The organism is uncultured Sphingomonas sp. (genome assembly GCF_964021865.1).
In the GTDB taxonomy this organism is placed as follows: domain Bacteria; phylum Pseudomonadota; class Alphaproteobacteria; order Sphingomonadales; family Sphingomonadaceae; genus Sphingomonas.
In genome coordinates this window covers 1-55,015 of the sequence record NZ_CAXIAM010000013.1, presented here as the reverse complement: position 1 = coordinate 55,015, position 55,015 = coordinate 1, and the positions used below count along the sequence as shown (strand labels likewise).

The 55,015-nt window shown below is 67.3% G+C and carries 58 protein-coding genes, 2 tRNA genes and 1 pseudogene (1 of these 61 cut by a window edge); 29 read left to right on the top strand and 32 right to left on the bottom strand.

The features are described from left to right. Positions 1-81, bottom strand: partial view of a cell division ATP-binding protein FtsE gene (ftsE, locus tag AADI75_RS05560; RefSeq protein ID WP_341208049.1) — the 5' portion only. The gene continues 606 nt to the left of window position 1, outside the view; only the first 81 of its 687 coding nucleotides appear in the window; the start codon lies at positions 79-81; its stop codon lies beyond the left edge, outside the window. A gap of 115 nt (positions 82-196) precedes the next feature. Between ftsE and AADI75_RS05555 the strand changes: the two genes are divergently transcribed. The 4 genes from AADI75_RS05555 to AADI75_RS05540 all read left to right on the top strand — a co-directional run bounded on the left by AADI75_RS05555 (position 197) and on the right by AADI75_RS05540 (position 3,994). Beyond that, a complete protein-coding gene (locus AADI75_RS05555; RefSeq protein ID WP_341208048.1) occupies positions 197-946 on the top strand; it encodes an MJ0042-type zinc finger domain-containing protein in 750 nt (249 codons plus the stop codon). 92 nt (positions 947-1,038) lie between these two features. After that, positions 1,039-1,125 (top strand) — tRNA-Leu (locus AADI75_RS05550). Between the two features lie 245 nt (positions 1,126-1,370). Next, complete coding sequence (locus AADI75_RS05545; protein WP_341208047.1) at positions 1,371-1,703, top strand: hypothetical protein; 333 nt, start codon at positions 1,371-1,373, stop codon at positions 1,701-1,703. Between the two features lie 125 nt (positions 1,704-1,828). Continuing rightward, the gene (locus AADI75_RS05540) at positions 1,829-3,994 is read left to right on the top strand and encodes a PBP1A family penicillin-binding protein (RefSeq protein ID WP_341208046.1); all 2,166 of its coding nucleotides are present in this window, start codon (positions 1,829-1,831) and stop codon (positions 3,992-3,994) included. On the opposite strand, the gene AADI75_RS05535 is transcribed toward AADI75_RS05540, so the two are convergent. Genes AADI75_RS05535 through AADI75_RS05525 form a run of 3 tightly spaced genes read right to left on the bottom strand, consistent with a single transcriptional unit; the run spans position 3,967 to position 5,653 of the window. Continuing rightward, the gene (locus tag AADI75_RS05535) at positions 3,967-4,644 is read right to left on the bottom strand and encodes a YgjP-like metallopeptidase domain-containing protein (protein WP_341208045.1); all 678 of its coding nucleotides are present in this window, start codon (positions 4,642-4,644) and stop codon (positions 3,967-3,969) included. The genes AADI75_RS05540 and AADI75_RS05535 overlap by 28 nt on opposite strands. After that, positions 4,641-5,084 (bottom strand): YcgN family cysteine cluster protein, encoded by a 444-nt coding sequence (locus AADI75_RS05530; RefSeq protein WP_341208044.1) that lies wholly within the window; start codon positions 5,082-5,084, stop codon positions 4,641-4,643. The genes AADI75_RS05535 and AADI75_RS05530 overlap by 4 nt, the downstream gene beginning before the upstream one ends. Then, entirely contained in the window at positions 5,072-5,653 is a 582-nt protein-coding gene (locus tag AADI75_RS05525; protein WP_341208043.1) for an SCO family protein, read from the bottom strand. The genes AADI75_RS05530 and AADI75_RS05525 overlap by 13 nt, the downstream gene beginning before the upstream one ends. Before the next feature lie 72 nt (positions 5,654-5,725). Here AADI75_RS05525 and AADI75_RS05520 point away from each other — a divergent pair, with 72 nt between their 5' ends. Further along, complete coding sequence (locus AADI75_RS05520; protein WP_341208042.1) at positions 5,726-6,337, top strand: ankyrin repeat domain-containing protein; 612 nt, start codon at positions 5,726-5,728, stop codon at positions 6,335-6,337. A gap of 51 nt (positions 6,338-6,388) precedes the next feature. Here AADI75_RS05520 and AADI75_RS05515 read toward each other — a convergent pair whose 3' ends face one another. The 11 genes from AADI75_RS05515 to AADI75_RS05465 form a co-directional block, all read right to left on the bottom strand. Then, on the bottom strand, positions 6,389-6,880 hold the full coding sequence (locus AADI75_RS05515; protein WP_341208041.1) for an MmcB family DNA repair protein: 492 nt from the start codon (positions 6,878-6,880) through the stop codon (positions 6,389-6,391). A gap of 64 nt (positions 6,881-6,944) precedes the next feature. Continuing rightward, on the bottom strand, positions 6,945-7,577 hold the full coding sequence (locus AADI75_RS05510; RefSeq protein WP_341208040.1) for a cell wall hydrolase: 633 nt from the start codon (positions 7,575-7,577) through the stop codon (positions 6,945-6,947). Positions 7,578-7,751: 174 nt separating this feature from the next. After that, positions 7,752-8,081 carry a DUF1491 family protein gene (locus AADI75_RS05505; RefSeq protein ID WP_341208039.1) on the bottom strand — a complete coding sequence of 110 codons (330 nt, stop codon included), beginning with the start codon at positions 8,079-8,081 and terminating at the stop codon, positions 7,752-7,754. Next, a complete protein-coding gene (locus tag AADI75_RS05500) occupies positions 8,078-8,530 on the bottom strand; it encodes a PaaI family thioesterase (RefSeq protein WP_341208038.1) in 453 nt (150 codons plus the stop codon). Before AADI75_RS05500 ends, AADI75_RS05505 begins: the two co-directional genes overlap by 4 nt. Continuing rightward, the gene (locus tag AADI75_RS05495; RefSeq protein ID WP_341208037.1) at positions 8,520-8,990 is read right to left on the bottom strand and encodes a PTS sugar transporter subunit IIA; all 471 of its coding nucleotides are present in this window, start codon (positions 8,988-8,990) and stop codon (positions 8,520-8,522) included. The genes AADI75_RS05500 and AADI75_RS05495 overlap by 11 nt, the downstream gene beginning before the upstream one ends. Positions 8,991-8,999: 9 nt before the next feature. Next, positions 9,000-9,590 carry a ribosome-associated translation inhibitor RaiA gene (gene raiA / locus AADI75_RS05490; protein WP_341208036.1) on the bottom strand — a complete coding sequence of 197 codons (591 nt, stop codon included), beginning with the start codon at positions 9,588-9,590 and terminating at the stop codon, positions 9,000-9,002. Positions 9,591-9,645: 55 nt separating this feature from the next. Beyond that, positions 9,646-10,335 (bottom strand): DNA polymerase III subunit epsilon, encoded by a 690-nt coding sequence (gene dnaQ, locus AADI75_RS05485; protein ID WP_341208035.1) that lies wholly within the window; start codon positions 10,333-10,335, stop codon positions 9,646-9,648. Positions 10,336-10,345: 10 nt separating this feature from the next. Beyond that, positions 10,346-10,939: a dephospho-CoA kinase gene (gene coaE, locus AADI75_RS05480; RefSeq protein ID WP_341208034.1), complete on the bottom strand. Its 594-nt coding sequence runs from the start codon at positions 10,937-10,939 to the stop codon at positions 10,346-10,348. Then, positions 10,936-11,751, bottom strand: a complete 816-nt coding sequence (locus AADI75_RS05475) for a shikimate dehydrogenase (RefSeq protein WP_341208033.1) — start codon at positions 11,749-11,751, stop codon at positions 10,936-10,938. Before AADI75_RS05475 ends, coaE begins: the two co-directional genes overlap by 4 nt. Positions 11,752-11,887: 136 nt before the next feature. Beyond that, positions 11,888-12,475: a nucleoside triphosphate pyrophosphatase gene (locus AADI75_RS05470; protein WP_341208032.1), complete on the bottom strand. Its 588-nt coding sequence runs from the start codon at positions 12,473-12,475 to the stop codon at positions 11,888-11,890. Between the two features lie 10 nt (positions 12,476-12,485). Further along, the gene (locus AADI75_RS05465) at positions 12,486-13,316 is read right to left on the bottom strand and encodes a pyruvate, water dikinase regulatory protein (protein WP_341208031.1); all 831 of its coding nucleotides are present in this window, start codon (positions 13,314-13,316) and stop codon (positions 12,486-12,488) included. A gap of 311 nt (positions 13,317-13,627) precedes the next feature. Here AADI75_RS05465 and hemE point away from each other — a divergent pair, with 311 nt between their 5' ends. The 7 genes from hemE (at position 13,628) to ribA (ending at position 20,382) form a co-directional block, all read left to right on the top strand. Continuing rightward, entirely contained in the window at positions 13,628-14,650 is a 1,023-nt protein-coding gene (gene hemE, locus AADI75_RS05460) for a uroporphyrinogen decarboxylase (RefSeq protein WP_341208030.1), read from the top strand. A 2-nt stretch (positions 14,651-14,652) separates the two neighbouring features. Then, on the top strand, positions 14,653-15,108 hold the full coding sequence (locus AADI75_RS05455; RefSeq protein ID WP_341208029.1) for a CopD family protein: 456 nt from the start codon (positions 14,653-14,655) through the stop codon (positions 15,106-15,108). Between the two features lie 288 nt (positions 15,109-15,396). Beyond that, positions 15,397-16,653: a transcription termination factor Rho gene (gene rho / locus AADI75_RS05450; protein ID WP_028967412.1), complete on the top strand. Its 1,257-nt coding sequence runs from the start codon at positions 15,397-15,399 to the stop codon at positions 16,651-16,653. A 227-nt stretch (positions 16,654-16,880) separates the two neighbouring features. Continuing rightward, positions 16,881-17,615 carry a TerC family protein gene (locus AADI75_RS05445; RefSeq protein WP_341208028.1) on the top strand — a complete coding sequence of 245 codons (735 nt, stop codon included), beginning with the start codon at positions 16,881-16,883 and terminating at the stop codon, positions 17,613-17,615. 65 nt (positions 17,616-17,680) lie between these two features. Continuing rightward, positions 17,681-18,292 carry an outer membrane lipoprotein carrier protein LolA gene (locus AADI75_RS05440; protein WP_341208027.1) on the top strand — a complete coding sequence of 204 codons (612 nt, stop codon included), beginning with the start codon at positions 17,681-17,683 and terminating at the stop codon, positions 18,290-18,292. A 240-nt stretch (positions 18,293-18,532) separates the two neighbouring features. Further along, positions 18,533-19,315, top strand: coding sequence for an exodeoxyribonuclease III (locus tag AADI75_RS05435; protein ID WP_341208026.1), 783 nt, complete (start codon positions 18,533-18,535; stop codon positions 19,313-19,315). A gap of 44 nt (positions 19,316-19,359) precedes the next feature. After that, complete coding sequence (gene ribA, locus AADI75_RS05430; protein WP_341208060.1) at positions 19,360-20,382, top strand: GTP cyclohydrolase II; 1,023 nt, start codon at positions 19,360-19,362, stop codon at positions 20,380-20,382. A gap of 141 nt (positions 20,383-20,523) precedes the next feature. On the opposite strand, the gene AADI75_RS05425 is transcribed toward ribA, so the two are convergent. Together AADI75_RS05425 and AADI75_RS05420 are read right to left on the bottom strand one after the other, a co-directional pair. Then, positions 20,524-21,192 (bottom strand): HAD family phosphatase, encoded by a 669-nt coding sequence (locus AADI75_RS05425; RefSeq protein WP_341208025.1) that lies wholly within the window; start codon positions 21,190-21,192, stop codon positions 20,524-20,526. Beyond that, complete coding sequence (locus AADI75_RS05420; RefSeq protein ID WP_341208024.1) at positions 21,189-21,848, bottom strand: YggS family pyridoxal phosphate-dependent enzyme; 660 nt, start codon at positions 21,846-21,848, stop codon at positions 21,189-21,191. The genes AADI75_RS05425 and AADI75_RS05420 overlap by 4 nt, the downstream gene beginning before the upstream one ends. 22 nt (positions 21,849-21,870) lie before the next feature. Between AADI75_RS05420 and AADI75_RS05415 the strand changes: the two genes are divergently transcribed. Further along, the gene (locus AADI75_RS05415; RefSeq protein ID WP_341208023.1) at positions 21,871-22,407 is read left to right on the top strand and encodes a thiamine phosphate synthase; all 537 of its coding nucleotides are present in this window, start codon (positions 21,871-21,873) and stop codon (positions 22,405-22,407) included. Positions 22,408-22,508: 101 nt separating this feature from the next. Here the strand turns inward: AADI75_RS05415 and AADI75_RS05410 are convergent, their stop codons facing one another. After that, positions 22,509-23,222: a hypothetical protein gene (locus AADI75_RS05410; RefSeq protein ID WP_341208022.1), complete on the bottom strand. Its 714-nt coding sequence runs from the start codon at positions 23,220-23,222 to the stop codon at positions 22,509-22,511. A 202-nt stretch (positions 23,223-23,424) separates the two neighbouring features. On the opposite strand from AADI75_RS05410, the gene AADI75_RS05405 reads away from it, so the two are divergent. The 4 genes from AADI75_RS05405 to AADI75_RS05390 are packed head-to-tail and all read left to right on the top strand — an operon-like array spanning position 23,425 to position 27,944. Further along, positions 23,425-23,871, top strand: a complete 447-nt coding sequence (locus AADI75_RS05405; protein ID WP_341208021.1) for a DUF3576 domain-containing protein — start codon at positions 23,425-23,427, stop codon at positions 23,869-23,871. A 16-nt stretch (positions 23,872-23,887) separates the two neighbouring features. After that, positions 23,888-26,428, top strand: coding sequence for a leucine--tRNA ligase (leuS, locus tag AADI75_RS05400; RefSeq protein ID WP_341208020.1), 2,541 nt, complete (start codon positions 23,888-23,890; stop codon positions 26,426-26,428). Continuing rightward, positions 26,425-26,937 (top strand): LPS assembly lipoprotein LptE, encoded by a 513-nt coding sequence (gene lptE / locus AADI75_RS05395; RefSeq protein WP_341208019.1) that lies wholly within the window; start codon positions 26,425-26,427, stop codon positions 26,935-26,937. The genes leuS and lptE overlap by 4 nt, the downstream gene beginning before the upstream one ends. After that, positions 26,934-27,944, top strand: coding sequence for a DNA polymerase III subunit delta (locus AADI75_RS05390; RefSeq protein ID WP_341208018.1), 1,011 nt, complete (start codon positions 26,934-26,936; stop codon positions 27,942-27,944). The genes lptE and AADI75_RS05390 overlap by 4 nt, the downstream gene beginning before the upstream one ends. Here AADI75_RS05390 and AADI75_RS05385 read toward each other — a convergent pair. From AADI75_RS05385 to AADI75_RS05360, 6 genes are read right to left on the bottom strand one after another with little or no spacing between them, the layout of a single operon-like run. Beyond that, complete coding sequence (locus AADI75_RS05385; RefSeq protein ID WP_341208017.1) at positions 27,941-28,861, bottom strand: ParB/RepB/Spo0J family partition protein; 921 nt, start codon at positions 28,859-28,861, stop codon at positions 27,941-27,943. The genes AADI75_RS05390 and AADI75_RS05385 overlap by 4 nt on opposite strands. Further along, on the bottom strand, positions 28,858-29,640 hold the full coding sequence (locus tag AADI75_RS05380) for a ParA family protein (RefSeq protein ID WP_341208016.1): 783 nt from the start codon (positions 29,638-29,640) through the stop codon (positions 28,858-28,860). The genes AADI75_RS05385 and AADI75_RS05380 overlap by 4 nt, the downstream gene beginning before the upstream one ends. Beyond that, positions 29,640-30,248 carry a 16S rRNA (guanine(527)-N(7))-methyltransferase RsmG gene (gene rsmG, locus AADI75_RS05375; RefSeq protein WP_341208015.1) on the bottom strand — a complete coding sequence of 203 codons (609 nt, stop codon included), beginning with the start codon at positions 30,246-30,248 and terminating at the stop codon, positions 29,640-29,642. The genes AADI75_RS05380 and rsmG overlap by 1 nt, the downstream gene beginning before the upstream one ends. Continuing rightward, entirely contained in the window at positions 30,245-31,957 is a 1,713-nt protein-coding gene (mnmG, locus tag AADI75_RS05370; RefSeq protein WP_341208014.1) for a tRNA uridine-5-carboxymethylaminomethyl(34) synthesis enzyme MnmG, read from the bottom strand. The genes rsmG and mnmG overlap by 4 nt, the downstream gene beginning before the upstream one ends. A gap of 9 nt (positions 31,958-31,966) precedes the next feature. Beyond that, on the bottom strand, positions 31,967-33,244 hold the full coding sequence (mnmE, locus tag AADI75_RS05365) for a tRNA uridine-5-carboxymethylaminomethyl(34) synthesis GTPase MnmE (protein WP_341208013.1): 1,278 nt from the start codon (positions 33,242-33,244) through the stop codon (positions 31,967-31,969). After that, positions 33,241-33,477 carry a DUF6489 family protein gene (locus AADI75_RS05360; RefSeq protein ID WP_341208012.1) on the bottom strand — a complete coding sequence of 79 codons (237 nt, stop codon included), beginning with the start codon at positions 33,475-33,477 and terminating at the stop codon, positions 33,241-33,243. The genes mnmE and AADI75_RS05360 overlap by 4 nt, the downstream gene beginning before the upstream one ends. Positions 33,478-33,621: 144 nt before the next feature. On the opposite strand from AADI75_RS05360, the gene AADI75_RS05355 reads away from it, so the two are divergent. Continuing rightward, positions 33,622-34,314 (top strand): dienelactone hydrolase family protein, encoded by a 693-nt coding sequence (locus AADI75_RS05355; RefSeq protein WP_341208011.1) that lies wholly within the window; start codon positions 33,622-33,624, stop codon positions 34,312-34,314. Between the two features lie 80 nt (positions 34,315-34,394). Here AADI75_RS05355 and AADI75_RS05350 read toward each other — a convergent pair whose 3' ends face one another. Next, positions 34,395-36,713, bottom strand: a complete 2,319-nt coding sequence (locus AADI75_RS05350; protein ID WP_341208010.1) for a DNA translocase FtsK 4TM domain-containing protein — start codon at positions 36,711-36,713, stop codon at positions 34,395-34,397. Between the two features lie 113 nt (positions 36,714-36,826). Here AADI75_RS05350 and AADI75_RS05345 point away from each other — a divergent pair, with 113 nt between their 5' ends. Continuing rightward, on the top strand, positions 36,827-38,056 hold the full coding sequence (locus AADI75_RS05345; RefSeq protein ID WP_341208009.1) for a UbiH/UbiF/VisC/COQ6 family ubiquinone biosynthesis hydroxylase: 1,230 nt from the start codon (positions 36,827-36,829) through the stop codon (positions 38,054-38,056). Further along, the gene (locus tag AADI75_RS05340) at positions 38,056-38,748 is read left to right on the top strand and encodes an aspartate/glutamate racemase family protein (protein ID WP_341208008.1); all 693 of its coding nucleotides are present in this window, start codon (positions 38,056-38,058) and stop codon (positions 38,746-38,748) included. The genes AADI75_RS05345 and AADI75_RS05340 overlap by 1 nt, the downstream gene beginning before the upstream one ends. Before the next feature lie 5 nt (positions 38,749-38,753). On the opposite strand, the gene pdeM is transcribed toward AADI75_RS05340, so the two are convergent. The 5 genes from pdeM to AADI75_RS05315 form a co-directional block, all read right to left on the bottom strand. Further along, positions 38,754-39,431, bottom strand: coding sequence for a ligase-associated DNA damage response endonuclease PdeM (gene pdeM, locus AADI75_RS05335; protein WP_341208007.1), 678 nt, complete (start codon positions 39,429-39,431; stop codon positions 38,754-38,756). A 40-nt stretch (positions 39,432-39,471) separates the two neighbouring features. After that, complete coding sequence (locus AADI75_RS05330) at positions 39,472-40,866, bottom strand: M20/M25/M40 family metallo-hydrolase (RefSeq protein WP_341208006.1); 1,395 nt, start codon at positions 40,864-40,866, stop codon at positions 39,472-39,474. 59 nt (positions 40,867-40,925) lie between these two features. After that, positions 40,926-41,849 carry an aspartyl protease family protein gene (locus AADI75_RS05325; protein ID WP_341208005.1) on the bottom strand — a complete coding sequence of 308 codons (924 nt, stop codon included), beginning with the start codon at positions 41,847-41,849 and terminating at the stop codon, positions 40,926-40,928. A gap of 30 nt (positions 41,850-41,879) precedes the next feature. After that, the gene (locus AADI75_RS05320; protein ID WP_341208004.1) at positions 41,880-44,288 is read right to left on the bottom strand and encodes a ligase-associated DNA damage response DEXH box helicase; all 2,409 of its coding nucleotides are present in this window, start codon (positions 44,286-44,288) and stop codon (positions 41,880-41,882) included. Between the two features lie 173 nt (positions 44,289-44,461). Then, entirely contained in the window at positions 44,462-44,641 is a 180-nt protein-coding gene (locus tag AADI75_RS05315) for a hypothetical protein (protein ID WP_028967386.1), read from the bottom strand. 72 nt (positions 44,642-44,713) lie between these two features. Here AADI75_RS05315 and AADI75_RS05310 point away from each other — a divergent pair, with 72 nt between their 5' ends. From AADI75_RS05310 to AADI75_RS05300, 3 genes are all read left to right on the top strand, one after another. Next, on the top strand, positions 44,714-45,712 hold the full coding sequence (locus AADI75_RS05310) for a ligase-associated DNA damage response exonuclease (RefSeq protein ID WP_341208003.1): 999 nt from the start codon (positions 44,714-44,716) through the stop codon (positions 45,710-45,712). Between the two features lie 186 nt (positions 45,713-45,898). Next, positions 45,899-47,524 (top strand): peptidase S10, encoded by a 1,626-nt coding sequence (locus AADI75_RS05305; protein ID WP_341208002.1) that lies wholly within the window; start codon positions 45,899-45,901, stop codon positions 47,522-47,524. Further along, positions 47,524-49,317, top strand: a complete 1,794-nt coding sequence (locus AADI75_RS05300) for a DUF885 domain-containing protein (protein WP_341208001.1) — start codon at positions 47,524-47,526, stop codon at positions 49,315-49,317. Before AADI75_RS05305 ends, AADI75_RS05300 begins: the two co-directional genes overlap by 1 nt. A 180-nt stretch (positions 49,318-49,497) precedes the next feature. Here AADI75_RS05300 and AADI75_RS05295 read toward each other — a convergent pair whose 3' ends face one another. Together AADI75_RS05295 and AADI75_RS05290 are read right to left on the bottom strand one after the other, a co-directional pair. Then, positions 49,498-50,172 (bottom strand): RlmE family RNA methyltransferase, encoded by a 675-nt coding sequence (locus AADI75_RS05295; protein WP_341208000.1) that lies wholly within the window; start codon positions 50,170-50,172, stop codon positions 49,498-49,500. Next, positions 50,169-51,206, bottom strand: a complete 1,038-nt coding sequence (locus tag AADI75_RS05290; protein ID WP_341208059.1) for a Ppx/GppA phosphatase family protein — start codon at positions 51,204-51,206, stop codon at positions 50,169-50,171. The genes AADI75_RS05295 and AADI75_RS05290 overlap by 4 nt, the downstream gene beginning before the upstream one ends. Positions 51,207-51,351: 145 nt before the next feature. On the opposite strand from AADI75_RS05290, the gene AADI75_RS05285 reads away from it, so the two are divergent. The 6 genes and pseudogenes from AADI75_RS05285 to AADI75_RS05260 all read left to right on the top strand — a co-directional run. Then, positions 51,352-51,425, top strand: a tRNA-Gln gene (locus AADI75_RS05285). 84 nt (positions 51,426-51,509) lie between these two features. Next, a pseudogene (locus tag AADI75_RS05280) lies at positions 51,510-51,824 on the top strand (family 43 glycosylhydrolase); the annotation flags it as partial. A 97-nt stretch (positions 51,825-51,921) separates the two neighbouring features. Beyond that, entirely contained in the window at positions 51,922-52,854 is a 933-nt protein-coding gene (gene epsC, locus AADI75_RS05275) for a serine O-acetyltransferase EpsC (RefSeq protein WP_341207999.1), read from the top strand. Beyond that, positions 52,847-53,587: a gamma-glutamyl-gamma-aminobutyrate hydrolase family protein gene (locus AADI75_RS05270; protein ID WP_341207998.1), complete on the top strand. Its 741-nt coding sequence runs from the start codon at positions 52,847-52,849 to the stop codon at positions 53,585-53,587. The genes epsC and AADI75_RS05270 overlap by 8 nt, the downstream gene beginning before the upstream one ends. A 54-nt stretch (positions 53,588-53,641) precedes the next feature. Then, positions 53,642-54,010 carry a hypothetical protein gene (locus AADI75_RS05265; RefSeq protein ID WP_341207997.1) on the top strand — a complete coding sequence of 123 codons (369 nt, stop codon included), beginning with the start codon at positions 53,642-53,644 and terminating at the stop codon, positions 54,008-54,010. A 61-nt stretch (positions 54,011-54,071) separates the two neighbouring features. Then, positions 54,072-55,015, top strand: a 944-nt coding sequence (locus AADI75_RS05260; protein WP_341207996.1) for an MATE family efflux transporter, incomplete at its 3' end; no start/stop codon positions are given.

Here is a 55,015-nt window from a genome sequence, read left to right as displayed (position 1 = left end):
CGAGAAGGTGATGTCGCGCAGCACCTCTTCGCCCTGGTCATAGCGAAGGCCCACGTTCTCGAACTGCACGATCGCCGCCATCGGCCACAGCCTTTGCACGCCACGCCCGGCGGCTTCAAGCATCGCGACTCACGCTTGCCTTGCAGGTCGCACGCGTGCTTAGATTCAGTTCGTTCGTCCTGCCGGTGCCGCGCCTATGATCCTCGATTGTCCAGAATGCCGCGCCCGCTATCTGGTGCCGGACGACGCGATCGCTCCGCCGGGGCGCACGGTGCGTTGCGCCAATTGCGCGCATAGCTGGTATCAGGACGTCAGCTATGACGACACGCCGGCAGAAGAGGCGGCTTCGTCGCCCGAAGAAGTCCCGCCCCCCGCCCCGCCCGAACCGGCAGTAGCGGAAGTCGCAGCGCCGCCGCCGGCCCTTCCGCTCCAGTCCGCGCCGCCGATCGTCGATGAACCGACACCGGAACCGGCCCGCTACGACGCCTTCGCGCACCGTCCGCCGTTCCGCGCGCCGGTTCGCCGCAGCGGACGCATCCGCACGATCGCAAGCATTGCCGCCGGGCTGCTGATGCTGGCCGCGGTGGCGGTGATCCTGTGGACGACCGCGCCGGGGCTGGCGCAGCAGATTGGCCTGTCGATCGGCCCCGAGGAACTGCCGCTGCGGATCGCCGACAATCCGATCGAGCGGCGCAAGATGGCGAACGGATCCGAGCTGTTCGCGGTCAGCGGGCGGATCACCAACCCGTCCTCGACGCGGCAGCGCGTGCCCGACATCCGCGCCGACCTGCGCGATTCGCAGAACCGCATCGTCTTCAGCTGGACGATCACCCCGCAGCAGCGGACATTGCTGCCCGGCGGTGCGATCGACTTCAACTCGGCGCAGGTGGACGTGCCGGCCAGCTCCAAGCGGCTCGATCTCAGCTTCGTCGGCGAGACGAACTGAGATCAAGGCGATAAAGGGCGTTGCCAGCCCCGATCGGCTTTGCTAGGGGCGCTCGCCTACCAGACGCCGGGTCTGCCCGGTGGACAACACGTGCGGTCGTGGCGGAATTGGTAGACGCGCAACGTTGAGGTCGTTGTGTCCGAAAGGACGTGGAAGTTCGAGTCTTCTCGACCGCACCAGTTTCTCTGAAATTGCGAACGATCGCGGCGGTGACGGCCATCCGGTTTTATTATGCGGCGGCTTGTGCCCGCCCTCTACGCATGCAGATTCGCGGCTTGCTACCTCCGGCGATAGGACTCACTTCAAACCGCGTCGTTTTTTCGACGCGGACGTGGGCGCTCATGGTGGGTCAGTGGGTCAGCACAACTTCGATCGCCGAGGCTTATTGTCGTAGCCACGACACTACAGTCAGGATGGTTGCATCATGAACGTCGATCGCGAAAGGCTTATTGCCAGACAAGTTGCGGGAATCATCGCGAATTACGTTTGTTTTCTGGAAACAGCTGATGAAGATAGCGTAAATCCGGATGATGCCGCGAAATTACTCGAGTATTTGGCCGCAGAAATGGGAAATCTGGAGAAGGGCTTTCTTCGTCACCTTGTGGACGCGTTTCCTTTGATCGCCGAGGAATATGACGTTGAGGCACAGGAGTTGGTACGCAGCATTCCGAACGGCTTCTATTTAGAGGAAGCCCTCGCCGCCGACGATCCCGTGCGCCTTGCCGAATCGGAGGCGTTGCGCGACGCACAGGACTGAGCACCGTCGGTGTGATCCCTGAGATAGCAGCCGGCGGTAGGGACAGCCGGCAAGCGCGCCGAGTCACCCGCCGCCAAATATCTTGTTCACCCCCGCTCAAGCCGCTATCCGCCACGGGGCTGACCATGGCCCGCGCCCGCACCTCCCGCTCCGCTCCGTCCAGGACCCGCTCGCCGTGGCGGCGCCGCTTAGGACTTGCCGTCAAACTTGCGCTCGGTGCGGTTGTTCTCGCGTTCGCCGCATTGCTCACCGCAGTCTATATCGCGCGCTCGCAGCTCCCCAGTTTTGAATCGCTGAAGTCGTCGCCCAACGGGCAGATGATCCGCGTCCATGCCGCCGATGGGTCGGTGCTGGTGTCGCTCGGGCCAAGCTATGGCGAGTGGTTGACCTATGATCGCATTCCCGCGGTGATGCGCGAGGCGACGATCGCGGTCGAGGACCGACGCTTCGACAGCCATGTCGGCGTCGATCCGGTCGGGATCGCGCGTTCGCTGTACGTCAATTACGAGCGCGGGCGACGCGTGCAGGGCGCCTCGACCATTACCCAGCAGCTCGCGCGTAACATCTTCCTGAACAATCAGAAGAAATTCGGGCGCAAGTTCCGCGAGGGCATCCTCGCGCTCGCGCTGGAGCGCAAGTTCTCGAAGGAGCAGATTCTCGAGCTGTATCTCAACAAGGTTTATTATGGCGGCGGCGCGTACGGGATCGACGCGGCGAGCCGCAAATTCTTCGGTCACGGCGCGGATCATCTGAGCCTCCCCGAAGCGGCCGTGATCGCCGGGCTGGTCAAGGCGCCGTCTAATTATTCTCCGACCGCCGATGCGCAGGCCGCGGTCGGGCGCGCCGGGGTCGTGATCCAGCAGATGGTGCGCAACGGCTTCATCTCGGTTGATCAGGCGCGCGAGGCGAACGACGTCGGGGTCAAGCTTGCCCCCGCGCCGCGCCAGAACAGCGTGCGCTATTTCACCGACTGGGCGTTGCCGCAGCTCGACCTGCTGATCGACGAAACCGAAAAGCCGCTTGAAGTGTGGACGACGCTCGACCCGGCGATGCAGCGCGACGCGGATGCGGCGGTGCGCGCCAATGTGCCGAAGGGCGCGCAGGGGGCGCTGGTGTCGATCGATCGCGACGGCTCGGTGCGCGCGATGGTCGGCGGGACCGATTACGTCAGCTCGATCTACAACCGTGCGACGCAGGCGCAGCGCCAGCCGGGCTCGTCGTTCAAGCTGTTCGTCTATCTCGCCGCGCTGGAAGCGGGCCGGACGCCGGAGGACCGCGAGGTCGACGAACCGGTGACGATCGACGGCTGGAGCCCGCGCAACGATTCGCGGCGCTTCTCGGGCAGCGTCACGCTGCGCACCGCCTTTGCCTACTCGCTCAACACGATCGCCGCGAAGCTGGGGCAGGCGGTCGGCTTCCAGACCGTCGCCGACATGGCGCGGCGGTTCGGGATCAGCACGCCGGTGAATACGCATCCCTCGATGGTGCTCGGCACCTCGGACGTGCGGCTGATCGACATGACGCGCGCCTTCGCCAGCGTCGGCAACAAGGGCGTCGCGATCACCCCCTTCGGGATCACGCGCGTCACCGCCGATGGCGATGAAATCTATCGCCACGAGGTCGACCGCAGCCAGGTGCTGGTTGCGCCGAACGTCGCCGCCGCGATGACCGACCTGTTGCAGACCGCGGTCAATACCGGCACCGGGCGCGCGGCGCAGATCGGGCGGCCGGTGGCGGGCAAGACCGGCACGACCACCAGCAGCAAGGACGGCTGGTTCCTCGGCTTCTCCTCGGGACTGACCACCGGCGTGTGGATGGGGCGCGACGATGCGCGCCCTATCGCCGGGCTGCACGGCGGCACCGCCCCGGCGCGTGCGTTCCGCGAGTTCATGGTCAAGGCCGTCGCCAAGCGGCCGATCGAGCAATTCGAAACCGCGGTAACGCTGCCCGAGGCGCAGCTCGAGCCTGATGCCGAGAGCTATTATGGTGCGCCCGACAACGCCACCTATGGCGATGAGGCGGGCTATGGCCCCGACGCCGTTCCCGCGCCGGAGCCGGGGACGCTGTTCGGCCCCGAGCGGCCGGTGGTGCAGCCGCTGCCGCCGCAGGGTGAAGAGCCGCAGCAGCAGCAGCAGCAGCAGCGTCCCGACGAGCGGCTCGATCAGGAATGGCTCGACCGCGTGACCGGGCAGCCGCGACGCGATGCGGTCCGGACGCCGCCGCCCGCGCGCAGTGCGCCGCCTGCGCGCCCGGCGGTCCCGGCTCAGTCCGGCGAACGCCCGAACCAGTGAAGCGCCGCTCCGTTCGCGCGTAACCACGCGCTCTCGGTCACCGGATCGCGCCCGTACAGCTCGGCGACCAGCGCGTGGAACGCCGGCGCGTGATTCATGTGGACGCGGTGCGCGACCTCGTGCGCCGCGGTGGCGCGCCGCACCTCCGGCGGGGCGAGCACCAGTCGCCAGCTATAGCGGATTGCGCCGTGATGCGCGCAGCTGCCCCAGCGCCCGCGCGCATCGCCGATCGTCACCCCGCTGACCGACACGCCGGCACGTGCGGCGTAGAAGGCGGTGTCCTGCTCCAGCAACGCCAGCGCGCGGCGGCGGAGCCACAGCTCGACGCGGCGCGGCACGCTCTCGATCGGACCGCCGAGCACCAGCCGGTCGCCGTCGATCGCCGGCGTGCGGAGCGCCGCAATGCGCCATTCGATCGTGAGCATGTGCCCGTCGACCGGGATCGTCGCACCCGGCACGAACGGCCGCGCCTGGGGCAGCCGGCCACGCTGGTGCGCGATCCATCCCTCCTGCGCGCGTGCCCAGGCCAGTGCCTTGGCCAGCGACGCGCGCGGCGGCAGCGTCAGTCGCGCCTGCCCGATAACCGGATCGAACGACAATCGCGTGCGGCGCGCGCGCGGGTTGCGCACCACTGCGATCTCTTCGCTCACAGCTCGCGGTCGACGATATGCAGCTCGAGCTCGCCGGCATCATCCTCGCTGACCGTCCAGCCGCGCACCGACTGGCCGGCGCGGTGCACCGCGTCGCGATCGCCCGAGACGAGATAATGCCAGTCGGGCAGTTTCTCGCCGGCGGCGCGCAGCCGATAGGCGCAGGTGGACGGCAGCCAGTCGATGGCGTGGACGTTGCCCATCGTCAGGCGCACGCACTCGCTCACATAGGCGCGGCGGTGACGGTAATTGGAGCATTGTCCGCTACGCCGGTCGAGCAGCCGACATGCGACGTTGGTCGGCACCAGCTCGCCCGTCTCCTCATCCTCCAGCTTGTGCAGGCAACATTTGCCGCATCCGTCGCACAATGCCTCCCATTGCGCCCGGTCGAGCTTGTCGAGCGGCGTCGTCTCCCAGAAGCGACCGGTCAGTGCGCCCATTTCTTCACCTCCGCGACGATCGCCGCCGGTGGTCCTTCGGGCAGCAGCGCCAGCGGCTTGCCGTCGGGATCGAACAGATAGATCTGCCGGCTGTGATCCATCAGGTAGCCGTCAGCGGTGCCGGCGCCGCGCGCGAAATAGATGCCATATTCCTTGGCCACCTTCGCGATCTGCTCGGGCGTGCCGGTCAGGCCGACCAGGCGCGGATGGAAGGCGGTGACGAAGCGCTTGAGCGCGGCCGGAGTGTCACGCGCCGGATCGACGGTGATGAAGACCGGCACGATCCGCTTGCCCAACGCCGGATCGTCGCGCTCGATCGCCTTGAGCGCCGCGGCGATGTTCTGCACATCGGTGGGGCAGACGTCGGGGCAGAAGGTGTAACCGAAATAAACGATCCGGTAGCGCCCGGCGAAGTCGCGATCCGTCACCGTGCGGGCGTCCTGATCGGTCAGCGAAAAGGCGCCACCGATCCGCGCGCCGGCCAGCGGCGGCTGGCCCGCAGGCTCGTTGCCGCAGCCGGAGAGGGGCCCGGCGAGCAGCAGCGCGAGCGTGACAGCGAAACGGCGCATGTTCATGGTGATGCCAGATGTGATGGGTTATAGCCCGTGACGCAACCCTCAGCCCTCGCGAGAACCGACCCGATGCTTCGCCGCCCGCTCCTTACCCTTGCGCTGCTCGCCGCGCTGCCGATCGCCACCACCGCGCTGCCTGCCGCGGCTCAGCAGCAATCGCAAAGCTACAAGTTCCTGGAAGCGGTGCGCAAAGGTGACGGCAACGCGGTGATCGGGATGCTCGACCAGCCGGGCCAGACGATCATCAACGCGCGTGATATCACCAATGGCGAAGGCGCGATCCACATCGTCGTCAAACGCGGCGATGCGGCATACCTGCGCTACCTGCTGGCGAAAGGCGCGGATCCGAACCTGCGCGACGGTGACGGCAACACCGCGATGCTGCTGGCGGTACAGGCCAATCAGCCCGACCTGATCCAGATCCTCGCCGCGTCGAAGGCCAATGCCAACCTCGGCAACAATGGCGGCGAGACGCCACTGATCCGCGCGGTGCAGCGCCGCGACCTGTCGCTGGTGCGCGCGGTGCTGGCCGCGGGTGGCAATCCCGACCAGCCCGACAATGTCGCCGGCATGTCGGCGCGCGACTATGTGAAGCGCGATCCGCGCGCGACGGTGATCGGCAAGATTCTGGACGAGACGCCCGCCAAGGCGCAACGCCCGGTCGCCGGCCCCAAATTCTGAGCCGACCCGTCGCCCTGGAGCCGGTCCGGGGCGACAATGCCGGTCGGCGCTCTAGAAACCGATCATCGCATCGGGATCATGTGCCGCAATGACCCGCCGCGCCGCCCGGCGTGCAAAGGCGAGCGTGCAGCGTTTCCGGGTGGCGGCAGGCAGCGGATCGGTGCGCGCCTCGCGCACGATGGCCGCGTCATAGCGATCCGCGACGATTAACCCGGTGCGCTCGGGCAGGAATGCCTCACCTGCGATCGGGGAGGCATCGAAGCCGGCGGGGACCGCCCAATAGAAGCGGTCGCAATGGGCGAGATAATCCTGCCACTTGCCATCACCGAGCAGGTCGGCACGCGACACCTTGATCTCGACGATCACCAATTGTCCGCGCGCATCGACCGCCATCAGGTCGGCGCGACGGCCGCCGTCCAGCGGGACCTCGGCGATAGCGGTGAGGTCATGCCGCAGGAACATCCGCGTCACGCCACGCGCGACATCGAGCGCACACAGCGCCGCGGTTTCTTCCTGATGACAGGTGGCGGGGGGCGTCAGCATGGCCACCCGAATAGAACATCACGCGAACGAAAGCCACGCCCTCGTTCACGCCATTCGACCGCAATCAGCGGTAGAAGATGTGATTGCCGATCGAGGCGACCCGGACGCCATTGGCGTGGCCGGCGCGACGATGGTTGAAATACAGGGCGTTGGAGGCATCGCTCTCCCACGCATCCTTGAGCGCGACCTTGGCGACGGCGATCGCGGTGCGCCAATCGTCGTTAGACGGCGCTTCGGGCATCCGGCCACCGCGCACGAAGGAGAACTGCCCCTTTTGGGTTACGACGTCGCAGGCGCTGCCGCCGAAGCGGTGCGAGCGCGTACGGTTAAGGATCACCTCGGCAACGGCGAGCTGGCCGCTGAGCGGTTCGCCGCGTGCCTCGAAATAAATTGCGCCGGCGAGGCAGCGTAGATCCTCGTCGGCGTCCGAGCGGATCGACTGATCGGCGACCGCCGCGGCGAGGGTTGGGTAGGCGATCTGCTCTTCGACCTGCGCCGGAGTGACGGTTGCTTCCTGGACGGCCGGTTCCGCGGGAGCGATCGTGGGAACCTGGGCGGGAAGAGCGAGTTGAATCGCGGTAGACGCGGCGGGAACCGCCGGAAGTTCAGCAGCCAGTCCAGGAGCGCTCTGCGCTACCAGAGCAAGGACCGAAAAAGTAAGCGTCGCAAAAGTCGCGACGCGCGAGCTGAACGGCATTCCACATCATTTTTATGCGGTGGGTGCGCGGAAACGATCGCTGAGCCAGCGTTAGCTGATCAATATCGCCCGGGTCCCCCCCGACTGCGTCACCGTCGGGATCGCACCCCGCATCGGCACAACGCACGTTGTCGATGCGGTCCGGCTAGGGCCAACAGGTTAACAGGGTCAATGCTACAGGATCGTTTCAGCGACGAACCGTTCGGCGTGCGGGACGTCCAGTTCGACAACCCACAGATCGGGATCGCGGCGGTGACGATTCTGCCAATAGTCTTCCATCGCCATGGGCTCGGTCGCCGCAGGGCCGGCGGGAACGAGCGTGTCGCGATCATCGAGGCCGCGCATGCGTTCGAGTGCGCGCATTGCCCGGCCCTCCGCGATCAGGATCAACACCGCGCCGCCCTGCGCCTCGCCGCGGGCGCGTATCACCGCCAACCCACCTGAATCGTTGACCCGTCGCAGCAGCGCGCCGATCGCCAGATGCGTTGGCAGCCGCTCGCTCACAGCCCGGCATATCCGGGCAGGGAGGCGAGCGCGATCCGCGACCGCATGAACGTGCCCGTCCCACGCGCCACCTCCTCACCCTCCGCGGTGACCAGTCGCGCTTCGGCGACGAACACGCGGCGCTGCCCGCTGATCCAGCGCCCCTCGGCGACGACCGGGCCGACCCCCAACGGGCGGGTCAGCAAAAGGCTGAACTGCGTTGTCAACAGAAAGCGATCGGTGACCAGGCTGTTGCACGCATAGAAAGCGGCATCGTCCAGCATCTTGAAATAGCTGGTGCCATGCGCCGCTCCGGCGGCGTGGAAGTGGCGCTCATCGACCGAAAAATAAATGCGAGACCGACCCGGCTCGGCCAGCTCGAGCCGCGATTCGAAGAAGCGATTGATCGGCGCCGCCGCATAGAGCGATTCGAGCGCGCGGTAATGCGCCGCGGCGCCTTCAGGCGGCATCGCGCACCCCGTGATCGCACAGGAGCGCATAGATCGCATCAGGCGAGCCCGCGCCGCGCAGCTTGGCCACCAAGGCGCGGTCGCGCAGCCGTCGCGCGACCCGCGCGAGCGCCTTCAGATGCTGCGCGCCGGCCTGTGGTGGCGAGAACATCGCCGCCACGACATCGACCGGGGCATCGTCCAGCGCGCCGTAATCGAGCGGATGCGCCAACCGCGCCACCGCCAGCACGATCCGCGGCAATCCGGGGATACGTGCGTGCGGTATCGCGACTCCGTGCCCGAAGCCGGTCGAGCCTTCCTTTTCCCGCGCCGCCAGTCCATCGACCACCACACGCGCATCGATCCCCAGCGTGGGGGCAACGAGCGCCCCCAATTGGGAGAACAATGCCTTCTTCGAGGCAGCCGGCAAACCGACGATGATCAGTTCGGGGGCGAGCAGGTCGCTGAGATCGCTCGCCATCAGGTCCGGTCAACCGCCACGCTGCGGCTCCACCCAGCCGATCGTGCCATCGCCGCGACGATAGACCATGTTGTACGAGCCGGTGCCCGCGTTCTTGAACAGCAGCGCCTGCGTGTTGCGCAGATCGAGCATCATCACCGCGTCCGAGACACTGGCATCGGGCACGTCGACGCGGGTTTCGGCGATCACCAGCGGTGCGTCGCCGGCATCGTCGTCGCCGATCTGTTCGGCGAACAACGTGTAGCCGGCATTGTCATAGCCGGTACGGTCCTGCGTCTCCTCGCTTGCGGCGTGCGCGGCGTGACGATCCTTCAGACGGCGGACGTAACGGCGGAGTTGCTTCTCGATCTTCTCGGCGGCGCCGTCGAAGACCAGATGCGCGTCGTGCGCGTCGTGCCGTCCCTTCAGGATCAGCCCGCGCGTGACGTGCGCGACGATGTCGCAGGTAAAGCCACTGTCGTGCGGGCCCTTGCCGAAGGTGACTTCCGCCGAGATGGCGCGCGCGAAATATTTGTCGGCGATACCCTGGAGTCGGTCCTGCACATGGGCCTTCAGCGCGTCGCCGATCGCCACCTGGTGACCTGAAATCCGGATATCCATACCATTCCTCCATCTACGCCGTTCCGCCCCCCTGCGGTCCGGCAGCCGATTCGCGTCATTCGGACGCGGCGACCCCCCACAAAGGCTCTTTGACCTTCTTTAGAAACGCAGCATGCGCGGCCAGTTCCGCATCGCTCGCCGAAAAGACCCGCAATGGGCGGATGCGCGCGGGCGCGGTAACCACCTGTTCTAGAACGATTGGGGCGGCTTCGTTGACCAGCCCCAGCCCGATCTGCCGCCCGCCCATCAGCTCGACGTAGACCTGCGCCAGCAATTGCGCGTCGAGCAGCGCGCCGTGCAGCACGCGGTGCGAACGGTCGATGCCGTAGCGGTTGCAGAGCGCATCGAGCGTGTGCTTCGCGCCGGGGTGGCGCGTGCGCGCGATCGCCAGCGTGTCGACCATCCGCGAGCCGCACACCGCAGGATTGCCGCAACGTTCCAACTCCCCGTTTAGAAAGGAGAAATCGAACCCGGCGTTGTGCGCGACCAGCGGTGCGTCGCCGATAAACTCCAGCAGTGCCTGCACCCCGGCGGCGAACACCGGATGCTTGGCGAGGAAGGCCGCGGACAGGCCGTGGACGCGCTCCGCCTCGGCGGGCATGTCGCGCTCGGGATGGAAGTAGGCGTGAAAAACCCGGCCAGTTTCAACGCGGTTGACCAGTTCGACGCAGCCGATCTCCACCATACGATCGCCGCCGACGAAACTGAGGCCGGTGGTTTCGGTATCGAAGACGATCTCACGCATGATCGCGTCGTTATCGACCCTGTCCGCCTTGCACGCAAGCGATGACGCGCAGCACGGCGGCGCGGGTCTCGTCGAGCGAGACGTCGGTGGGGATCACGAAATCGGCGCGAGCGCGCTTCTCGGTATCAGGCAATTGCCGAAAATAGATCGCTTCGAACCGGGCCGGGGTCATGCCGGGACGCGCCAGCACGCGTTCGCGCTGCACCGGGGCCGAAGCGGACACCACCACGACGAAATCCATGTCGCGGTCGCCGCCGGTCTCGAACAGCAGCGGAATATCGAATACGACCAGCGGCGCGTCGCGATGCTGAACGAGGAAGGCTTCACGCGCCGCGCGGACCGCCGGGTGGACGATCGCCTCCAGCGCGCGCAGCGCCGCGTCGTCGTTCAAAACGGCGGCACCGAGTCTGGTGCGGTCGACGCCCTGCGGGCCGGTGGTGCCGGGGAAGCGCGCCTCGATCGCCGCGACCAGCGCGCCACCGGGGCCTTGCAGGCGATGCACCGCCGCGTCGGCGTCGAACACCGGCACCCCGGCATCGGCGAACATCGCCGCCACCGTCGACTTGCCCATGCCGATCGACCCGGTGAGACCGAGGACGATCATGCGAGCAGGCGCGCGCGCAGTTCCTCGTCATGCTCGCGCGGCGGGGCGGCGCCAAAGAACAGCTCGAAGGCGACCGCCGCCTGGCCGATCAGCATCTCCAGCCCGTCGACCGTCTCCAAATCGCGCGCGCGCGCCGCCTTGAGCAGCGAAGTTTCGAGCGGGGCGTAGACGATGTCGTAGACGATCGCCTCGTCCGGGAGCGACCCGAGATCGAGGTCGAGCGGATCGTGCCCGGTCATGCCGAGCACGCTGGTGTTGACCAGCAGCACGGCGGCCGGGAGCTGCGCGGTCAGCGGGAGCGCATCGCCCTTGAGCCCGAACTGCGCGAGCAACGCCGCGCCCTTCAGCGGCGTGCGATTGAGCAAGGTCACGCGGCCGACGTTGCTGCGCGCGAGCGCGAACAGCACCGCGCGCGCCGCGCCGCCCGCGCCGACCACCACCACCGGCTGGCCGGACAGATCGAGATCGGCGATCGGCGACAGGAAGCCCGCCGCGTCGGTGTTGGTGGCGATCAACGCGCCGCCCTCGCCGCGGAAGACGGTGTTCGCCGCACCGATCATCCCGCGCACGTCGCCGGGATCGGGGACATGATCGAGCGCCGCCACCTTGTGCGGAACGGTGATGTTGCACCCTCGCCAGTCGGCGTCGTCGGCGCGGCGTGCGAAATAGGCGGCGAGGTCGTCGCCCGCGACGCGCATCGCGCGATAGTCGCCGGCCAGCCCGAGCTTTTCGAGCCAGAAGCCGTGGATCAGCGGCGATTTGGAATGCGCGATCGGGTCGCCGATCACCTCGGCATAGGGGGTGTTGGTCATGATGCTACCTTGGCCGGGCCGGTGCTGGTGACGTCGCCGCCGCGGCTACACTCCCGGAACCGTGGACCCCGGCCTTCGCCGGGATGGCGGAGTGATGGGGGTGACGGCACGATGGGGGTGGCGGCGTGCGCGACGCTCACGCCGGCAACACCTGTCGAATGCGCAGATAATCGAGCACCGGGAGCAACGGCATGCCAAGCACGGTGAACTGGCTGCCGTCGATCCGCGCGAACAGTTGCGCGCCGGGCCCCTCGATCCGGTAACAGCCGACGCAGCCCGCGATCGCCGGCCATTCGGCGTCGAGATAGGTTTCGATGAACGCCGGCGAGAGCGGGCGGACGAACATCTTCGCCTTGTCCACCACGCGCCACACCGCCTGACCGTTCTCCGCGATCACCGCCGCGCTGACCAGATCGTGGCGCTTGCCCGACATGCGCGTCAGGTGGTCGCGCGCTTCGTCGCGGCTGGTCGGCTTGTCGAGGATCGTGCCATCGTCGAGCACCGCGAGGCTGTCCGACCCGAGCACCAGATGCCCGGGATGCCGCGCGCTGACCTTGAGCGCCTTCAGCTCCGCGAGCGCATCGGCGATGTCGCGCGGGTGCCGCCCGGCCATCGCCGCCTTCAGCGCCGCCTCGTCGGCATAGGCGGGCTCGGCGGTGAACGGCACGCCCGCGGCGGCGAGCATCGTGGTGCGCGAGGCGCTTTGCGAGGCCAGAATCAACATGGGATCAACATCAGTCGGTGTTCCGTGCCGCCAGCCCGCGGCGTTCGTTGACCAGCGCGATGATCGCGGCGGCGGTTTCCTCGATCGAGCGGCGGGTGACGTCGATCACCGGCCAGCCGTTATCGGCGAACATGCGGCGCGCATAGGCGATCTCGCGCGCCACCGCGTCCTGGTCGACATAATTGGTTTCGGTCGCCTGGTTGAGCGAGAGCAACCGGTTGCGGCGGATCTGGATCAGCCGGTCGGTGCTGGTCGTCAGCCCGACCACCAGCGGATTCCTGAGCGTGAAGAGTGCGCGCGGCGGCGGGCTTTCGACCACGATCGGGATGTTGGCGGTCTTAAACCCGCGATTGGCGAGATAGATCGAGGTCGGGGTCTTCGACGAGCGGCTGACCCCGGCGAGCAGGATATCGGCCTCTTCCCATTCCTCGTGCGCGATCCCGTCGTCATGCGCGATCGTGAACTGGATCGCGTCGACGCGCGCGAAATAGGCGGCGTCGAGAACGTGCTGGCGACCGGGGCGCGCCTTGGCCTGCTGCCCGAGCAACATCGACAGCGCGTCGTTGACCGGATCGAGCGGCGCGACGGTGGGCAGCCCGAGCGCCTTGCAGCGCGTCTCCAGCGCGGCGCGCGTCGCCGGATTGACGAGCGTGAAGATCACCAGCCCCGGATTCTGCGCGATTTCCTGAAGGATGCGGTCGAGATGCGTTTCGGTGCGCACCATCGGCCAGAAATGCCGCACCGTCTCGACGTCGTCATATTGCGCGAGCGCCGCCTTGGCGATGTTCTCCAGCGTTTCGCCGGTCGAGTCCGACAGCAGGTGGAGATGAAGGCGGAGCATCAGCGGGCTGGACCGATCTGTGGATAAGTCGTGGACAGCCGCTAGACCAACTTCACCGCCCCGCCAAGCGCCACCCCGATCGGTGGACAACCTCGATTCTATCCACAGCGCCGTCCCCAACGCCGGATTTTATCCACAGGCTGTGAAAAACGGGGACAGTGTGCGTCGAATCCGACGGCGGCCGGCGTTGACGCATGAGTCAAGCTGTTGGCAATTCCGGTGGTGACGCATAAGCCCCCGCGATCCACGCGCCTACCGCAGCAACAACCAGACTCTCTTAGAATCTTACCTAGAAGGTAGAAGGATCGCACATGATGGTTAACAAACCCCTGTTGCGAGCCCTGAACGGCGAGCGCGCCGACCGGCCGCCGACGTGGTTGATGCGCCAGGCCGGGCGATACCTTCCCGAATATCGGGCGTTGCGCGCGGAGAAGGGCGGGTTCCTCGCGCTCGCCACCGATCCGGTCGCCGCGGCCGAGGTGACGCTGCAGCCGATCCGTCGCTTCGGATTCGATGGTGCGATCCTGTTTTCCGACATCCTGATGGTGCCGTGGGCGCTGGGGCAGGAGCTGACGTTCGGGGCGGGCGAGGGACCGCGGCTGGCCCCGGCGTTGGTCGACGCGACGCTGGCGGCGCTGACTCCCGACGCGACGCGGCTCGATCCGGTCTATGCGACGGTGCGGCGCGTGGCCGGGTCGTTGCCGGCGGAGACGACCTTCCTCGGGTTCGCCGGGTCGCCGTGGACGGTCGCCACCTATATGGTGGCGGGGCAGGGCAGCCGCGACCAGGAAGTGACGCGCCGCTTCGCCTATGCCGATCCGGCGGCGTTCGGCACGATCGTCGACGCGATCGTGACGACGACGATCGCGTATCTCGCGACGCAGATTGAGAATGGCGTCGAGGCGGTGCAGATCTTCGATAGCTGGGCGGGCAGCCTGTCGCCCGATCAGTTCGAACGCTGGGTGATCGCGCCGAACCGCGCGATCGTCGACGGCGTCCGCGCGCGCTGCCCGGGGGTGCCGATCATCGGCTTTCCGAAGGGTGCGGGCGGCAAACTCGCCGCCTATGCCGCAGGCACCGCGGTGGATGCGATCGGGCTGGACGAGACGGTCGATCCGCAGTGGGCGGATTCGGTGCTGCCGTCAGGGTTGCCGGTGCAGGGCAACCTCGATCCGCTCGCCTTGCTGACCGGCGGGGCGGCGCTGGATGCGGGGATCAACCGCGTGCTGGCGGCGTTCCCGGAACGGCCGCATGTCTTCAATCTCGGCCACGGGATCGGGCAACATACGCCGATCGCGCATGTCGAACATCTGTTGCAACGGGTAAGGGGCTGAACATGGTCGGGTTTCTTGGCGCGACCTATGATTGGGTGAAGGCGGCGCATGTCATCTTCGTAATCTTCTGGATGGCGGGGCTGTTCATGCTGCCGCGCTATCTGATCTATCATCAGGAGGGGCTGGCCGATCCCGCGGATGCCGCGCGTTGGGTGGAGCGCGAGACCAAGCTGCGCGCGATCATCCTGACCCCGGCGATGATCGTCGTCTGGGTACTGGGCCTTGCGCTGGCGCTGAATGCGGGGATCGCGGACGACGTGCCGGGGCTGGGGTGGCTGCACGCCAAGCTGGCAATCGTGCTGCTGCTGTCGGGTTATCATGGCTGGGCGGTCGGCTATGCGAAGAAGCTGGCGCGCGGGCAGGCCGGCGTGTCGAACAAGGCGCTGCGGATGATGAACGAGATTCCGGCGCTCGCGACCGCGCTGATCGTGATTCTGGTGATCGTGAAGCCGTTCTAACGCCACGCCCGTCATTCCCGCGCAGGCGGGAAGCCAGAACCTCTGACGTGTCGGCCCCTGCGAAGACCCGCGCGTCTGGATTCCCGCCTGCGCGGGAATGACGGTTTTGCGGGCGGGAATGGCTGCGCTAGCGACGTCCGCGCTTGACTATCTCCGGCATGACTCATACCTCGCGCCCGTGACGTCGCCGGTCCTCGGTGCGCGCCGCATCCTCTACAGCTTCGTTTCTCGAGCGTTTTCCATCGCCGGCCGAGCTTTCCCCGACCCCCGATCACATCGGACAGATACATGCATCTCAAGGATTTGAAGAAGAAGGCCCCCGCCGAGCTGGTGCAGCTTGCCGAGGAGCTGGGCGTCGAGGGCGCCTCCACGCTGCGCAAGCAGGACCTGATGTTCGCGATCCTGAAGGTGCAGGCCGAGAACGGCGAGCAGATCATGGGCGAGGGCACGATCGAGGTGCTGCCCGACGGCTTCGGCTTCCTGCGCTCGGCGCAGGCGAACTATCTTGCCGGTCCCGACGACATCTATGTCAGCCCGAATCAGGTCCGCAAGCATGGCCTGCGCACCGGCGACACGGTCGAGGGCGAGATCCGCGGGCCGAAGGACGGCGAGCGTTACTTTGCGCTGGTGAAGATCACGCAGGTCAATTTCGAGGAACCCGAGCGCGTTCGCCAGCGCGTGAACTTCGACAATCTGACGCCGCTCTATCCGGACGAGCGGCTGAAGATGGAAATCGAGGATCCGACGATCAAGGACAAGTCGGGCCGCGTGCTCGACGTGGTCGCGCCGATCGGCAAGGGCCAGCGCTGCCTGATCGTCGCGCCGCCGCGCGTCGGCAAGACGATCATGATGCAGAACATCGCGCGCGCGATCGCGCACAACCATCCGGAAGTGTTCCTGCTGGTGCTGCTGATCGACGAGCGGCCCGAGGAAGTCACCGACATGCAGCGCACGGTGAACGGCGAGGTGGTTTCCTCCACCTTCGACGAACCCGCGACGCGCCACGTCCAGGTCGCCGAAATGGTGATCGAGAAGGCCAAGCGGCTGGTCGAGCACAAGAAGGATGTCGTCATCCTGCTCGACAACATCACGCGGCTGGGGCGTGCCTATAACACCGTCGTGCCGTCGTCGGGCAAGGTGCTGACCGGCGGTGTCGACGCCAATGCGCTGCAGCGCCCGAAGCGCTTCTTCGGCGCGGCGCGCAACATCGAGGAAGGCGGGTCGCTGACGATCATCTCGACCTCGCTGATCGATACCGGCAGCCGCATGGACGAGGTGATCTTCGAGGAGTTCAAGGGCACCGGCAACGCCGAAATCGTGCTCGACCGCAAGGTGGCCGACAAGCGCATCTTCCCGGCGATCGACGTGGGCAAGAGCGGCACGCGCAAGGAAGAGCTGCTGGTCGAGAAGGGCCAGCTGTCGAAGATGTGGGTGCTGCGCCGGATCCTGATGCAGATGGGCACCGTCGACGCGATGGAATTCCTGCTCGGCAAGATGAAGGATTCGAAGACCAACGACGATTTCTTCGATTCGATGAATCAGTAACCGAATGCGGCCTGCGTCATGCTGGCGCAGGACTCGCATCGGTTCGGCCGGCGGGTGCGCGTTCGGCGCACCCGACCGACGGCGCGGGCCTTCGACTGCCTGCAAGGCAGGCGCTCAGGACATGCTTTGCCCGCGGCGCTCCCCGCGTTGCTTGCCCATAGCATTCCCCGCCCGGAACGTTATGCCGGCCAGCATCATTGAAGCGGTCAGACGGGGAGTGACGTAATTTGAGCCTTATCGCCACGCTTGCCGCCGCGGCTTCCGCGGGTGCGGCCATTCAGGGACCCGGCTCGCTGGGGGACATCTGGCAGCATATCGTCGCCGATTTCTCGAACTTGTCCGATCCCGCCGCGCTTGCCGCATTCGGGTCGGTGCTGATGATCGACCTGGTGCTGGCGGGCGACAATGCGATCGTGGTCGGCGCGCTTGCCGCAGGGTTGCCGAGCGAACAGCGCAAGAAGGTGATCCTGATCGGGATCGGCGCGGCGCTGGTGCTGCGGATCTTCTTCGCGCTGATCGTCACCTGGCTGATGGGGATTGTCGGGCTGATCTTCGCGGGCGGGCTGCTGCTGCTGTGGGTGAGCTGGAAGTTCTGGCGCGAGATCCGCAGCGGCGGGCATTCGGAGATCGACGCAGCCGAGGACGCAGCGGCGGTCAAGCCGGTCAAGAGCTTCGCCGCGGCTGCCTGGGCGGTCGCGGTCGCCGACGTGTCGATGAGCCTCGACAACGTGCTGGCGGTGGCCGGCGCGGCGCGCGAGCATCCCGGCATCCTCGTCATCGGGCTGTTGCTGTCGGTGGCGCTGATGGGGCTGGCGGCCAATTTCATCGCGCGGATCATCGATCGCTATCGCTGGATCGCCTATGTCGGGCTGGCGGTGATCCTGTTCGTCGCGATCCGGATGATCCACGAAGGGTGGGTCGGCAGCGAGACGACGCCGGGGCTGGCGACGCTGTTCACCTGACGGGTTCAGGGGCGGTTCAACGCCGCCCCGCCATCACGCCGCCACTCATTGGGTCGGGAGACGACATGTCGAACTATCTTCTGCCGCTCGCCGTGCTGGCCGCGGCGGCGGCACCCGTCGCGGCGCAGACCGGCGCGGACCTGGCGGCGGTGCAGCGCTCGATCGCCGGACTCGATTCGATGACGGCCGCGTTCAGCCAGACCGATCGCAACGGGCAGGTGCTGACCGGGACGCTGACGCTCAAGAAGCCGGGCAAGATCCGCTTCCAATATCAAAAAGGCGTGCCGCTGCTGATCGTCGGCGACGGCAAGGCGCTGACGTTCATCGATTATTCGGTGAAGCAGGTGCAGCGCTGGCCGATCGGCAATTCGCCGCTGGGCGTGCTGCTCGATCCGACGCGCGACATATCGAAATATGCGAAGGTGGTGCCGTCGACCAATCCGGGGGTGCTGTCGGTGGAAGCGTACGACCCCAAACATCCGGAATATGGCCGGATCACGTTGGTGTTCGCGCGCAGCGCCGCGGCGCCGGGCGGGTTGATGCTGCAGGGCTGGGCCGCGCTCGACAGCCAGGGGAACCGTACCACGATCCGGCTGACGGACCAGAAGTTCAACGTGCCGGTCGCCGATGGCACGTTCCGCTGGGTCGATCCGCGCCGGCAGGGACGATCCAGCTAAATCATGGCATTTTTGTCCAATTCGTTCATCTTCGCGAAAGGCTGGAGCGTTTAGGACTGCAAGCACGGTCGGCGGGCCGCCGGGATTTTCCCCCTGTTGCTCGGTCTCCTGCCTACCGCTTGCGTGACGAACGCTGAGTCGGCCCTCGCTCCATGCCCCCGGAGCGGGGGCCTTTCTCGTTCAGGAACTGCCGCATCGGCGCGCCTTGTCGACATGACGGTGCGAAGCTACCTAACCGCCGTGAAAATCGTCTCCTGGAACATCAACTCGGTCCGGTTCCGCATCGAGATCGTCGAGCAATTCCTTCGCGAGGCGCAGCCCGACGTGCTGTGCCTTCAGGAAACCAAGGTGGTCGATACCGACTTCCCGACCGACGCGTTTCGCGCGCTCGGCTATGACCATATCCTGCTGCACGGGCAGCGGATGCATCACGGCGTTGCGATCATCGCGCGCGTGCCCGTCACCGCCGACGACCGGCTCGACTGGCAGGCCAATCGCGAGGCGCGGCATCTGGGGGTGCGGCTGCCGAACGGCGTGCGGCTGGAGAATGTCTATGTCCCGGCCGGCGGCGACGTGCCCGATCGCGACGTGAACCCCAAGTTCGGCCAGAAGCTGGATTTCGTCGCGCGGATGACGCGCTGGTCCGAGACGCTGACCGAGCCGACGATCCTGACCGGCGACTTCAACATCGCACCGTTGCCGAGCGACGTGTGGAGCCACAAGGCGTTGCTGAAGGTCGTCAGCCATACGCCCGTCGAGGTGGAGGCGCTCGACGGGTTGAAGGCGTCGAACGACTGGGTCGATCTCGGGCGGCATTTCCATCCGGCACCGGCACGGCTGCATACCTGGTGGAGCTATCGTTCACCCGACTGGACCAAGAACGATCGCGGCCGGCGGCTCGATCATATGTGGGCGACCGCGGATGTCGCGAAGACCGCGACCGCGCATACCGTGTTCGAGCCGTGCCGGAGCTGGTTGAAGCCATCGGACCATGTGCCGATCATGACCGAGTTCGCGTGGTGACATCTCCGGTGACCGGGCGCGATGCGGCGCGCGCGATCGATGCGATGCGGCGCGGCTGGCCGATTACGGTGACCGCGGACGGCGAGCCGCCGCTGATACTGCTGGCGATCGAGACCGCCGATGCCGGGCGGCTCGCGCGGTTCGTGCCCGACGGGCGCTTCGACGTGCTGCTGTCGAACGGGCGTGCTGCGACGCTGAAGCTCGCCAACCAGCTCGAGGCAGCGGTGCCCGATCGGCCGGTGGTGGTCGAACATGCGCCGTGGTTCGACATGGCGCTGGCGACCGCGTTGGCCGATCCGCAGCTCGATCTCGCCACGCCGCTCAAGGGACCGTTCCGCACGATCCCGGTGTCGGCGCCGATCGCCGCGGGGGCGGCGCTGCAACTGGCCCGGATCGCGGGATTGCTGCCGGCGTTCATGATCGGAACCGGCGAGGCGGCGCAGGTGGTGGATGCGCGGGCCATCGCGGCGCACGAGGATGCGCAGGCGCTGCAGATCGCGGTGCGCGCGCGGTTGCCGGTGGCGGGCGCGGAACATGCCGAGATCGTCGCGTTCCGATCGCCGGAAAGCGCCGACGAGCATATCGCGCTGCTGATCGGCCAATCGGACGGCGCGCCGCCGCTGGTGCGGTTGCACAGCGAGTGCCTGACCGGCGATGTGCTGGGCAGCCTGAAGTGCGATTGCGGGCCGCAACTCGATGCCGCGATCCAGGCGATTGCGGCGGCGGGGTGGGGCGTGCTGCTCTATCTGCGGCAGGAAGGGCGCGGGATCGGGCTGGTCAACAAGCTGCGCGCCTATGCGCTGCAGGATCAGGGGTTCGATACCGTCGACGCCAACGTCCGGCTCGGCTTCGCGATCGATGCGCGCGATTTCGGGGTGGCGGCACGGATGCTGCACCTGCTGGGGCAGGATCGGGTGCGGTTGCTGACCAACAATCCGGCCAAGGTCGCGGGGCTGGAGGCGGCGGGGGTCGCGGTAATCGAGCGGGTGCCGCACGCGCTGCCCGCGAACCGGCACAACGAACGGTATCTGGCGACCAAGCGGGACAGGACCGGGCATCAATTGTGATGCGCAGTCGCTAGATTTCCCCTTCCCCTTCAGGGAGGGGGTGGGGCGGCGTCTCACCGGGCCCAGCGTCTTCGATTGCCCCACCCCAACCCCTCCCCTGAAGGGAGGGGCTTATCGGTATCGGGGCGAGGGCAGCACGCGCTACAGACTCACGATTGCGGTGACCTCGTCGAAGTTTCTCGCGATCGCATCGACGCCGATCACGCGGAGGCGGTCGCCGTGGTTGGGGGCGCAATGCGCACCGGCGACCAGACCGATCACGAATGCGCCGCTGGCCACCGCACCGGTCGCGCCGACCGGGGAATCCTCGATGATCGCACAGCGTTCGATCGCGACGCCCAGCTTGTCGGCGGCATGCAGATAGAGATCGGGCGCGGGCTTGCCGTTCGTGACATGCTCCGCACCCGAATAGAGATGCTCGCCGAACGCGGCGCGGAGCCCGAGATGCTCGAGATGCGTGGCAATCCAGCGTACCCGGCTCGATGACACCACCGCACGCGGCAGCGTCGCCGGGAGCGCGCGGACGAAGGCGGTCGCGCCGGTGACTTCCTCGATCCCTTCCAGCAGGCAGCGCTCATCCTCGGCGCGGCGCGCGGCCTGAAAGTCGGGCGGGATCGGCGCGCCGATATGCGCCTCAATCGCGGCGAGGAAATCCTTGCCGGCCAGCCCCATGAACTGCGCCATCGATTGCTCGGGCGTGGTGGGATAGCCGATGCCGGTCAGATAATCGGCGATGTGGCGATTACCGCGCGCCTCGCTTTCGATCAGGACGCCGTCGAAGTCGAAGAGCAATGCATCGAAGCGGGTCATGCGCGGTCTCCGAACAGCGCCGAGCCGACGCGGACATGGGTGGCCCCCAACGACACCGCCTGTTCGACGTCGTCGGACATGCCCATGCTGAGCCCCGCGATGCCGTGGTCGCGCGCGATCTTGGCCAGAAGCGCGAAATATGGCGCGGGCTCGACGCCGGCCGGGGGGACGCACATCAAGCCGGCGATCGGCAGCGCTGCGGCGTGCGCTTCGGTGAGCAGGGCGGGGAGGTCGGCGATCGCGCAACCGCCCTTTTGCGGTTCGTCACCGATGTTGACCTGAACGAAACAGTCGGGGCGGTGGCCGGTCGCGTCGATCGCGCGCGCCACGGCGGCGATCAGCGACGATCGGTCGATGCTGTGGATCGCCTCCGCGAGCGCGACCGCCTCCGCGGCCTTGTTCGATTGCAATTGTCCGACGAGATGCAGGCGACAATCGGGAAATTCCTCGCGGAGCGCGGGCCATTTCGCGGCGGCTTCCTGCACGCGGTTCTCGCCGAAGTCACGCTGTCCGGCGAGCAGCAGCGGCCGGATCGCCTCGACCGGATGGGTCTTCGACACCGCGACCAGCGTGATGTCGGCCGGCTCGCGGCGCGCGAGACGGGCAGCGCTCGCGATGCGGGCGTGGGTGGCGGCGAGACGGTCGTCGGGGGTCATCGTCCGCGCTATAGGGAGCGGCATGCCTGCCCGCCACCCCGTCCGCTGGCTGATGACCGACGAACGTCAGGGTGAGCGCTTGTGGGCGGCGCTGGAGCGGCTGCCGCGCGGCGCAGGGGTTATCTTCCGCCATTATCGCACTCCGGCGGGGGAGCGTCGGGCGCTGTTCGCGCGCGTGCGCGGCGTGGCGCGGCGGCGGGGGCTGGTGCTGGTGGTGGCGGGCGCGGCACCGTTGCGCGGCGCGGCGGGGGTTCATGCGCGGCGCGGGCGCGGGATCGTGACGTGGCCGGCGCATGATCGGCGCGAGGCGCTGGCGGGGGTGCGGGCGGGGGCCGATGTGGTGCTGGTGTCGCCGGTGTTCGCGACGCGGTCGCATCCGGGCGCGGCGGCGCTGGGGTTGTGGCGTGCCGCGGCGATCGCGCGCGGGTTGCCGGTGACGGTGATCGCGCTGGGCGGAATGGACGAGCGGCGCTTTCGGCGGATCGCGGCGCTGGGCTTCGATGGCTATGCGGCGATCGATGCGTGGTCGACGTCTTCCTTCCCGTCACGCGGGACGTGACCCAAGGTCCCGCTTTCAATCCGTAGTGCGAAAAAGCGGGTCCGCATCACGTCCGGAACGACGAAGGAAGCGCGTCGGGAATGTCACAAGCCGCCGTTGGCTCAGAAGCGGAAGGCGGTGCCTACGTAGATCGCCTGACTGTCGCGCCGGTCGTCGTCGACGCGGGTCAGGCGTTCGCGATCGGTCTTCAGCCGCATGCCGGCGGTCAGATCGAGATTGCGGGTGAGCGAATAGCTGCCGCCGACATCGATCGAATAGCTGTTTGGCTCGGAAAGCCCCCGCGCGGTGCCGGGCAACGGGCGATCGGCGGTGGCGCCGACGCGGCCGCTCCACTTGGCGCCCGAATAGCTGAGTGCGACGTCGGCCGCTTCGCGGCTGCCCGGGATGCCGGCCAGATCGACCTTGGCGACGTCACCCGAGATCGCAAACCGCTTCCAGCCGACCGATACGCCCAGATTATAGGCGATCGGCGCGAGCCCGACGGTGGTGGGGGTGGCCGAGGCGTAGCGCGCATTGTCCCGCGCGGTCGTGCTCGAGCGCGCCCGTACCGCCACGGTGACCGCCCGGTTGCCGATCCGCGATTCAGACGGGGTGAAGCGGAAGCCGCTGGCGTCGAGCCCGCCGCGTGCAAAGAGCGCCGCGAGCTTGGGATCGGCCGCGGAAGGCGTGAACGAACCGGCGATGCGCGGGGCCGACATCAGCTTGCGCGCCGGCCGCTGGACCGAATCGGCAGCGCTGAGCGCGGGCACGGCTGCAACGGCGGCGGCCAGCAGCCCCCCCCCGATGATTGCAGCGATGCGGCGCCGTGCGGCCACGATCGTATCCACCCCTTTTTGCCGGACGAATCTGTCCGACCATTGGAGCGGACCTAACAGGAATCCGTCCCGAGTCCATTACCGGCCCTGCGGTTTGTCGTGCACCTGTTGCATCATGTCCACAATGAGGCGTGCTTGCCGGGCGCAGATGGTGCGGGTAGAGCGGGCAGGATTACCCGAATTCCCTGTAAGGACGATGCCGATGTTCCGCCCCTTGCGCCTTGCGGCTGGCCTGTCGGCCGCTGTTGCCCTGTCGTTGACGCTGTCGGCGTGCGGCGGACGCGGCGGCAAGCCGGCCGGCGACCTCGCCGCGTCGAAGGTCACGACGATCGGCGTCAACAGCTATCTGTGGCGCGCGACGCTCGACACGCTCAGCTTCATGCCGCTGCTCCAAACCGATTCCAACGGCGGCGTGATCGTCACCGACTGGTACGTCAATCCGCAGAGCCCGACCGAGCGGATGAAGGTGACCGTCTCGATTCTCGATCAGGACCTGCGCGCCGATGCGGTGCGCGTCGCGGCGCTGCGCGAGGTGAACCGCGGCGGGCAGTGGGTGGCGTCGCCGGTCGAGGCGGCGACGACGCAGAAGCTGGAAGACATCATCCTGACGCGGGCGCGCGACCTGCGCCGCGGCGCGGTGACCGGCTGAGGCGACGACGACCGCAATGACCACCCGCTTCAATGCCCTGAAGGCCGACGCGCACTGGCAGCGCGTCTGGGACGAACGCACCACCTTCGCCGCGCGTGACGACAGCCCCAAGCCGAAAAGCTACGTGCTGGAGATGTTCCCCTATCCCTCGGGGAAGATCCATATGGGGCACGTCCGCAACTATACGATGGGCGACGTGCTGGCGCGCTATCGGCGGATGACCGGGCATGAAGTGCTCCACCCGATGGGGTGGGACGCGTTCGGGATGCCCGCCGAAAATGCCGCGATGGAAAAGGGCGTGCATCCGGGCAACTGGACGCGCGCCAATATCGCGACGATGAAGGCGCAGCTGAAGCGGCTGGGCTTCGCGCTCGACTGGACGCGCGAGCTGGCGACGTGCGAGCCCGATTATTACGGGCACGAACAGGCGCTGTTCCTCGATTTCTACACGGCCGGGTTGGTCTATCGCAAGGAATCGGCGGTCAACTGGGATCCGGTCGACATGACCGTGCTCGCCAACGAGCAGGTGATCGACGGGCGTGGCTGGCGTTCGGGAGCGCTGGTCGAGAAGCGCAAGCTGAGCCAGTGGTTCCTGAAGATCACGCAGTTCGCTGACGAGCTGATCGAGGGGCTGGGGTCGCTCGACCAATGGCCCGACAAGGTCCGGCTGATGCAGGAAAACTGGATCGGCAAGAGCCAGGGACTGCAATTCCGCTTCGCGCTGTCGGACGGCGGCGCGGTCGAGGTGTTCACCACGCGCCCCGATACGATGTTCGGCGCCAGTTTCGTCGCGGTCGCCGCCGATCACCCGATCGCGCAGGCGCTGGCGGCGCGCGACGCGGATGCCGCGGCGTTCGTCGCGCGCTGCAAGCAGGGCGGGACCACCGCCGCCGAACTGGAGACGCAGGAAAAGCTCGGGTACGACACCGGACTGACCGCCGCGCATCCGTTCGGCGCGGGGGAGCTGCCGGTCTATATCGCCAATTTCGTGCTCATGGACTATGGCACCGGCGCGGTGTTCGGCGTGCCGGCGCACGACCAGCGCGACTTCGACTTTGCCACCAAATATGCGCTGCCGATCCGCCGCGTGGTCGCCGAGGGCGACAAGACCGATCCCGTGTTCGACGAGGATGCGGCGTATAGCGGCTCCGGGCGGCTGGTGAATTCGCAGTTCCTCGACGGGCTCGACATCGACACCGCCAAGCGCGAGGTGATCGCGCGCGCCGAGGCGGGCGGCTGGGGGCAGGGCTCGACCGTGTACCGCCTGCGCGACTGGGGCGTCAGTCGCCAGCGTTATTGGGGCACGCCGATCCCGGTGATCCATTGCGCGACGTGCGGCGAAGTGCCGGTGCCGCGCGCGCAACTGCCGGTCACGCTGCCCGAGGACGTGACCTTCGACGTGCCGGGCAACCCGCTCGATCGGCACCCAACGTGGAAGCATGTCGCCTGCCCGCAATGCGGCGCGGATGCGCTGCGCGATACCGACACGCTCGACACGTTCGCGGACTCGTCGTGGTATTTCATCCGCTTCGCCAGCCAGCCCGACGACCGGCCGTTCGATCGTGCGGTCGCGGAAAGCTGGCTGCCGGTCGGGCAGTATATCGGCGGGGTCGAACATGCGATCCTGCACCTGCTCTACGCGCGCTTCTGGACGCGCGCGCTGCGCCATGTCGGACTGATCGATCTCGCCGAGCCGTTCACCGGGCTGTTCACGCAGGGGATGGTGACGCACGAGACGTACAAGCTCGATATTCCCGACCATGACGGGCCGCCGGGCGCGTTATGGGTGTCGCCCGCCGATCTTAGCGTCGGCGAGGGCGGGGGGTTGTTCTTCCAGACCGAGGAGGGCGGGGCGATCCCGATCATCCGCGGTCGCGTCGAGAAGATGTCCAAGTCCAAGAAGAACACGATCGATCCCGAGCCGATCGTCGACCAATATGGCGCGGACGCGGTACGCTGGTTCATGCTCTCCGACTCGCCGCCCGAGCGCGATCTGGAGTGGAGTGAGAACGGCATCGAGGGCGCGTGGCGCTTCGTTCAGCGGCTGTGGCGATTGTTCGAGAGCGAGAAGGCGGGCGCGGGCAGCGACGGTGCGCTTGACCGCAAGCTGCATCGCACGATCGCCGATGTCGCCGCCGCGATCGAGGCGCTCTCGTTCAACAAGGCGGTCGCCAAGCTCTACGAACTGGTTGCGGCGATCGAGAAAGCCGCGCCTTCCGCGTCGCGCGACACGGCGGTCGCGACGCTGATGCGGCTGGTCGCACCGATGGCGCCGCATATCGCTGAGGAGGCATGGGCGGCGCATGGCGACGGCGGGCTGATCGCCGACGCCGCGTGGCCCGCGGTCGACGCAGCGCTGCTGATCGAGGATGAGGTGACGATCGCGGTGCAGATCAACGGCAAGCTGCGCGATACGCTGACGCTGCCCAAGGGGTTGGCGAAGGAGGATGCCGAGGCGGCGGCGCTGGCCTCGGAGAAGGTGCTGCGCGCACTGGAGGGCAAGACCCCGCGCAAGGTGATCGTGGTGCCCGACCGGCTCGTGAACCTCGTCGCGTGAGCGGGCGTGCGCGCCTGATCGTCGCGCTGCTGGCGGCGGTGCCGCTCGCGGGCTGCGGGCTGACCCCGCTGTATACCGGCGGCGGGGCGGGGCCGATTGCGGCGACGCTCGGCGAGGTCGAGGTGATGCCGATCGACGGCAAGGCCGGCTGGCTGGTCGGCGGCGCGCTGAACGAGCGGCTAAAGGCGATCGGTGGCGGTGCGGCGCGGTATCGGCTTAACGTGCGGCTCGACGACAAGATCGTCGGCCTGGGTGCGCGGAGCGACGACTCAGTCGCGCGGGAGCGGCGGACGCTGCGCGCGCGCTATCAGTTGATCGATGCCGCGAGCGGATCGGTGGTGCTCGACGCCACTGCGGGCTCGGATGCGGGGATCGACGTCGTCGGCTCCGAATATGCGACGATCGCGGCGGAAAGCACCGCGCTGGAGCGGCTGTCGGAAACGATCGCCGACCAGATCGTCGCGCGGCTGGCGCTCTATGCGCGGCGGACCCAGCCGCCCAAATCATGAAGGCGACCGAGGCGCGGCTGACCGCGGCGCTCGACCGGCCGCCGGCCGACATCCGGCTCTACCTTCTCCACGGCCCGGACGAAGCGGTGGCGCAGGCGTATGTCGCACGGCTCGCAAAGGGCATGGGCGACGGGGCGGAGCGCGTCGACCTGGATGGCCCGGGGCTGCGCGGCGATCCGGCGCGGCTGGCGGACGAGGCCGCCGCCTTGTCGCTGTTCGGTGGTGCGCGTTACGTGCGGGTGACGGGCGCTGGCGAGGAAGCGCTGGAGGCGGTGGCGGCGCTGCTGTCGGCCGAGCGCGCCGGCAACCCGGCGATCGTACTGGCACCGACGGTGAAGGCGACCGGCAAGTTGGTGAAGGCGGCGATCGATTCGGATCGTGCCCTGGCGTTCGCCTGCTACCCGCCGGGCGCGCGCGACGCGGCGACGATCGTCGCCGATCTGGCGCGCGGTGCCGGGCTGCGGCTCTCGCCGGCGGCGGTGCAGCGGATCGTTCGTGGCAGCGACGGCGACCGCGCGGTGATGATGCGCGAGGTCGAGAAGCTCGCACTGTATCTCGATGCGGCGCCCGATCGCCCGGTCGATGCGGATGATGCGGCGCTGGAGGCGATCGGTGCCGACATCGCAGAGGGCGAGATCGGCGACGTGGTCCTGGCGGTGACGGCCGGGCAGGTAGCGCCGTTGATCGAGGGCTTGCGGCGGATGAACGGCCCGGATGCCTCCCCGATCCCGATCCTTCGCGCGCTCGGCCGCCGGCTCGTCATGCTGGCGGAGATGCGCGCGGCGGTCGACGCGGGCGAGGGGGCGGAGCAGGTGATGAAGCGTCACCGCGTGTTCTGGCGCGAAGAGGCGGCGACAGGCGCGGCGCTTCGCCGGTGGACGCTGCCCGCGCTGGCCGCCGCACAACAGGCCGCGCGGCGGGTCGAACGCGAGGTGATCGCCGCCGGCCCGGCGGGGCGGGTGGTCGCCGATACCTTCCTGCTGCGGCTGGCGCGATCGGCGCGTTAGATCCGCTCGCCGCTGAGCCGCTGGCAGACCATGTCGAGCTGTTCCAGCGAACTGTAGTCGAGCGTGATCGAGCCACGACCATCGTCGTTGAAGGCGATCGTGACGTGGAGCCCGAGCAGATCGGCGAGTTGCCGTTCCAGTGCCTCGATATCGGCGCTTCCGCCGCCGCCCGCCGACGGCTTTGCTGCACCAGGTGAGCCTCCACGCGAGGTGGGGGCACCGTGTTTATCCTGGCTGGCGAGCTTCTCGGTCTGACGCACGGATAGACCTTGCGCCAGCACCTGCTCGGCCAGCGCTGCCGGATCGGCCGCCCCGACCAGCGCGCGCGCATGCCCCATCGCCAGCTTGCCACCGACGACCTGCGCCTGCACCTCGGGGGGCAGATCGAGCAGACGAAGCAGGTTGGCGACGTGGCTGCGTGACTTGTGGACCGCGCGCGCCAGCTCTTCCTGCGTATGGCCGAACTCGTCGAGCAGCCGCTGATAGGCGCGCGCTTCTTCGATCGCGTTGAGATCCTGCCGCTGGATATTCTCGAGCAGCGCGATCTGCAGCGTCTCGCTGTCCGAATAGTCGCGGACGACCACCGGGACCTCGTGGAGGCGCGCGCGCTGCGCGGCCCGCCAGCGCCGCTCGCCGGCGACGATCTGGAAATCATGGCCATGCGGCCGGACGATGATCGGTTGGATGATCCCGCGCTGCGCGATCGACGCAGCAAGCTCGTCGAGCGCGGCTTCGTCGAAGTGCCGGCGCGGCTGTTCGGGATGCGGCGCAATCGCCGACACCGGGATCATCCGCACCGCGCCGCGCGCCGGGCCCTTCTCGCCCGCCTCACGCTCGTCCTGCGCGACGTCACCGAGCAGTGCGTTGAGGCCACGACCGAGGCCACCCTTGGCACGACGGGAAGCGAAATCACTCACGCTGCTTCATTCTCCATTTGCGGCAAACGCCGGATCAGCTCGCGCGCCAACGCGATATAGGCTTCGGACCCGCTGCACTTGTGATCGTAGATCAGCGCTGGCAGCCCGTGGCTGGGTGCCTCGGACAGTCGGACGTTCCGTGGGATGACCGTATCGAACACGACGTTGCCGAGCACCGCACGTACGTCGTTCGACACCTGCTCGGTCAGGCGATTGCGACGATCGAACATCGTCAGCGCGACGCCGAGGATCGTCAGGGCCGGATTGAACCGAGAGCGTATCCGCTCGACGGTGTTGAGCAACTGGCTCAGTCCCTCAAGTGCGAAGAACTCACACTGCAGCGGGACGAACAAGGCATCGGCCGCAACCATCGCGTTGATTGTCAGCAGCCCGAGTGACGGCGGACAGTCGATCAGGACGATGTCCCACGAGCGGGTCGCAACCTCGAACGCCCGCCGCAGCCGATGCGTTCGCTGTTCGAATTCAACCAGCTCGATCTCTGCGCCCGACAGGTCAACAGTGGCGGGGAGAACGTCGAGTAGCGGGATGTCGGTCGCCACAGCCGCTTCGGCTACGCCGTCGCTATCGATCAGTACGTCATAGCTGGATCGCTGCCGTTGTGCCTGGCTGATGCCCAAGCCGGTCGAAGCGTTCCCTTGCGGATCGAGGTCAACCAGCAGAACGCGATGACCCGATGCGGCCAATGCCGTCGCAAGATTGATCGCGCTAGTGGTCTTGCCAACGCCACCTTTTTGGTTGGCCACCGCGATGCAGAACATCAGGCTTTCACTCCATCGGCGATCACGATCGCCGAGGCGGGATCAGTGACGCTTTGTTCCACGTGAAACATTGCGCGCCATTTGGCTGGCAGCGCGGCAACCTCACTATCACCATTCTGCCCGCGCGGAAGGATCATTCTTGTCTTCGCATGACGCAGGTGGCTCGTCATGGCGACGAGGTTCGGGATACTCGCGACCGCACGGGCGCTGATAATATCAGCGCGCCCGCTCACCGCCTCAGCCTTGGCTTTCTCGATCGTCACGTTCGATACGCTGAGCGCGTTTGCTACAGCGTGGAGGAATTCAATTCGCCGCCCGCGTGGCTCGACGAGCGTCACCTCAAGGCCAGTCACTAGCGCGACAATCATTCCCGGGAAGCCCGGACCCGACCCGATGTCGAACCATGTACTCGCTTGATCGGGACAGTGATCAACCAGCTGCGCCGAGTCGACGATGTGACGGCTCCAGATCGCGTCCTTCGACGCCGGTGAGATCAGATTTTGCCGATCGTTCTCTTCGAGGACCATGATCCGGAAGGCATCAAGCCGTTGCGTCGCGTCTGCTCCGAAGCGCGCGTCGCACCACGAACGGGCTTCTTCCTCGGTCATGCCTTGCGCCTCGAGTGAAGCCACAGTGCCGCGACGGCCGCGGGCGTGACCCCGCGCACCCGCGATGCCTCGTCGAGCGTCTTCGGCGCGGCGCGCTCAAGCCGTTCGATCATCTCCGTTGATAGACCCGGCACGGTATTGAGGGTAGCGCGATCGGACGTGATGGCGATGCCACCATCACGTCGCATACGCTCGATCTCATCACTTTGACGCTGAAGATACGGGGCATAGCGGCGGTCCTCCTCCACCTCGCGAACGATGTCGTCGTCAACGTCCTCGATATCGTCGTTGCGCGCCGACGCTCGCATGGCCGTGCGGGCTTCAAGGTGCACCTGACGGGCAGGGGTGAGCAGGCTGAGCCCGTCCGCCCAGGACGAGAGCCGCGTCTCGGCGTTATCGGCACGGAGCGCGAGCCGATATTCGGCGCGGGCGGTCAGCATACGATAGGGCTCGCTAACACCCTGAAGCACCAGATCGTCGATCATCACGCCAATGTAGCCTCGCGCACGATCGACGATGACCGGCGGCAGATCTAGCGCGCTCGCTGCGGCATTTGCGCCGGCGATCACACCTTGCGCCGCCGCTTCCTCGTAACCGGTCGTACCGTTGAGCTGCCCGGCGCAGAACAGACCGGAAAGCGCAGCCAGTTCGAGTCGATGATCGAGCGAGCGGGGATCGATGTAATCATATTCGACCGCATAGCCGTATTGGACGATGCGCGCTGCTTCCAACCCGACGACGGAGCGTACCATTCGGTCCTGCACCTCGGCGGATAGCGATGTCGAAATCCCGTTTGGGTAGACGAGGTGATCGTCGAGGCCTTCCGGTTCTAGAAAGATCTGGTGGCCGTCGCGGTCGCCGAAGCGGTGGACCTTGTCCTCGATCGAGGGGCAGTAGCGCGGACCGCCTCCTTCGATCGCGCCGGCGTACAATGGTGAGGTTTCGAGACCGTCCCGAATGATGTCGTGTGTTTCGGCGGATGTTCTCGTGATGGCGCAGGCCAATTGGGGGAGGAGGGCCGCTCGCGTCATCGGCGACATGCGCCATGTCTCGTCGTCCGACGGCTGCGGTTCGAGGCTTGCCCAGTCGATTGTGCGGCCATCAAGCCGCGGGGGTGTGCCGGTCTTCAGCCGCCCCATCGCCAGCTTCAGCTCGCGCAATCGCTCGCCCAGCAGATTGGCAGGACGTTCGTCGATGCGTCCGCCGGCTTCGCGATCGAGGCCCCGGAAGATCTTGCCGCCCAGAAACGTTCCCGTGGCTAGTACGACGGCGGGGGCGTCGATCGTGCTGCCATCCTGTAGGACGATCCCGGTGACGCGCGTTCCCGCAAGACGGAGATCGACTGCCTCGCGCTCGACCAGATCGATGTTGTGATAGGCCGCAAGCTGACGTTGCACCGACACCCGGTAGCGGCGGCGATCGGCTTGCAAGCGGGGCCCCTGAACGGCGAGCCCTTTCGAGCGGTTGAGCATACGATAGTGGATACCGGCGTCGTCTGCTGCGCGCGCCATCACGCCATCGAGGGCGTCAACTTCACGAACAAGATGACCTTTGCCCAAACCACCGATTGACGGATTGCACGACATCGTTCCGATCTGAGCAAGCGATTGGGTCACGAAGGCAACGCGTGCACCGCGGCGAGCCGCCGCTGCCGCCGCTTCCGTGCCGGCATGACCCCCGCCGACAACGATCACATCATATTGTTTCACGTGGAACACTCATTTTCCCAAGCAGAAGCGCCCGAACAGTGCGTCCAGCATCGCTTCAGTAGCGTCGCGGCCCAGTATCGCGGCTAGCGCGCCATTCACAAGGCGAAGGTGTTCGGCGTCGATGAGCAGGTCTTCACCCTCGATCATTTTCAGGTTGGCTGAGGCATTAGCGATGAGCGCGCGGTGACGTTCATGCGGGACGATCGTCGCCCCGTCACCAAGCGCCATCTTCGCGCGAGCAGAAAGCGCCGACCATAATGCCTCGATCGACCTGGCATCGTGGATGGAAACGAGATGATCGAAGGCCGCTGGATCATGCTGACGCTCGTCCATCCGCGCGCCGATCCGTAGTGCGCTGCTCGGAGCATCCTCGGGTTCACCCAGCCAGAGCAGCACGTCAGCGGTATCGAGCAGCGATCGCGCACGCGCAATGCCGATCGCCTCGACGGGATCGGCGGTTTCCTCGACCAACCCGGCGGTATCCACCAGCCGGAACGGAATGCCCGCGCGTACCACGGCCGCCTCCAGAAGATCGCGGGTCGTGCCGGCGATGTCGGTGACGATCGCCGCCTCGCGACCGAGCAATGCGTTAAACAGCGACGACTTGCCCGCATTCCGCGGCCCGGCAAGGACGACGACCATGCCGTCGCGCAGAAGCTCGACTGGAGGGCGCGCAAGCATCTCGATCATCTCGGCATGGATCGGCGCGACGAGGGCAGGGAGGTCGAACCCCGCCGCTTGTTCGATCTCGTCTTCGTCGCCGAAGTCGAGTTCCGCTTCGACCCGCGCGGCCACGATGCTCAACCTGTCCAGCCAGTCCGTGACCAACCGGCTCAAGGCACCTTCGGCCATCGCCAGCGCGGCCCGACGCTGCATGTCGGTCTCAGCCTCCAGCAGGTCGGCCAACCCTTCAGCCTGCGCCAGATCGAGGCGCCCGTTCAGCAACGCACGGCGGGTAAACTCGCCCGGCTCGGCGAGGCGGAGGCCGGGTTGCCGCGCCAATTCCTGCTCGACCGCGGCAACGACCGCTCGTCCGCCGTGCAGATGGAGTTCGAGCAGGTCTTCGCCGGTCGCCGTCGTTGGGCCCGGAAAGAACAGGGCCAACGCCTGATCGAGCGTCTCCCCTTTCGCATCGCGCAAGCGGCGCAGCGCCGCTGTACGGGGCGGAGGGAGGGCACCGCCGCTGATCGCCTCGCCCGCAGCCCGTGCCTGCGTGCCGCTCACCCGCACGACGGCGATGGCGGCGGGCGGACGGCCGCTGGAAAGGGCAAAAATCGTATCGGTCATGCCGCCGGCTTGCCGCCGCTCGAAAAAAGCTGTCGCCAGAAATCCATACCTGCGTCGCCGACCGGCACCCAGCTTCGGAACATCGCGTTGATCAGCTCGGGGGAGGCCGCCTGACCGTCCATCGTCTCGCGCATCCGGGTCAGGAAGTGATCGTGCAGCGGCGTCAGGTCGGGCAGGCCCATCATCCGCCGCGCCTCCTCGGGCGTGCAATCAACTTCAATCGTGACCTTCATGGCTGCGCTCCTCGATCGCGCCGCCGAACGCGCTGGCGACGCATGATCTATGCCCGCGAACCGTAGCGCATCGCAACGTTGCTGCCGTGGCACTTTGCGGGCGGCCGTGGTTTATGAATGCGAGTTGCCACGGAGACGCAGCAGATGACCGATACGATTTCGATCCCGACCCTCGATCATGACACGATGCCTGCCTATCGCGCGGTGCCCGCGGGAACGCCGAAGGCGGCGATCGTCGTGATCCAGGAGATTTTCGGCATCAACGCCGGCATTCGGCGCAAGTGCGATACGCTGGCCGAGGCGGGCTATCTCGCGATCGCGCCCGACCTGTTCTGGCGGATCGAACCCGGTATCGCGCTGGATCCCGATATCGAACCCGAGATGCAGCGGGCGCTGTCGTTGATGGGTACCTTCGATCAGGATCAAGGCATCCGCGATATCGAAGCGACGATCCGCTTCGCGCGCGGCGAGGGGGTCGAGGCGGTCGGTGCGGTCGGTTACTGCCTGGGTGGCCGGCTGGCGTATATGACCGCGGCGCGGACCGACGTAGATGCCAGTGTCGGCTATTATGCGGTCGGCATCGACGGATTGCTCGGCGAGAAGCACGCGATCGCCAAGCCGCTGCTGCTCCATATCGCCGGAGATGACGGCTTCGTCGACAAGGACACGCAGGCGGCGATGCATGCCGGGCTCGACGATCACCCGAAGGTGACGCTGTACGATTATCCGGGCGAGGACCACGGTTTCGCCACCGAGTTCGGCAAGCGGCGGTCGGATGCCGCGGCGACGCTGGCGGACGAGCGCACGGCGGCGTTCTTCGCGGAGCATCTGGGTTAGTCCGGCAAGCCTTTCCGGATCATGCACCTGCTTCCGTTATCCCCGCGACAACCGGGGATGACGGGGCGTAAAGGTTCGGGTCAGGCGGGATTGCCGTCGGTATCGCGGAGTACCTCGCGACGGCCGACATGGTCGGGGCGGCTGACGACGCCTTCCTTCTCCATCCGCTCGATGAGGCGCGCCGCCGAATTGTAGCCGATCCGCAACTGTCGCTGCAGCCACGAGGTCGACGCCTTCTGGCTGCCGCACACGATCGCGACCGCGGCGCGATACTGCTGGTCCTCCGCCGAATCCTCGCCGGTCGGTGCGCCTTCCAGCGCGAAGCTCTCGGCCGGCTCTTCGGTGACCGATTCGATGTAGTCGGGCTGACCCTGTGCACGCCAGTGGTCGGTGACCGCGCGTACCTCGTCGTCGCTGACGAATGGGCCGTGGACGCGGACGATGCCCTTGCCGCCCGGCATATAGAGCATGTCACCGCGCCCGAGCAGCTGCTCCGCGCCCTGTTCGCCGAGGATGGTGCGCGAATCGATCTTGCTGGTGACGTGGAAGCTGATGCGGGTCGGCAAATTGGCCTTGATGACGCCGGTGATGACGTCGACCGACGGGCGTTGCGTCGCCATGATGAGGTGAATGCCCGCCGCGCGTGCCTTTTGCGCGAGCCGCTGGATCAGGAATTCGACCTCCTTGCCGGCGGTCATCATCAGATCGGCCAGCTCGTCGACGATCACGACGATCTGCGGCAGCACGTCGTAATCGAGCTGCTCCTCCTCGTAGATCGGCTGACCGTTCTCGCCATAGCCGGTCTGGACGCGGCGGCCGAGCGGGGTGCCCTTGGCCCGCGCCGCGCGGACCTTGTCGTTGAAGCTGGCGAGGCTGCGCACGCCGACCGACGACATCTGGCGGTAGCGGTCCTCCATCGTCTCGACCGCCCATTTCAGCGCGCGCACTGCCTTGGCGGGATCGGTGACGACCGGCGAGAGCAGGTGCGGGATATCGTCGTACATGCTCAGTTCGAGCATCTTCGGATCGATCATGATCATCCGGCACTGATCCGGGGTCAGCCGATACAGCAGGGACAGGATCATGCCGTTGAGGCCGACCGACTTGCCCGAGCCGGTGGTGCCCGCGACGAGCAGATGCGGCATCGGCGCGAGATCGGCGATGACGGGATCGCCGGCGATGTTCTTGCCGAGGATGACGGGAAGTTGCGCGTTCTGGTCCTCGAACGCCTGGCTGGCGACGAGTTCGTGGAGCGACACCATCTCGCGCTTGGTATTGGGCAGCTCGATGCCGATCACCGAGCGGCCGGGGATCGTCGCAACGCGCGCCGAGATCGCGGACATGTTGCGCGCGATATCGTCGGCGAGTGCGATGACGCGGTTCGCCTTGGTGCCGGGGGCTGGTTCCAGCTCGTACATCGTCACGACCGGGCCGGGGCGCACCTCGGTGATCGCGCCCTGCACCTTGAAGTCGTCGAGCACGGTTTCGAGCAGTCGCGCATTGCGCTCCAGCGCGGCCTTGTCGACCGGGCCGCTCTGGTTTGCCGGAGCAGGGGTGAGCAGGTCGAGCGACGGCAGGACGAACGTGTCGCGCAGGTCGAGCCGCTGCTGCGGCTTGGGCGGGGCGAGCGAGGGCGCGATGGTGCGATCGCTGATGACCGGGGCGGGGCGATTGTCCGGTTGCGCCACGGCGCGCGGCGCGGGGCTGCGTGCGAGCGCAAACGGCGCGTCCTCGTCGTCCTGCGCCTCGTCGAAGACCTCGTCGTCGGTCTCGCTCGCGCCGTCGCGGACGCGCCGACGGAGCAGGCGCGGGGAGGGCGTGAACCGCGCCAGATCGATCTCGAGGCTGCGTCCCCACAGGATCGCGCCCGCGATCCCGGTGACCAGCCCGAGCGCGAGCACGCTCCACCACGTCACCTGCGGATTGCCGATCAGCGCGATCCCCGAACGGATCGCACCGACCACGCCGGAGCCGACCGCGCCGCCCCAGCCGAACGGCAGCGCCGGCACTGCGCCCGGCGCGACGCAGGTCAGCGTCACCGCCATCAGCGCGACGCCGATCGCGGTGTTGCGCAGCATCCGCCAGCCATTGCCCGCCGGCTGTGCGCGCCACAGCCGCAGCGCGACGATCGGCGCCACCGGCAGCAGCAGCGCCACCGCCGGGCCGAAGATGGTCAGCGCGAGATCGGCGAACCACGCGCCGGGGGTGCCGAGCAGATTGCCGGTCACGCCCGCGGCGGCAGTATTGAGCGAGGCGTCGCCGGGACGATAGGTGATCAGCGCCACCGCCATCGCCACCGTCAACACGAACAAGGCGGTGGCGACGATCAGCGCCCCGCTGCGCAACGCCCCGGCCTTGACCGTCTCACGCCACAACGGCGCGTCGACACGGCTTGCCATCCCGAACCCCCAACGATGTCAGAAAATACCGCCATATTCTCCGCCCCCGCGCGTTGTACGTCAAGATGGCGGTGGACGTTGGCATCGCGCGCGCGTGACGGTAGGGCAGGATCATGGACAAAGCAGATGCCAGCGCAGATGTGCTCATCCTCGGCGGCGGGCTGGTCGGCAGCGCGCTTGCGGTCGCACTCGATCGCCACGGCCTGTCGTCGATCGTCGTCGACCCTGCCGATCCGGCGGTGACGCTGACCGCGGAATTCGACGGCCGTGCCTCCGCGGTGGCGAGCGCAAGCCACAAGATGCTCGATGCGATCGGTGTCGGCGACGTGCTGCGCGGCAAGGGCTGCGAGATCCGGCAGATCCGCGTCAGCGACGGGCTGGCGCCGGGCAAGCTCGATTTCATCCCTGCGCCCGACGATGCCGCGCTGGGCACGATGTACGAGAACCGCCTGCTGCGTCGCTCGCTCTACGATGCGGCGGTCGCGGCCGAGCGGGTCGATGTGCGGATGCAGACCCGCGCGACGCAGATCGAGCGCGACGCGAACGGGGTCCGCGCAACCTTGTCGTCGGGCGAAACGGTGACCGCCGACCTGCTGGTCGCTGCCGAGGGACGGCAATCGCCGACCCGCGCAGCCGCCGGGATCAACGTCGCACGCTGGCAATATGACCATGCCGCGGTCATCGGCGCGTTTCATCACGAGCGCAGCCACGAGAATGTCGCGTACGAAATCTTCTATTCGGCCGGGCCGTTCGCGTTGCTGCCCTTGCCCGATGACGCGATCGGGCATCGCTCGGCGATCGTCTGGACGGTGGCGGGGGATCATGCCGCCGGGATGCTCAAGCTCGGCGACCGCGGCTTCCTTGCCGAGGCGGAGAAGCGGATGGGCGGGTTCCTTGGTGCGCTGTCGCATGCCGCGCCGCGGGCCAGCTATCCGCTCGGCTTCCACCATGCGGCGCGGCTGACCGACACGCGGCTGGTGCTGGTCGGCGATGCGGCGCACGGCATCCATCCGATCGCAGGGCAGGGGGTCAACCTGGGCTATCGCGATGTCGCGGCCCTGGTCGAGGTGCTGGTCGAAGGGCGACGGCTCGGGCTTGAGGCGGGCGATGCGCAATTGCTCAAGCGCTATGAGCGCTGGCGGAGCCTCGACACGTTCATGGTCGCCGCCGCCACCGATACGCTGACGCGGCTGTTCGGGGTGCCGGGCAAGGCGGCAAGCGCAGTGCGGCGGTTCGGCATTTCGGCGGTCGATCGCCTCCCGCCGCTCAAGGACCGCTTTATGGCCGAAGCGCGCGGCGAGAGCGGCGATTTGCCCAAGCTGCTGATGGGGACGATGGCGTAGTGCGGACGCTCGGGCTCATCGGAGGCATGAGCTGGGAGAGTTCGGCGCATTATTACCGGCTGATCAATCAGGGTGTCCGCGCGCGCAAGGGCGGCGCGCATTCCGCGCCACTGCTGATGCTGTCGGTCGATTTCAAAGAGATCGCGGCGCTTCAGCACGCGGGTGACTGGCCGACACTTGGCAAGCGGATGGCGGCGGCGGCGCGGACGCTGGTCGATGCCGGGGCGGAGGCGATCGTGTTGTGCACCAACACGATGCACCAGGTGGCGGACGCAATCGAGGCGGCGCAACCGCAGCCGTTGCTCCACATCGCCGACGCGACGGGCGCTGCGATTGCCGAGGCGGGGCATCGGCGGGTCGGTTTGCTTGGCACCGCGTTCACGATGGAGCAGCCCTTCTATCGTGCGCGTCTGACCGAGCGGTTCGGCCTCGAGGTGCTTACCCCTGGCATCGAAGAGCGCGCCGAGGTTCATCGGATTATCTACGAGGAACTGGTACGCGGCATCGTGAGCGACAATTCCCGCGCCCGGTATACGGCGATCATCGCCGGTCTGGTCGCGAACGGCGCCACCGCAGTGATCCTCGGCTGTACTGAAATCATGCTGCTAATCGCACAGTCCGATTCACCGGTCCCGCTGTTCGACACCACTGCGCTTCATGCCACGATGGCAGTGGATTTCGCGATCGGCTGAGCCCGTCAGGCCGCGACAGGAAATCGCAACAACCGGTCCGGAAGTGCGACCAGCGCCTCCGCCCCGCCACCCGTCGCGCGAGCAATCTCCGGGTGAGTAACGTCGAGCCCGCCGGTCAGCGCGCCGAACGCCGGGAAGATCAGCTTGGTCGCGGTCGCCACGAAACAGCGCCGCGCAACGAGCTTCCCGCGGACCTTCACCCGCAACTTGGGATGATAATGGCCCGACAGCTCGGGGCGTGTTTCACGTGGATCGGCCTCGTGACGAAGCACGATACCGTCGACCACCGCCTCGTCGCGCACCGCGCCGCCGCAGCGATCGACATAGACGCGGTCGTGGTTGCCGGTGATCCACGTCCAGCGCGTCAATGCCGTCAGCGTCGACAGGCGCTCGCGCGCCGCGTCGGGCAAACGGTCACAGCCGGCGATGTCGTGGAAACTGTCGCCGAGGCACCAGACTTCCTCCGCCCCGGTCGCCGCGATCGTGGCGGACAGCGCCGTCAGCGTCGCGATCGAGTCATAGGGCGGCAGCATCTGCCCGCCGCGCGCGTACCAGCTCGCCTTTTCGAGATGCAGATCGGCGACCAGCAACGCCCGCCGCGCCGGCCAGAACAGCGCGCCCTCGGGCAACGCCTGCCAGACGTGCCCGGCGAAGCGGAGCTCGGCGAACGGAACGGGAACCATGCCGTCCGCCATGCCCTAGCCGACGCCGTCGATCAACAGTTTAGCCGGCATAGGCCTTCACCAGATCGAACATATAGTCGCGTGCATCATACAGGGAGTCGACGCGGATCCGCTCGTTGAGGCCGTGGACGCCGCTGGTCTGCGGATCGACGAAGGTGCCGGGGACGCCGTACACCGGAATGCCAATCGCTTCGAGGAAGACGCCGTCGGTCGCGCCGGTCGACATCATCGGTAGCAGCGGCAAGTTCGGGAAGTGCTTCGCCGCGACGCGCTTCATCGGTTCGATCACCTTGGGGTCGAGCGTCGGCGGGATCGCGGTCGGGCGGACCGGCTGGTTGGCGGTGACCGTCACCTTCTCGCCGGCCAGTTGCTTCAACGTCGCGAGCGTGCCGTCCGCCGTCTCGCCCGGAAAGATCCGGCAATTGACGTTCGCGGTCGCGCGCTGCGGCAGCGCGTTTTCGGCATGGCCCGCGTTGAGCAGGGTCGCGACGCAGGTCGTGCGCAGCGTCGAGTGGAGGACCTTATCGCGGCTGACGATCGCGTCGGCCGCCTTGTCGGTCGGATCGGCGAGCAGCCGGCGGATCGCCGCGGCCTGTTCGCTGTCGGCGCGTTCGGCGGTGGCGGTGAAATAGGCGCGGGTGGTGTCGGTGAAATGCACCGGGAACTCATAACCCTGCACCGCCTTGATCGCATCGGCCAGCGCGTAGATCGCATTGTCGGGAGTAGGGGCGGAGCTGTGCCCGCCCGGGTTGGTGGTGACGAACGTATAGTTCTGAGCGGCCTTCTCACCGACCTGCACCGCCAGCAACTGCCGCTTGCCCGCCGCGTCGAGCCGCCCGCCGCCACCCTCGTTGAGCGCGAATTCGGCGGCGATCAGCTCGGGGCGGTTCTTCGCCAGCCAGTCGGCGCCGTTGAACGCGAAAGTGGTTTCCTCGCCGCAGGTCAACGCGAGCTTGATCGTCCGCTTCGGGCGATAGTTCTGCTGACGAAAGCGGATCATCGCATCGGCCCAGATCGCCGACATCGCCTTGTCGTCGACCGCGCCGCGCGCATAATAATAGCCGCCTTCCTCGACGAGCTTGAACGGATCGCGCTGCCAATCCTCGCGCTTGGCGGCGACGACGTCGAGGTGGCCGAGCAGCAGCATCGGCTTGGCGGCGGGATCGCTGCCCTTCAGCACCGCGACGATCCCGCCGTCCTGCGGATGCTCGGGTACGGAGAACGCCGTGATATCGGCCTCGGCAAAGCCGGCCGCCTTCAGCCGCGCACCGACCTGTGCCGCCGCCTGCGTGCAACTGCCGACGTTCACGACCGTGTTGGTCTCGACCATCTCCTTGTAGAGATCGAAGAACGCCTTCTGATCGGGGCGGGTCTGCGCCGCGGCGCCCGTCGCGAGCATCGTCATTATGCCGGCCGCGACCGCTACGTTACGCATGCACATTCCCCTTCGTCGTTCCGGCGATCGTCGCAGCGAAGCGGTAAGGGTGCAACATCTTACAACACCTTGGCGCGTCCGGCGTCGCGGGGGAGCAGCAGCCGCAACTCGCGCCGCGCAAAGTCGATATGGACGCGACGAAACAGCCGCAGCACGTCCATCCCCAGCAGCAGCGCCGGCTTCCCCTCCAGCCCGAACGCCGCGAACGGCCGCGCGTCGGCGAAGCCGACCGGCAGCGAGCGGATCGTGGCGCTGCCCAGTGTCAACATCGGCACCGCGGCATAATCGGTGGTGATGCTGTCGCCGGTGACGCTGGTGAAGACGATCGGTACCCCGCCGCCACGGCGCGTCAGCAGGCGGCGCAGCGCCAGATTGCCGATGCTGATGCTGGTTCCGGTATCCAGCACCACGCGCACGCGTCGCCCCGCAACCGTGGCGTTCGTGACGACCAATTGCCCGAACAGGCTTTTGGCGCGCACGACGATCTCGCCGGGTTCGGGACGCGGCGGCTTCACGCCGACTGCGGGCGCCACGGTCATCCGTTGCTGGTCGAAATCGATCGTCAGCGCGTGATCCTGCATCGCGTCGATGCCGAGTATCCCCAACGCGCCCATGTCGTGCGCGTCGAGCGCCGGCGCCTCGACGCGCCGTGCACCCAGCCTGCTGACCGACAGCGACGGGATCACGACCGTCCCGACGATGCTGGTGCCGGTGATCGTCGTCATCCGCACCGTCGGTCCGGGCGGCAGCGCGAGGCGCGTGGCGAGCTGGCGCGAGATGACGCTGCGTTGCGCGCCCGAGTCGACGATGAACGGAAAGGGGCCGGCGGCGTCGATCCGCACCGACACGGTCATGCGATCTTCCTGGTTCAGAAAGGCGAGATCGTCGCCGACCGGCACGGTCGGCGGCACGGGCGGTGGCGCATCCTGCGCAGCCGCCGGCAACGCGACGCAGGCCAGCAACAGCGCGAACCACCTCTCCATGACTCAGGCTACGCCCGGCCGCGCGCGCAATCAATCCACGCGCATCGCCTCCGCCGCCAGCGCCTCGGCCTCGATCAGCAGCGCGTCGTCGGCGCTGCCGGTCGCGACCTTCTCGCGCCCGATCAGCGTCAGGACCGGCACCGCCAGCGGCGTGACGCGCGGCAGATCGACATGCACCATCGTGTCGGCGGCGCGATCGAGCAGATCGGCGAGCCGCCCCACGTCGGTCATCCGCGCGCGCGCATCCGCCCAGGCGGCCTGGAGCAGCACATGGCCGGGCTCGTACTGGCGCAGCACGTCGTAGATCAGGTCGGTCGAGAAGGTCACCTGCCGCCCGGTCTTGCGCTTGCCGGGGTGCTGGCGTTCGACCAGCCCGCCGATCACCGCCACTTCGCGGAACGCGCGCTTGAGCAGGTGCGAGCGCTCGACCCATTCGACGAATTCATGTTCGAGGATGTCGGCGCTGAACAGCGCCGCCGGGTCGGTGACCTTCTCCAGCCCGTAACAGGCGATCGCATAATCGTTGGCGACGAAGCCGAGCGGCTTGAGCCCCAGCGTCTCCATCCGCTTCGTCACCAGCATGCCTAGCGATTGGTGCGCGTTCCAGCCCTCGAAGCTGTACGCGACCATATAATGCCGCCCTTCGCGCGGGAAGGTTTCGACCAGCAATTGCTCGGGATGCGGCAGCGTCGAGCGGCGTTGCTGGATCTCCAGCCACTCGCGCACGTCGTCGGGAAAGCGGTGCCACTCCGCCGGCGTATCGAGAAAGCGCCGGACGCGATTGGCGAGGTTGGTCGACAGCGGCATCCGGCTGCCGCCATAAGTGGGAATGCGCGCCGGACGGCTGGTGGCGCGGACGATCAGATCTTCGGTGTCGATCTTCTCGACCTCAAGGCTCAGCCCCGCGAAGAAGAAGGTGTCGCCGTGGCTCAGCGTTGCGGCGAAGCCTTCCTCGACCTTGCCGAGCGCGCGGCCGTTGCGGAAGCGGACCTTGAGCATCGTCGCCTCGACAATGATCCCGGCGTTGAGCCGGTGCTGCGCGACGAATTTCGGGTGGCTGACGCGCCAGCGCCCGTCGGCATCCTGCGTCAGCCGCTTGAAGCGGTCATAGGCGCGCAAGCTGTAGCCGCCGTCGCGGATGAACCCGAGCACCCGGTCGAACAATTCGTCGGTCAGCGCCGAATAGGGGAGGGCGGAGCGCACCTCTTCCAGCATCGCCACCTGCTCGAACGGCGCGGCGCAGGCGCACGCCATGACATGCTGCGCGAGCACGTCGAGCGCGCCCATCCGGAACATGTCGGCGTCCAGCTCGCCCGCCTCGACCGCGTCGAGCGCGGCGCGCGCCTCCAGATATTCGAAGCGGTTGCCGGGGACGAGGATCGCCTCGCTCGCCTGATCGAGCCGGTGGTTCGATCGTCCGATCCGCTGAAGCAAGCGCGACGATCCCTTGGGCGCGCCCATCTGGATCACGCAATCGACGTCGCCCCAGTCGACCCCGAGATCGAGGCTGGCGGTCGCCACCAGCGCACGCAGCCGGCCGTCGGCCATTGCGCTTTCGACCTTGCGGCGCGCTTCCTTTTCGAGACTGCCGTGGTGGATGCCGATCGGCAGCTGCATCGCATTGGCCTTCCACAGATCCTGGAAGATCAGCTCGGCAAGGCTGCGCGTGTTGCAGAAGACGATCGACGTCCGGTGCGTCTCGATCTCGGCCATCACCTGCTCGGCGGCATAGCGCCCCGAATGCCCCGCCCACGGCACGCGCCCCTCGGGTAGCAGGATCGCGATATCGGGATCGACTCCGGCGTCACCCTGCACCAGCGCGACGCGGTCGATATCGCCATCGGGCGCCAGCCACGCGCGATAGCCGTCCGGATCGGCGACCGTGGCCGACAGCGCAACGCGGCGCAGGCCCGGCGCGATCGTCTGGAGCCGCGCCATGCACAGGTTAAGCAGGTCACCGCGTTTCCCAGTGGCGAAGGCGTGCACTTCGTCAACAACGATCGTCCGCAGCCCGGCGAACATCGTGAAGCTGTCGGGATAGCTGAGCAGCAGCGACAGCGATTCAGGCGTGGTCAGCAGGATGTGCGGCGGCTTGACGCGCTGACGTGCCTTGCGGTCGGACGGCGTGTCGCCGGTGCGGGTTTCCACGCGGATATCGACCCCCATCTCCTCGATGGGGGCAAGCAGGTTGCGCTGGATGTCGACCGCCAACGCCTTGAGCGGGGAGACGTAGAGCGTGTGCAGCCCGTCAACCGGCGCGTCGACGAGCTCCGCGAGCGTGGGAAGGAAGCCCGCGAGCGTCTTGCCCGCGCCGGTGGCGGCGATCAGCAGCGCGTGGTGCCCGGCGCGCGCTTCGTCCAGCATCGCCAGCTGGTGCCGCCGCGGCTGCCAGCCGCGACGCGTGAACCAGGCGGTGAGGACGGCGGGCAGGGCGGTCAAACGGGCGTCCGGCTGGGCATGTCGGTGATGTAGGTGGTGGAATGGGCGGGGCAACTGCGTGCCTCAATACACCGTCACCCCTGCGTAGGCGGGAAGCCAGAACCTCCGACGTTTGTGGCTCTCACGACGACCCGCGCGTCTGTATCCCCGCCTTCGCGGGAAATGACGGAAGGTCACGGCGTCCTTGTACGATCCTCGGCCGATTGCTGCTTGTACAGCTCGCGCGTCGCCTGTTCGGTGCGCGCTTCCTCATGTGGCTTGCGGCGGTTTCGCAGCATCGCGAACAGCAGCGCCACGACGAGGACGATCGGTCCGGCGATCACCACGAAGCTCCATAAACCGTCGCCAGCCATCGGCTCTCTCCTAACTGTGTGGCGTCAACGACGCGTCGATGAACTTCGATCCGCGCGCGCGGTTGGTGCGGGATGGCAACGCTTGGCGACTGGCTCGAACCGCATCCGCACGGGCTGTACGTGCGCCCCGCCGATGCGTGGGTCGACCCCTCGATCCCGGTCGCGCGCGCGCTCGTCACCCACGGCCACGCCGACCACGCGCGCGGCGGGCATGGCGAAGTGTGGGCGACCCCCGAGACGCTCGCGATCATGGATGCGCGCTACGGCGAGCAGGTCGGGCACCCGGTCGCATATGGCGAAAGCATCCGGCTCGGCGAGGTCGAGGTCGGCTTCGTCCCCGCGGGGCATGTGCTCGGCTCGGCGCAGATCGTACTCGACCATCGCGGTGAGCGGGTGGTCGCGTCGGGGGATTACAAGCGCCGCGCCGACCCGACCTGCGCGCCGTTCGAGCCCGTAAAATGCGACGTCTTCATCACCGAGGCGACGTTCGGGCTCCCGGTGTTCCGCCACCCCGATACCGGCGACGAGATCGACAAGCTGATCGCGCGGCTCCACGCCAATCCCGATCGCTGCATCGTCGTCGGCGCCTATGCGCTGGGGAAGGCGCAGCGCGTGATCGCGGAGCTGCGCGTCCGCGGGCACAATGCGCCAATCTACATTCACGGCGCGCTCCAGCGGCTGTGCGACCTGTATGCGGCACACGGCGTGCCGCTGGGCGAACTGCGCCCGGCGACCGGCGTCGCGAAGGCGGAGATGGCCGGGCATGTCGTGATGTGTCCGCCCTCGGCACTCAACGATCGCTGGTCGCGGCGATTGCCCGATCCGATCACCGCGATGGCGAGCGGCTGGATGCGGGTGCGCCAGCGGGCGCGGCAGAAGAACGTCGAGCTGCCGCTGATCCTGTCCGACCATGCCGATTGGGACGAACTTACCGAGACGCTGAGCGAAATCTCGCCGCGCGAGGTATGGGTGACGCATGGTCGCGAGGAGGCGTTGGTCCATTGGTGCATGACCCGCCAGATCAAGGCGCGCGCATTGGCGCTGGTGGGGTTCGAGGACGAGGACGACTGAAACTTCCCTCGTCATTCCCGCGCAGGCGGGAATCCAGAACCTCTGACGTTGCGACTCCTGCGAAGACCTGCGCGTCTGATTTCCTGCCTGCGCGGAAATGACGCTGATTGTAACCGCGACAACGGCTTGCATCGTTTCCGTTGCGACGATTACACCAGCATCCCTGACCTATAAGGGGATCGCCTGATGCGCTTCGGATACGCCGCCCTCCTGCTCGCCGCCGCGACGATGCCGGCGCTGGCGCAGGACAAGGACAAGCGTCCCGCCAAGACCAATGCCGAGGTGCAGAAGGAGGAAGCCGACGCCGCCACCGCGAATGCGCCGGTCGAGGAGCGCGAGGAACGCTCGAAAGGCGCGGTGACGGTCGCGGGCAAGCGGCTCGGCTATACCGCCACCGCCGGCACGCTGACGATCCGCGACATCGAGGGCAAGCCGACCGCATCGATGTTCTACACTGCCTATACGCTCGACGGGACGAAGCCGGGGACGAAGCGCCCGATCACCTATTTCTATAACGGCGGGCCGGGCAGCCCGACCTTCTGGCTGCACATGGGGTCGTTCGCGCCGGTGCGGCTGCAGACCGGCAGCCCCGAGTTCATCCGCCCCGCGCCCTACGATTTCGGGCCGAACCCGTACACGTTGCTCGACAAGACCGACATGGTGTTCCTCGACGCGATCGGCGCGGGCTATTCGCGCCCGCTCGGCGACGCCAAACCGTCCGACTTCTACGGTACCGACGAGGATGCCGACGCCTTCGCCAAGGCGATCCTGCGCTATTCGACCAAGTTCGGGCGGTGGAATTCGCCCAAGTTTATCTTCGGGGAAAGCTACGGCACGCTGCGCTCGGGTGCGCTGGCGTACCAGTTGCAGGACCGCGGCATGGCGCTGAACGGCGTGGTACTGCTCAGCTCGATCATGAACTACGGCTATCGCCAGCCGGGGCTCGATCAGGTCTATCTCAATTACCTGCCGAGCTATGCCGCGACTGCCTGGTATCATAACCGGCTCCCCAACCGCCCGGCGGACGTCGCGACGGTGGTGCAGCAGGCGCGCGAGTTTGCGGTCGGCCCGTATATGTCGGCGCTCGCCAAGGGGCAGAATATCACGCCCGCGGAGCGTGACAGCGTCGCGCGGCGGATGAGCGAGCTGACCGGGCTTAGCCCCGAATTCCTGATCCGCAGCAACCTGCGCGTCGATCTCGCGCGCTTCCAGAAAGAATTGCTGCGCGGTTCCCGCCAGACGGTCGGACGGTTCGACTCGCGCTATGTCGGGGTCGATAGCGACGCGGCGGGCGAGCGCCCCGAAAGCGACGTGTCCTCGGATGCGATCTCCGGCGCGTTCATCGCGACGTTCAACGATTACGCGACCCACACGCTCGGCTACAAGACCGACATGCCGTACCGGCTGTCGGCACGAGACGCGAAGGGCTGGACGTGGAACTGGAAGCACGACTCGCCGCTGCGCGGGGGCGGGCAGCAGAACAATCCTAACACCGCGGTCGATCTGGCGGCGGCGATGCGCGGCAATCCGTATCTGCAGGTGCTGTCGATGAACGGCTGGTACGACATGGCGACGCCGTTCTTCGGCACCGAGAACGACCTTGGGCACATGATGCTCGAGCCCGCGCAGCAGCGGAATCTTTCGTTCACTTACTATCCGGCGGGGCACATGACCTATCTCAATCCCGACGCCCTCGTGGCGATGAAGCGCGACCTGTCGGCGTGGTACGACCGCGCGCTGGCGGTGGCGCGCTCCGATGCGCCGCCGGTTCCGCCCACGACTGCCGCCGCGACCGGGCAGGGGCCGAACTGATGCGCGCGTTGCTCCTCGCGCTCGCCGCGCCCGCCACGATCGCCGCCCAAGCCCCCGCCGCCTCGACCGCGGCGGAGGACGCACGGCTGACCGCCTTCCTCGACCGCGCGTTCGACGCGCGCGTCGCGCTCAGCCCGGAGGCGCAGACCAGCCTCGGGCTCAAGACCAATTACGACAAGCTCGACGACAATACCGATGCCGCCGCGATCCGCGAACGCGACCTGGCCGAGCGGCAGCTGCGCGAGATGCGCGCCGGCTTCTCGCCCGCCAGGCTGGGGCCGAGCGGCAAGCTGAGCTACCGTTTGTTCGAGGATCAGGTCGAACGCGCGCGCGACAGCTTCCGATTTCGGAAGTGGCGCTATCCGGTATCGACCAACGGCAGCCCGATGGGCGAGGTGCCGGCGTTCCTCATCAACAACCATCGCGTCGACAGCGTCGCCGATGCCGACGCCTATGTCGCGCGCATCCGCGATTCGGAGCGGGTGATGCGCGAGACCGCCGCGCTGATGCGCGAGCAGGCGAAGATGGGGATCGTTCCGCTCAAAATGACCTACGCCCCCGTTCGGGCGGACGCGCGCAAGGTGCTGACGGGCGCGCCGTTCACCGCGGGGGCGGACTCGGCGCTGATGGCCGATTTCCGCAAGAAGGTGGCCGCGCTCAAGGCCTCCGACGCGGAAAAGCAGCGGCTACTGGCGGCGGCAGCGGCGGCGATGACCGGGCCGATGAAGCGCGGCTACGAGCTGATGTTCACGACGCTCGACACGCTGGAGCCGCAATCGACCGGCAATTGGGGGGCGTGGAAGCTGCCGCAGGGCGCGGCCTATTACGCCGTCCGGCTGCGCGATTCGACGACCACCAATCTGACCGCCGACCAGATCCACGACCTCGGGCTGCGGCAGGTCGCCGCGATCCGCAAGGAGATGGAGGCGGTGAAGACGCGCGTCGGCTTCAACGGCACGCTCGAACAATTCTTCGAGGTGGTGCGCACCGATCCGCGCTTCAAATATCCCAACACCGAGGCGGGGCGCGAGGCGTATCTGGGCGATGCGCGCAGCTTCGTCGCGCAGATGATGGCCGCCGCGCCGCAATGGTTCGAGCGACTGCCCAAGGCGAAGCTGGAGGTGCGCGCGGTCGAGAAATGGCGTGAGGGCACCGCCTCGACCGCCTTCTACAACCGCCCTGCGCCCGACGGATCGCGGCCGGGCATCTTCTACGTCAATCTGGTCGACATGAACCAGACGCAGAAGATCCAGCTCGACGCGATCGCCGCGCACGAGGCCGCGCCGGGGCACCATTTCCAGATCGCGCGCGCGATGGAGCTGGAGGGCTTGCCCAAGTTCCGCGCGTTCGGCGGCTATGGCGCCTATGTCGAGGGGTGGGGGCTCTACAGCGAGCGGCTCGCCAAGGAGATGGGGGCGTATAAGGACCCCTACGCCGAGTTCGGGATGCTTTCGAATCAGGTGTGGCGCGCAATCCGGCTGGTGGTCGACACCGGCGTGCACTCCAAGAAGTGGACCCGCGAACAGGCGGTCGCGTACTTCCGGGCCAACAGCTCGGTCAGCGACACCGATATTGCGCGCGAGGTCGATCGCTATTTCAATTGGCCGGGGCAGGCGACCAGCTACATGGTCGGCCAGTTGAAGATCGCCGAGCTGCGCGCGAAAGCGGAGCGCGAGCTGGGGTCGAAGTTCGACATCCGCAGCTTCCACGAGGCGGTGCTGGGGCAGGGCGCGCTGCCGCTCGATGTGCTCGAGGAGCAGGTGGACGCGTATATCGCGGCGAAGAAGGCGTAAGCGCTCGCAAGGACGGTGCTGAATAAGAGGAAGGCGTATGTAACGTACGCCCACTCGCCCCGTTCGTGCTGAGCCTGTCGAAGCACGTGATCCGAGCAGGTCGCTTGCGACACGCACTTCGACAAGCTCAGTGCGAACGGTTGAGATTCGAAGCTCGTCGCAATCGTTGCACAGCCAGCGCTATTCTCCGCTGACCGCGCGCCCCTTGAACCCCTGCGCCACGACGAACCACTCAACCGAGCCCTTGCGGCTCGACGGTGGCTTGGCGTGCTTCACGGTCGTAAAGTTTCGCTTCATCTCCGCCACGAGCGTCGAGTCCGCGCCGCCCGCGAACACCTTCGACACGAACGTGCCCCCCGGCCGCAGCACGTCGATCGCGAACGCCAGCGCGGTTTCGACCAGCGCCATCGTCCGCAGCGCATCGGTCTGCGGGTGGCCGACGGTGTTCGCCGCCATGTCCGACATCACCAGATCCGGTGCGCCGCCGAGTGCCTCCATCAGCTTGTCCGGCGCGGTATCGTCCATGAAGTCCATTTCGAAGATCGTGACGCCGTCGATGGGATCGACCGGCAACAGATCGATCCCGACGATCGCCGCGCCCGGCGAGGCGCGTCGCACCACCTGGCTCCACCCGCCCGGCGCGATCCCGAGATCGACGACGCGCCTGACGCCCTTGAGCAAACCGAACCGCTCGTCGAGTTCGATCAATTTGTACGCGGCGCGGCTGCGATAGCCCTCGGCCTTGGCGCGGCGGACGTAGGGATCGTTGAGCTGCCGCTCCAGCCAGCGCGTCGATTGCGCGGTGCGGCGCTTGGCGGTTTTGACCCGCTGCCGCCCGACTCCGGCACCCCTCATGCGCCCGTCTCCATCAGCCGGCGCAGGATACCTTCGCGAATGCCGCGATCGGCGACCCCCAGCCGCTCGGCGGGCCACAGGTCCAATATGCCTTCGAGTATCGCGCATCCCGCGACGACCAGATCGGCGCGCTCGCGGCCGATGCACGGCAATTTGGCGCGTTCGGCGAGCGACATCCCGGCCAGCTCCTGACTGATCGTCCGCATCGCCGCGGCGGGCGCGATCAGCCCGTCGACCTGCGAACGATCGTAGCGTTCGAGGCCCAGGTGGACGCTGGCGAGCGTCGTCACCGTTCCCGACGTGCCGAGCAGCCGCGGCACGCCGCCGGGCCGCGGCAACCGCGCCGCGAAAGGGGCGAAGCTCTCCGCCACCAGCGTTCGCATCCGCTTGTAGGCGCGGGCGCGCTCCTCGGGGGTGTTCCCGCCGCCGGCGCTCTCGGTCAACGAGACGACGCCCCACGGCGCGCTATGCCAGTCGCGGACGCGCGGCACGGTGGTGTCGGCATCGACCAGCACCAGTTCGGTCGAGCCGCCGCCGATATCGAACACCAGTGCCGGCCCGCTGCCTGGTTCGAGCAAGGCATGGCAGCCGAGCACGGCGAGGCGCGCCTCTTCCTCGGCGGAGATGATGTCGAGGTGGATGCCGGTTTCCTCCAGCACGCGCGCGATGAACGTCGCGCCGTTGCTCGCGCGGCGGCACGCTTCGGTCGCGACCGAGCGCGCCAGCGTGACGTTCCGGCGCTTCAACTTGTCCGCGCAGACGCGCAGCGCGGCGATCGTCCGCTCGATCGCGGCATCGGACAGTGCGCCGCTGTGCGCGAGTCCCTCGCCGAGCCGGACGATCCGCGAAAAGGCGTCGACCACCGCAAAGCCGTCGCCCTGCGGCCGTGCGATCAGCAGGCGGCAATTGTTGGTGCCGAGATCGAGCGCCGCATAATGCCGCGGGGCGCCGCGCGTGTGGCGCGGCTGGGGTCGTGCCGAACGGGCAGGGCTCGGGGCCTGCCGGCGCGGCAATTGGGCGGGAAAATCCACCATTGCCGTCAACTTTCTTACATCTGCCGGACCGGGACCGCCCCTGCGATCCCCCGGTGCTTGGCCCCAAGGCTACACAGTCGGGGTACGCGGGGCAAGGCAGGCGTTGACACCGCGCGTCGGCGCTTCTAGATGCCCCCCTCGCTGCTGCCCGATCCTCTAATGGTAAGAGAGCGGACTCTGACTCCGTCAATCAAGGTTCGAATCCTTGTCGGGCATCCAGCTTCCTCCCCACAGCATCGTTCCTGACCACGCCAGTCGGTGATCGCGCTTGCGATGATAGCGCTAACGACTACTCTGGCCTGAATGGATCGGGAGAGGATCGTGGGTCATAAGCTTCGGAATGGCGCGCTGCGTGGCGGCGTGGCGATCGGCCTTGCGGCATGGGCGGGAACGGCGGCGGGACAGGTCGCGCACTTCGAGCGCTTCCGCTACGACGGCAAGGCGCAGGAGCGGGTTACCGTCACCGCCAGCGCGTATCAGAATCCAATACTCTCAGGCTATTATCCCGATCCGTCGGTAACGCGGGTGGGTGACGATTATTACCTCGTCAACTCGTCGTTCGCGCATTTCCCCGGGCTGCCGGTATTCCGATCGAAGGATCTGGTAAACTGGACGCAGACGAACCCTGAGCAGTCCAGCTTGGGGGGACCCGCGCTGCTTCTTTCAACACCCATGACCTTGATGGGATATGATGCGCCTCGAACGAGGAGCGCGCATGACCGATCAACGCAATTCAGTCCCGGTGGCGGAGGCGGTCGCCGAATTGCGTGCGGCGCGCGGGGCGTGGCGGGCGCGGCATGACGACGGACGCGACACCACCAGCTTTCCGTCGCGCGGCGCGCTGGAGCGGGTGATCGAGCTGTTATCCGCCGCGCTCTACCCGCGCCGGCTTGGGCAGTTCCGCGGTGCGCCGGCCGAGGAAGACCGCTTCGTCGCCGCCAAGCTGCTCGCCGCCGCGACCGAACTGGAACGCGAGATCGCCGCCGAGCTGGGCTATTGGCAGGCGGAGGCGAGCAGCGGCACCTTCGATCGCGATCAGCCCGCGACGATCGTGCGGCTGTTCGTCGCCGGGCTGGGCGACATCCGGCGGCTGATCGACAGCGATGTCGAGGCGGCGTTCCTCGGCGACCCCGCCGCACGCAGCGCCGACGAGATCCTGGTCTGCTATCCCGGCGCGATCGCCAGCCTGCATCACCGGCTCGCGCATCTGCTCTATGACCTTGGCGCGCCGATCGTCGCGCGGCTGATCTCCGAACTGGCCAACGAGCGGACCGGGATCGACATCCACCCCGGCGCGACGATCGGTCCGTCGTTCTTTATCGATCACGGCACCGGCGTGGTCATTGGTGAAACCGCGATCATCGGTTCGCGAGTCCGGCTGTACCAGCACGTCACTTTAGGGGCACGAACGCCGCGCGGTGATGATCCCGATCGGCCCCGCACGCGCTACGCACGGCACCCGATCGTGGAGGACGATGTGGTGATCTATGCCGGAACGACGATCCTGGGCCGCGTGACGGTCGGCGCGGGCGCGATGATCGGCGGCAACGTCTGGTTGCTGGAGGACGTGCCCGCCGGGCAGCTCGTGGTGCAGCCAGAGGCGCAAGCGCATGACAATGCGAGCGATTGGCGCGCCAACGATGGCTGAGCCGCGCAAGCCGGTGATCGGGGTGCTGTGTTGCAACGAAACGGTGCAGCGCCCGGTGCAGGTGGTGGCGAGTCGCTTCATCGCGCCGCTCGCGCGCGTGTCGCAGGCGTGCGTCGTGCTGGTGCCCGCGATCGCCGAGCTATGCGACGTCGCCTCGCTAACCCATTATCTCGACGGCATTCTGTTGACGGGATCACGCTCGAACGTCGCGCCGACGCGCTATGGCGCGACCAGCGACGAGGACGGCGGCGTGCTGGATCGCGAGCGCGACGACGTGGCGCTGACGATGGCGGATGCGATGATCTCGGCGGGCAAGCCGGTGTTCGGCATCTGCCGGGGGATGCAGGAGATCAACGTGCTGTTCGGCGGCACCCTCTCGACCGAACGCTGCTGCGGCCGGCATTTGCGCGGCGGCTGGGATCACGCGGATTATGCGACGCTGTTCGACCATCGACATGAGGTGCAGCTCGCCGCCGATGGCGCATTGGCGGCGCTGACCGGTGAGCGGCGGCTGTCGGTCCATTCGGTCCACGAGCAGGCGGTCGAGCGGCTCGGCGACGGGCTGACGGTCGAGGCCTGGTCGAGCGACGACGGCGTGATCGAGGCGATCGCGGCGCGGCCGAACGGCGCTGATGTGCTGGCGGTGCAATGGCACCCAGAGTGGGACGTGGAGAGCAGCGCGAGCAGCCAGGCCTTCTTCGCGCAGATCGGCCGGTCGCTGCGCGCGGCGTGACGCAACAAAGCCGCGGCTCCGACGATTGACCGTGCCAAGCCACGGAGAAAGACGATGAAGCCGCTTGCCCTGCTCGTTCCGCTTGCCGCTCTGGCGCTGGGAGCCTGTTCGGACCGCGCCGAGGATCATGCCGAACGCACCGGCAATGCGATTGCCTCGGATATCGAGCGCGCCTCCGACAATGTCGTGCAGAGCGTCGATTCGCTGACTGACCGTTTGGCCGATCACGTCACTAACCGCGTCGATGGCCTTGCCGCCGATCAGATCGACCGCGCCGCGGATCGCATCTCGGAAGCGTCCGACCGGCTGGAAGACGAAGTACGCCGCCACGGCGACCGGACGCGCGACCGGGCGGGCGCAGCGCTCGAAGACGCGGGGGCGGAGCTGCGCGACCGCAACACCGCCGATACCGAACGCAACTGATCCGGTTCCGCTGTCGCCACGGTGGCATGCGCGCTACAGCGGCGGTTCGAGGGGGGGAAGCATGGCGCGCGGACCGCAACAGGATTTGACGACCGGTCCGATCGGACGCACGTTGCTGGTGTTCGCGCTGCCGACGCTCGGTTCCAGTATCCTGCAATCGCTCAACGGGTCGATCAACGCGATCTGGATCGGGCAATTCCTCGGCGAGCGCGCCTTGGCGGCGACCACCAACGCCAACATCATCATGTTCCTGCTGATCGCGGCGGTGTTCGGCTTCGGCATGGCCGCGACGATCCTGATCGGCCAGAATATGGGCCGTCGCGATCTGGACGCGGTGCGGCGCGTACTCGGCACGTCGGTCGGGCTGTTCACCTTGTTGTCGATCGTCACCGTGGTCGTCGGGCTGCTCGCCGCGCCTGCGATCCTGCGCGTGCTGGCGACCCCAATGGAGGTGTATCCGCTCGCACTCGCCTATCTGCGCGTCATCTTCGTCGCGATGGTGCCGGGGTTCGTCAGCGTGCTGCTGACAATGGCGCTGCGCGGGACGGGCGATTCGATTACCCCGCTCAAGTTCATGGCGCTGGGGTCGGTGATCGACGTCGCGCTCAACCCGGTGCTGATCCGCGGTTTCGGGCCGATCCCGGCGCTGGGGATCAAGGGATCGGCGACTGCTACACTGATTGCCAATACGGTCTCACTAATCGCGCTGCTCGTCTACATCTACCGTCGTGACCTGCCGATCCGGCTGCGCGGTGCCGAGTGGCGCTACATCCTCCCCGATCCCACGCTCCTGCGGACGATCGTCGCGAAGGGCGTGCCGATGGGGTTGCAGATGCTGGTCGTCTCGACATCGGCGCTGGCGATGATCGGGCTGGTCAACCGTCACGGCACCGCGACCACCGCGGCCTATGGCGCGGCGAACCAGCTGTGGACCTATATTCAGATGCCCGCGATGGCGGTCGGCGCGGCGGTCAGCGCGATGGCGGCGCAGAATATCGGCGCGGG

Excerpts from the sequence above, each read along its gene's own strand:
- AADI75_RS05475 (WP_341208033.1), bottom strand. The coding sequence starts at position 11,751 with ATGACCAACACCCCCTATGCCGAGGTGATCGGCGACCCGATCGCGCAT.
- AADI75_RS05315 (WP_028967386.1), bottom strand. The coding sequence starts at position 44,641 with ATGGCTGGCGACGGTTTATGGAGCTTCGTGGTGATCGCCGGACCGATC.
- AADI75_RS05330 (WP_341208006.1), bottom strand. The coding sequence starts at position 40,866 with ATGCGTAACGTAGCGGTCGCGGCCGGCATAATGACGATGCTCGCGACG.
- epsC (WP_341207999.1), top strand. The coding sequence starts at position 51,922 with ATGACCGATCAACGCAATTCAGTCCCGGTGGCGGAGGCGGTCGCCGAA.
- AADI75_RS05270 (WP_341207998.1), top strand. The coding sequence starts at position 52,847 with ATGGCTGAGCCGCGCAAGCCGGTGATCGGGGTGCTGTGTTGCAACGAA.
- hemE (WP_341208030.1), top strand. The coding sequence starts at position 13,628 with ATGATGGTTAACAAACCCCTGTTGCGAGCCCTGAACGGCGAGCGCGCC.
- AADI75_RS05470 (WP_341208032.1), bottom strand. The coding sequence starts at position 12,475 with ATGTTGATTCTGGCCTCGCAAAGCGCCTCGCGCACCACGATGCTCGCC.
- AADI75_RS05305 (WP_341208002.1), top strand. The coding sequence starts at position 45,899 with ATGCGCTTCGGATACGCCGCCCTCCTGCTCGCCGCCGCGACGATGCCG.
- AADI75_RS05495 (WP_341208037.1), bottom strand. The coding sequence starts at position 8,990 with ATGGCGAGCGATCTCAGCGACCTGCTCGCCCCCGAACTGATCATCGTC.
- AADI75_RS05555 (WP_341208048.1), top strand. The coding sequence starts at position 197 with ATGATCCTCGATTGTCCAGAATGCCGCGCCCGCTATCTGGTGCCGGAC.
- mnmE (WP_341208013.1), bottom strand. The coding sequence starts at position 33,244 with ATGACCGATACGATTTTTGCCCTTTCCAGCGGCCGTCCGCCCGCCGCC.
- raiA (WP_341208036.1), bottom strand. The coding sequence starts at position 9,590 with ATGGATATCCGGATTTCAGGTCACCAGGTGGCGATCGGCGACGCGCTG.
- AADI75_RS05510 (WP_341208040.1), bottom strand. The coding sequence starts at position 7,577 with ATGCCGTTCAGCTCGCGCGTCGCGACTTTTGCGACGCTTACTTTTTCG.
- AADI75_RS05545 (WP_341208047.1), top strand. The coding sequence starts at position 1,371 with ATGAACGTCGATCGCGAAAGGCTTATTGCCAGACAAGTTGCGGGAATC.
- leuS (WP_341208020.1), top strand. The coding sequence starts at position 23,888 with ATGACCACCCGCTTCAATGCCCTGAAGGCCGACGCGCACTGGCAGCGC.
- AADI75_RS05440 (WP_341208027.1), top strand. The coding sequence starts at position 17,681 with ATGTCGAACTATCTTCTGCCGCTCGCCGTGCTGGCCGCGGCGGCGGCA.
- AADI75_RS05350 (WP_341208010.1), bottom strand. The coding sequence starts at position 36,713 with ATGGCAAGCCGTGTCGACGCGCCGTTGTGGCGTGAGACGGTCAAGGCC.
- AADI75_RS05295 (WP_341208000.1), bottom strand. The coding sequence starts at position 50,172 with ATGAGGGGTGCCGGAGTCGGGCGGCAGCGGGTCAAAACCGCCAAGCGC.
- AADI75_RS05525 (WP_341208043.1), bottom strand. The coding sequence starts at position 5,653 with ATGCGCCGTTTCGCTGTCACGCTCGCGCTGCTGCTCGCCGGGCCCCTC.
- AADI75_RS05265 (WP_341207997.1), top strand. The coding sequence starts at position 53,642 with ATGAAGCCGCTTGCCCTGCTCGTTCCGCTTGCCGCTCTGGCGCTGGGA.
- AADI75_RS05405 (WP_341208021.1), top strand. The coding sequence starts at position 23,425 with ATGTTCCGCCCCTTGCGCCTTGCGGCTGGCCTGTCGGCCGCTGTTGCC.
- ribA (WP_341208060.1), top strand. The coding sequence starts at position 19,360 with ATGCGGCGCGGCTGGCCGATTACGGTGACCGCGGACGGCGAGCCGCCG.
- rho (WP_028967412.1), top strand. The coding sequence starts at position 15,397 with ATGCATCTCAAGGATTTGAAGAAGAAGGCCCCCGCCGAGCTGGTGCAG.
- AADI75_RS05415 (WP_341208023.1), top strand. The coding sequence starts at position 21,871 with ATGCCTGCCCGCCACCCCGTCCGCTGGCTGATGACCGACGAACGTCAG.
- coaE (WP_341208034.1), bottom strand. The coding sequence starts at position 10,939 with ATGATCGTCCTCGGTCTCACCGGGTCGATCGGCATGGGCAAGTCGACG.
- AADI75_RS05540 (WP_341208046.1), top strand. The coding sequence starts at position 1,829 with ATGGCCCGCGCCCGCACCTCCCGCTCCGCTCCGTCCAGGACCCGCTCG.
- AADI75_RS05290 (WP_341208059.1), bottom strand. The coding sequence starts at position 51,206 with ATGGTGGATTTTCCCGCCCAATTGCCGCGCCGGCAGGCCCCGAGCCCT.
- AADI75_RS05310 (WP_341208003.1), top strand. The coding sequence starts at position 44,714 with ATGGCAACGCTTGGCGACTGGCTCGAACCGCATCCGCACGGGCTGTAC.
- AADI75_RS05355 (WP_341208011.1), top strand. The coding sequence starts at position 33,622 with ATGACCGATACGATTTCGATCCCGACCCTCGATCATGACACGATGCCT.
- AADI75_RS05345 (WP_341208009.1), top strand. The coding sequence starts at position 36,827 with ATGGACAAAGCAGATGCCAGCGCAGATGTGCTCATCCTCGGCGGCGGG.
- AADI75_RS05420 (WP_341208024.1), bottom strand. The coding sequence starts at position 21,848 with ATGACCCCCGACGACCGTCTCGCCGCCACCCACGCCCGCATCGCGAGC.
- AADI75_RS05390 (WP_341208018.1), top strand. The coding sequence starts at position 26,934 with ATGAAGGCGACCGAGGCGCGGCTGACCGCGGCGCTCGACCGGCCGCCG.
- AADI75_RS05530 (WP_341208044.1), bottom strand. The coding sequence starts at position 5,084 with ATGGGCGCACTGACCGGTCGCTTCTGGGAGACGACGCCGCTCGACAAG.
- pdeM (WP_341208007.1), bottom strand. The coding sequence starts at position 39,431 with ATGGTTCCCGTTCCGTTCGCCGAGCTCCGCTTCGCCGGGCACGTCTGG.
- AADI75_RS05380 (WP_341208016.1), bottom strand. The coding sequence starts at position 29,640 with ATGTTCTGCATCGCGGTGGCCAACCAAAAAGGTGGCGTTGGCAAGACC.
- AADI75_RS05325 (WP_341208005.1), bottom strand. The coding sequence starts at position 41,849 with ATGGAGAGGTGGTTCGCGCTGTTGCTGGCCTGCGTCGCGTTGCCGGCG.
- AADI75_RS05465 (WP_341208031.1), bottom strand. The coding sequence starts at position 13,316 with ATGCTCCGCCTTCATCTCCACCTGCTGTCGGACTCGACCGGCGAAACG.
- AADI75_RS05360 (WP_341208012.1), bottom strand. The coding sequence starts at position 33,477 with ATGAAGGTCACGATTGAAGTTGATTGCACGCCCGAGGAGGCGCGGCGG.
- AADI75_RS05520 (WP_341208042.1), top strand. The coding sequence starts at position 5,726 with ATGCTTCGCCGCCCGCTCCTTACCCTTGCGCTGCTCGCCGCGCTGCCG.
- AADI75_RS05300 (WP_341208001.1), top strand. The coding sequence starts at position 47,524 with ATGCGCGCGTTGCTCCTCGCGCTCGCCGCGCCCGCCACGATCGCCGCC.
- dnaQ (WP_341208035.1), bottom strand. The coding sequence starts at position 10,335 with ATGCGTGAGATCGTCTTCGATACCGAAACCACCGGCCTCAGTTTCGTC.
- AADI75_RS05425 (WP_341208025.1), bottom strand. The coding sequence starts at position 21,192 with ATGACCCGCTTCGATGCATTGCTCTTCGACTTCGACGGCGTCCTGATC.
- AADI75_RS05455 (WP_341208029.1), top strand. The coding sequence starts at position 14,653 with ATGGTCGGGTTTCTTGGCGCGACCTATGATTGGGTGAAGGCGGCGCAT.
- AADI75_RS05500 (WP_341208038.1), bottom strand. The coding sequence starts at position 8,530 with ATGCCGCCTGAAGGCGCCGCGGCGCATTACCGCGCGCTCGAATCGCTC.
- AADI75_RS05515 (WP_341208041.1), bottom strand. The coding sequence starts at position 6,880 with ATGCTGACGCCCCCCGCCACCTGTCATCAGGAAGAAACCGCGGCGCTG.
- rsmG (WP_341208015.1), bottom strand. The coding sequence starts at position 30,248 with ATGACCGAGGAAGAAGCCCGTTCGTGGTGCGACGCGCGCTTCGGAGCA.